This window comes from Dermabacter sp. HFH0086, assembly GCF_000413375.1.
GTDB lineage: Bacteria > Actinomycetota > Actinomycetes > Actinomycetales > Dermabacteraceae > Dermabacter > Dermabacter hominis.
In genome coordinates this window covers 1763310-1819738 of the sequence record NZ_KE340308.1, presented here as the reverse complement: position 1 = coordinate 1819738, position 56429 = coordinate 1763310, and the positions used below count along the sequence as shown (strand labels likewise).

Below are 56429 nucleotides of genomic sequence, written 5' to 3'. Positions count from 1 at the left end.
AATCCTTCGGGTAGATAATCGCCGCGCCGCGAGGCATCGCCATCATGTAGTCGTTGTAGAGCGGGCGCAGCGCCTGAAAGGCGACGCCAGCGCTGTTCTCGACAACCGTGCCATCGCTCTTGCCGATCAGGTCGTCATGGCGAAGGAACCCGCGGTGGGAATGATGCACCCCGCCCTCTTTAAGCGTGATCGTGTTGAGGCGATTCTTGTGGTCGGCGAGCTGGACCTTGTCCCCCACAACGAAGGGCCCCGTACGGTCGAGGCGTGCGGTGACGGTGGGGTCGGTTTCGTGCGGCGAAGTCATGACAGTGAGTCTACGTGGCTTTTGCGCACCTCACCCGCGAGCGTTGAGCGCGCGGGCTACATCCTGCGCAAAAATCACGCTCACAAATTGACCTGCGTCGTTGCGCACGAGATAGGCGGGCGCCTCATCAGCCTGCATGGCAGCGAGAAGGTCGCTCCCCTCGGGACGCCCATCGAGCACCGTTGCCCTCACCACGGGTGAGAGCACCGCGTGAACCGGATAGTCCGCAGGCGCCTCAGCGATCGCGGCAGCTGGGGCGAGGACGACGCCGTCGGGATCGACGTAGAGCCCACCGCGTTCGAGGTAGGATCGTTCCCGCTCAACCGTTGCCGCGTTCGAAAGCACGCGGACCTCTTGCGACACGTGCGCGATGTGGAGCATATCGGCGCTCTCGAGAAAGCGCGCGTGGGCGATCGCCTGCGAGGCTCCCTGAAACAGCGATAGCGCGATCAGAATGCTCCACACCGTCCATAGCGGGGACGGCAGGTCTCCGCGCACGGCGGAGAGCGCGAGAGGGACGACCACGACGCCGACGGCGATCACACGGCCTACCCACCCCGTGATGATCGTTGCCCGTGCGGAGTTCATTCCGCATGCACGAAGGATCGCTTCCAGAGCCCTCCCGCCATCCATGGGCAGCCCCGGGAGGACATTGAAGATCGCGAGCGCCCAGTTGAGGGTCGAGGCAAAATGGCACGCAAGCACGCACATCGCGAGTGCTCCCAAATCGGCGTTCAGGAGCACGGGCGTCAGGGCCCGAGCGACGGCGCTCAGGATGAGGGCAAGGATGGCATTCGTGGCCGGTCCCGAAAGTGAGATGAGCATCGAGCGCGAAGGGCTCAGACGCGGTCCCTCATACGTCGTGTGCCCGCCAAACAAGGTCAGGGCGATTTCACGCACCCGAGCCCCGAAGGCACGCGCGACACACGCGTGTGCGAGCTCGTGCAAAGCAACCGAGAGCAAAAAGAGCACTGCTGCGATGGCTGCCGCGCCAATAGCAAAGGCCCCCGGCAAGTACTGGGCGAACTGCGGCTGAATCATCACCGCAAGCAACACCGCAAAAAGAATACTTCCGGCCCCGACGGAGACCTTTGGCATCGTCCGTTCCAGCTCAGCTCCCATACCCGCCTCGTTTCGACCTTGCAGCGTCGAGAACTATACTTGCACGACACGCCTAACGGCGTAGCTGAAGGAGGAATGCGTGCCCGAAAACCCCGCTCACGACGAGGTCAACCGCACAATAGCCATCGCAGCCTTCGGCGGCTGGAACGATGCAGGCACCGGCAGTAGTGAAGCCCTCACCCACCTGATGAACACGATCGGCGTCGATGAGGAACGCCCACCTCACACCATCGACGCTAATCACTACGTCGACCTCCAGATCAACCGCCCACTCCTGGCCAGGGATAGCGAAGGCCAACGCCGCGTGACCTGGCCGCACACGCACATCATTCCCCTCAAGCCCCACCGCGGCACGCGGATCCTCATCATCACCGGCCCCGAGCCCTCCTTCAACTGGACGGGCTACTGCGAAGACATCCTCACGCACGTGACATCCGCTCAGTGCACGCTTCTCGTGACACTGGGGGCCCTGCTCGCCGACACCCCGCACACGCGGCCGCTGCCAACATCGACAACGTGGGGCTCGCAAACCCCGAGGGTTGCCGACGCCGACGATTACGAGGGCCCCATCGGTATCCCCGCCATTTTGAACGACGCCGCCCACACTGCTGGCGTCGGAACCCTTTCCCTGTGGGTCCAGGTCCCGAACTACGTCGGCCAAAACCCCGCCCCCAAGGCCACCCTCGCACTCCTTACCGCACTCGATCGCGAACTTGACCTGCACATTCCCCTCGGCGAGCTTCCGGAGGATGCACGCGCGTGGGAGCGAGGTATGGACGCCATGGCCAACGAAGAAGAGGACATCAAGCAGTACGTTGAGCAACTCGAACAGATGAGGGATGCGACGGAACTGCCGGAGGCATCGGGCGATGTAATCGCTTCCGAGTTCGAGCAATTCCTTCGCAGACGCGAAGACGGCGACACGCACTAGGCGCGCCGCCGTCTTACGTCGGTTCTGGAAGCTTTACGCGCCCCCGAGCGGGGACACCACCCCGAACACGAGCAGGAGAAGAAGAACCGTACCTGCGATGAGGCGGTACCACACAAACACCGAGTACGAGTGATTCTCGATGAGGCGCATGAACCACACGATCACCGCATAGCCGAGCACGAACGCCACGAGCGTGGCGACGATGATCGCCGAAAGGCTTGGCTCCCCCGCTGCCATAGCGGCGGCACGCCCCTCGGGGCTCAAGAGGGCCGGCACCTCCTTGTACGCCTTGTACAGGCCAGACGCGAACACCGCCGGAATCGCGAGCAGGAATGCGTAACGCGCCGCGGCTTTGCGGCTGTAACCCAGGATGAGGCCCATCGTGATCGTGCCACCGGAGCGGCTCACGCCAGGGATGAGGGCGAGAGCCTGCGCGAGGCCGTAGAGGATCGCGTCTTTGAGGCTCAAGTCCTCCAGATTCTTCTCCTGCGCACCGCGTGCATCTGCATACGCGAGAAACACCGCGAAGAGGATCAGCATCGCTGCCGTGATGTACAGATTACGAAGCGCGTGGTCGATCTGCTTCTCGAACAAGAGCCCGAGAACTCCGATTGGAATCGATCCGAGGATGACAAACCACCCCATGCGGGCATCCGGATCCGAATGCGGAACCTTACCTACGAGCGACTTCGCCCACTGCGCGATGATGTGGACGATGTCCTTGAAAAAGTAGATGAGGACGGCGAGCTCAGTTCCAAGCTGCATGATTGCCGTAAATGCCGCCCCGGGATCCTGCCCTGGGTTCAGAAGTTCACCAACGACGCGCACGTGAGCGCTCGATGACACGGGAAGAAATTCGGTGAGCGCCTGGACAATGCCCAGGATCACCGCATCGAGGAAACTCAACTCAACGACTCCTTATCAGGTTGCGTGGGCATCAGATCCATGCGCGGCACGCCGGGCGATTTTGCCACAATGCGACACTACGCGGCACCTCCCCGCCTGGAAGGCACCGCGTAGTGTGTGATCGATTACGGGATCGCCGCCGGACGCTCAGTCCTCATCGTCATAGTCGTCGTCATCGTCGAGATCGAGATCGTCGAAGTCGTCGAAATCGTCGTCCTCGTCGTAGTCGTCCTCATCGTCGTCAAAGATAATGAATGGGGTCGCGACGTTGTACGCATCGAAAAGTGCGTCGTCGTAATTCTCAAAGGCGAGCGAGAGACGTTCGGTGGCAACGTCGAGCTGGTCTTCATCCTCGCCATTCGTGGCGGCGATGACATCGAAGTGGCGCTCAAGGGCGGCGATCAGTGCGGTCAGTGCGGCGCGAGGATCTTTCGTGTTCATGCAACGAAAATACCGCGAAACCCCCGCAAAAGGTAGCGGAATGCCCGGAATTTGGCGGCAATTTTTTGTGCGGCACGCAAGGTGGCAGACTCGCTCGAGGAAAGGAGCGCTCATGACAAACATTCCGGACCGATCACGCACATCGATCCTTCCTCCTCAGTGGAAGGTCTCCACCCCCTCCAGCCTGCTTCAGGCTCCGGTGGCGAAGGGACGCTCGGCGCGCGACTACGAGTTTCAGGTGCTCACGATCCCTAAGGGGACGTCGATTGGTCAGGCCCGCGAGGCCCTCACGGACGAGGCCGAGTACGGGCGCTGGGAACTTGCCCGGACGCAGAAGTTCATCGGCGGCGGGAAAAAGGTGTGGCTGCGCCGACGCATCATGCGTGTCACCGCACCGTAATGGTTGTCCACAGAATTGGTGTCCAGGCGGCGATGCCAGCTGTCATGTGGTGAACTGAGAAGCGTGATCAGTATTTTCGACTCGGCCGACACAACGGCACTCTTTGCAATCGTGGCTTTAACGCACCTCACGTTTGCGATTCCCCTGTCGTACATCGACATCCGCGAGCATCGCTTACCCAACAAACTCACACTCGCGATCACCGGTGCGGTGGCCTGTACGGCAGCGGTGACTGCCCTCATGATTCCCACGGTCGAAAAGCGCGTGCTTGGTGCATGTGCCATCGCCGTCGTTGTTGGTGCGTTGGTTTTTGTCTTTGCGCTCCTGTCCCCCGGGAGTATCGGAATGGGCGATGCGAAAGTCACCCCGGCCACCGTTGTACTCGCGGGACTCGGCGGCATACCGGTCCTTCTGGGAGCTTTAGCGTGGATATGCGGCGCGGGGGCACTTGCAGCGTTCTGGGTGCTTGTCAGAACGAGAAGCACCAAGGCCCGTTTCGCATTCGGCCCGATCATTCTGAGCGCTCCCTACGGAGGCCTTGGGCTCGCGCTCCTCGGTCTTTTTTAACGCCGCTTGATCTAAGGAAGCCAAGGCTGGCCGCTGCCCTCACCTTCGGATACTCCGGCACGAACCGGACCCCGGTCACAATACTCAACTCGCGTGCGAGTGAACGAAAAGGGACGCCCCGAGAGGGGCGCCCCTTTCAAGAGAAGCGAATGAAACTCCGCGATAGAGATCAGGCGCGCTTGCGGAGGTAGCTCACGCCACCGCCAACTGCGGTCGCAGCGGCACCGAGTGCAGCGAGGATGCCCACCGAAGCACCGGTGCGGGCAAGACCAGAACCACTGTTCGAAGCAGCGGCCTTCTCTTCCTGCTTGTCCGTGGCGCCATCGGCTTCTTCCGAGGCGCCGTCGTTGTCACCTTCCGAGGCTTCGGAGGTGCCCGCTTCCCCGTCGGTCACCTTCTCTTCCCCGTTGTTACCAGAGGGCATTTCGGCGTTGTTCTGCTCGTTGAGGCGGTTGTATTCCTTCTCGGCAGCATCGAGGTAGTCGTTTTCTGCCTGAGCAGCCTCGTCGCGAGTCGGAGTGTCCCACTCCGGCATCTCGTTCTTCTTGTTGTATTCCTTCTCAGCGGCGTCGAGGTAGTCGTTTTCTGCCTGGGCAGCCTCGTCGCGAGTCGGAGTGTCCCACTCAGGCTGAGTGTTCTTGTTGTATTCCTTCTCTGCGGCGTCGAGGTAGTCGTTCTCAGCGGCAGCGCCCTCGTCACCGGTCGGGGTATCCCACTCAGGCTGAGTGTTCTTGTTGTATTCCTTCTCAGCGGCATCGCTGTAGTCGTTCTCAGCAGCAGCGGCCTCTTCGCCGGTCGGGGTATCCCACTGACCAACGCACTTCTGGAGGTCTGCGGGCACGCTGATGATGCCCATTGCAGCGTATTCGAGGTCAGCCTTCTGCTCAGCCGTGAGGTCGTTGCAATCGACGGTTTCCGCGTTTGCAGCGGCACCGAAGCCGAAGGTGAGGGCGGCGGTCGCAGCGACTGCGCTCATGCGGACAATAGCTTTCATTGTTTTCTCCTAGCTAGGGAAAGGACCGGACCCGGTTGGGGCCGGATAACCAGGCTCGTGTGCGCGCCGCACGATTTGCAGACCACTAGTGCACGACCTGCGGCTCGTTACGGGGCGTAAGGCCGTAGCCGGGTGAAACGACGTTACCATAACGCTGTCGCGCCAGTTGTGGGACTAAGGTCCATCTTCCACAACAGTGTGATTAAAACGGAACTTGCGCGCTCTAATCGATGCGCGGCGCGCTTTGGAAGCATGAACTGAGCGGTGGTGCGGGCGGGGCGGGCGAAGCTCCATTCATATCGCTATGCACGGCTTCGCCCGCGGTTCCAACCGGTCGTCATTCATGCCGCAGCGTAAGTGGAGAAGGAAGGCCCCCGCCTTGCCTTCGCACCGCAGGTGCGTTAGCGCATGCCCGCTCCGCATGGTTGGAACTCGTCTCTCCGCCCCCGCGAGACGCCCATCACAATCAAAGCAGAGCGGACAAACGGCAACAAGACTTCCGCTTGAACAAGAAATAACTTTCGGTAAACGTTCGCGGATGCAAAGCTCCCGAACGCGCGCGCTGCAGGGGGTGATTACACGCAACAGAAAACCCTCCGTGCTGCGATTGCGCACGGAGGGTTTCTCCACGGTGTCCGAGGGGGGACTTGAACCCCCACGCCCTTAAGCGGGCACTAGCACCTCAAGCTAGCGCGTCTACCTATTCCGCCACCCGGACCGGGTTTTTGTCGCTTCTTCGTTTGCGACTCAATGAGATTACCACCGTGCGCACGTCGGAGGAAATTCAGAGCTCGTTTTTTGCGGATTCGTGAACGGAATCACGCGCCGACGGAGGTTCGGGTAAGAATGAGCGACGTGAGAGACTCGAACCTATGCCCCACATCATGTTTTTTGAACCTCTCATCCCCGGTAACACCGGCAACGCCATCAGGCTCTCCGCCGTGACGGGGGCGCCGCTTCACCTTATTAAGCCGCTCGGCTTCAACTTTGACGACGCGCATTTGCGCCGCGCGGGCCTCGACTACCACGATCTCGCGGTCATGACAGTTCACGAGAGCTTCGACGATGCCCTCGCCGCCCTCCCGGATTCACGGGTATTCGCATTCACGGGACATACAGATGCGCATTTCCACGACATCACCTACCGCGAAAGCGATGTTCTCCTCTTTGGGAGGGAGGACACAGGTCTTCCCGAGTCGGTACTGCAGCACCCCCGCATCACGAAGTGCGTCCGTATTCCTATGCTCGAGGGGCGCCGCTCGCTGAACCTCGCTAATTCCGCTTCGATCGCCGTATATGAGGCGTGGCGTCAGCTTGGCTACTCCGGAGCACTCTAGATCCCGACTCCGAATACTGCTTCGTACATCCCTTCGGCGGGAGCGGCCTCAACTCCGCACATGAGTTCGACTTGCCGGGCGGCCTGATGCGCGAGCATGTGGGCGCCGGTCGCGAATGCCGGGGCGGTCGCGCAATCCATGCGGTCGGCGAAAGCCGTGCGAACTCGCGCGAGCGGGGTGGGGTCCGGGAAGTACAGCGCATCGAAAAAGGCCGACGGCACTCGCGCTACCTCGTCCAGGTGGGCAAGGACGCGGTTGGCAATTGTTTTAGCCCCCTCGAGTGCGAGCGCGCTCGCGACGATGTCAGTATCGAAGCTTCGTGCGGGATGATCCCAGTCCCCCACGCGCACGTGAACGCCCCGGCTCTTGAGAAGTGATTCGAGGGACGTGAGTTTCTGGCGTGAGCGCGCGAGCAGGGTAAAACGCGTGCACCCTGCCTCATGAAGGGCCACGGCCAGTGAAAGGGCAGTCGCACCTGATCCAAGAAGCGTCGCACTTTCGATCCCCGCGATTCCCGCAGAATCGAGCGCTCCCTGAATTCCCGCGACGTCGGTGTTGAAGGCGACGTATCGTCGCTTGCGGCCCGAGCCGATCGGGAGCAGAGTATTCGCGATCTGGAGCTCAGAGTGGGTACCGTGAGCCACGGCGAGCTCGTGTGCATGAGCCTTGTGAGGCATCGTCACGCTCACGCCGTCGTAGAGCGGGAGTATGTTGCGTGCGAAACGCGCAAATTCTCCGCGTGGCACGTGAACCCGCTCGTAGCTCGCGTGCTCGATCCCGAGCGCGCGATAGGCCGCCTCATGCAGTTCGGGCGAGCGCGAGTGCGCGATCGGATCCCCGATCACGGCAAACCTCAGTCGATGACCGCTTACTTTTTCTTCGCCCATTCGCGCCACTGCGCCACATTCTTGTCGTGCTCTGCCTTAGTGGCCGCGAACTTCGTCTCCCCGGTATCCGTATTGACGGTCACCCAGTAGAGCCAGGGCCCTTCTGGCGGATTCTTCACGGCATCGAGGGTGGCATCGCCGGGATTGGAGATAGGGCCGATGGGAAGCCCAGGGTGCTTGTACGTGTTGTAAGGCGAGTCAGTCGCCCGCTGCTCCGGTGTCGTGGAGATCGTTTCGCTCTTGCTGAAATAGGCGACCGTCGAATCCAGTTGGAGATTCATGGGCTTACCGCCCGCCTCGCCAACGCCGGCAAGACGATTGTCGATCGTCCGCACGACCTTCCCGTAGTCCTCGGGATTGCGTGCTTCCTTCTCCACGATCGAGGCAATCGTGAGGGTCTCGTGCCACTTGTCCTCGGGAATCCCCTTCTTCTTGAGCCTCGTGGTCATACGGGAGACCATCGTGTCGAGAATATCGGCGGCTGAATCGTCTTCGTGAAAATCGTAGGTACCGGGCCACAGGTACCCTTCGATTGACTTCGCTGGGTTCTTCGGCACGCCGCGTGCCTCATAATCAGCTCCGGCCTTTTCAAACTCTTTGACGGGGATGCCCGTTGCCTTGCTCAACCGTTCGTACATCTTTCGAGTGGTCTGTCCCTCAGGGATAGTCACGCGAATCCCCACGCGGCTCGAAGGATCGAGCAGCAGGCTTAGCGCTGATGCTCCGCTCATCTGTTTACGCAGCTTGTAGGTGCCGGGCGTAATGTTCGGGGCATCCTGGCTCGCCGCAAAGGCGTTGACGAACGGGCCCTTCGTTTTGATCACGCCAGCGTCGACGAGAGTTGCCGCGATGTCCGAGCCACTGTCGCCATCCTTCACGACAATCTCGACCTCGCCGGATCCCTCGCCCTCGTAGTCTTTCGCTGAGCTTGACACATCCACGTTGGTGGAAATCCAGGAGTAGCCGAAGTATCCGCCGCCCACGAGCGCTCCGAGGACGACCAGCACCAGCACAGCGGGCAAGAACCGCTTCAACAGGCTCGGCTTCGGGCTCCGACGCTTTCCACGCCCCGATCGAGTCTCATGATGACCCGACGAACCCAGCAGGTCCTCAAGGGAAGAATCTGGCACGAATACTCCTTACTGGGGATCGCTGTGGCTCCACGGCTCTCCAGCCGCAGCTCCACGCGCGCGTTCGAAATCAAGAGCAGTCTGAAGAATCATGACTGCAGCGACCTGGTCTATCACCGGTCGGTGTGTGCGATGTCGGCGCCCCGAATCGCTCAGTGCACGGTGAGCACTCACGGTGCTCATGCGTTCGTCTACAAGGTACACGTCGTACTCGGGTTCCGACTCAATCGGTTCGAGTTCCGCGAGTTCGGCGATGAACGCTTGAGCTTTCTCAACTGCCGTGCCGCATTCGCCGCTCAGCAAGCGAGGCTTGCCGACATACAGTCGCTCGGCGCCAAGTTCGGCGATGAGAGCCTGGAGCTTTGGTGCGGCTTCCTCGCGCGGGAACGTGTCGACTGGCGTCGCGAGGAGGCCGTCGGCGTCACTGCGGGCGACACCGACGCGGGCATCGCCCACGTCGACGCCGATCCGCACAAATCGCCGAGGCATCATACGCGGGCGCGAAGGGCTGCGGTAATCGTCTCTAGCGCAACGGGCACGAGCGACGGCTCGCCGCCACCGCCCTGAGCGAGGTCGTCCTTGCCGCCCCCTCGACCGTTCATCGCTGCGGCAGCGTCGCGCAAGAGCGCCCCGGCCTTGATGCCAGCCTCGCGCGCCGCGGCATTGGTGGCGACAACGAGCGCTGCGCGAGAATCGGACTCCCCTGCGAGTGCCACCACGCTGGGCTCTGATTCTCCAAGGCGCGCCCTCAAATCTGTCGCGAGAGTACGCAAGTCCCCCGCTGCCACTCCCTCGCCAGCGTCATGGGCGATCACGCGCACGCCGCCGACGGGAGCGGCGGACTCCACGAGCTTGCCTGCCTCGGCCTGCAGCTGCTGACCTCGCATCTGCTGAAGATTTTTCTCCATCTCCTTCACACGCTTCGTAAGCGCCTGCACACGCCCCGGAATGTCGTCCGTAGACACTTTCAAAATCTCCGCGAGCTGCGAGACAAGTGCGTGCTCTTTCGAATGGAACTTATAGGCACTTTCGCCAACGAGCGCGTCAACGCGACGGACGCCCGAACCGATCGAAGCCTCCGAAACGAGCTGGACTGAGCCGAGGCTGCCGGTGACGGGCACGTGCGTGCCGCCGCACAGCTCGCGCGACCAGTCGCCACCGATCGACACGACGCGCACGATGTCGCCGTATTTCTCACCGAACAATGCCTGAGCGCCGAGCGCTTTCGCCTCGTCGATCGGCATCTGCGCGTCTGTCACCTCGAGGTTCTGCTGCAGCATCTGGTTGACCTTGCCCTCGACCTGCGCGAGGGAGCTCTGCGGAACGGCCTGGCCGTAGCGGAAATCAAAGCGCATGCGGCCCGGCGAATTCTCGGAACCGGCCTGGGTCGCGCCTTCGCCAAGTTCTTCGCGCAGCGCCTGGTGCACCATGTGCGTTGCCGTATGGGCACGGGCAATGGCGCCGCGACGCTCTGTGTCAATGCGTGCGATCGCAGACTCGCCGGTACGGGCAGCCCCTTCGATGAGGCGACCACGGTGGACAGAAAGCCCCTTGACGGGCGCCTGGACGTCGTCAACCTCGATGATGCCGCCGCCGGCAAGACTGATCGTGCCCTGGTCGGCGAGCTGACCGCCCATCTCTGCATAGAACGGCGTGTCTGCAAGGACGATTTCCACGTCGGCGGGGGCACTGACGGTTTCTGCGAGGGCGCCGTTGACAAGGATCGAGCCGACTGTCGTCGAGACCGTGTCGTCCGTGTACCCCACGAAGCGTGTGAGGCCGTTGGTGTTCACGATGTCATTGAACAGTGCTGTATCGGTATGCCCTGCCTTCTTGGCCTGGGCATCGGCGCGGGCGCGCTCTCGCTGCTCCTGCATCGCTGCCCGGAAGCCAGCCTCATCAACGCGCAGACCTGCCTCTGCAGCCATTTCCAGGGTGAGGTCGATCGGGAAGCCGTACGTGTCGTGGAGCGTGAAGGCATCATCCCCCGCGAGCAGATCCGATCCGCTCTTCTTGAGGTTCGCGCTCATACCCTCGAAAATCTGCGTGCCGTTGGAGAGCGTGCGACGGAAGGCATCCTCTTCCGTGTACAGAACCTCTTCGATCTTCGCGAACTTCTCCTCGAGAACGGGATACGACGCCACCATGGCGTTCTTCGAGACTGGCAGCAGCTCCGGCAGCGCCTGCTTATCAAACCCAAGTAGACGCATCGAGCGCACCGCGCGTCGAATAAGTCGGCGCATCACGTAACCGCGCCCCTCATTACCTGGGCGCACGCCATCCGACGCAAGCATCATGGCGCTGCGAACGTGGTCGGCAACGACGCGCATGCGCACATCCGATTGCTCGTCGCCCGTCCCGTACCGAAGCCCCGTCAACTCCTCCGCGCGCGCGATGACGGGGAAGACCTGATCGGTCTCATACATGTTGTTCTTGCCCTGCAAAAGATAGGCGAGACGCTCAACGCCGAGACCGGTATCGATCGCCTTGCGGTCGAGTTCACCGATCAGCGGGTAATCCTTCCCGCTGCCCTCGCCTCGCATGTACTGGTCAAAGACAAGGTTCCAGATCTCGAGGTAGCGATCGCCGCCCGGGTCGACGCTGCCTCCTTCGGCCTCGGGGCCGAACTCGGGGCCACGATCGTAATGCCATTCAGCACATGGGCCGGCCGGACCAGGCTGGCCGGTCGACCAGAAGTTTTCTTCCTTCGGAAGGCGCACAATGTGGCGAGAATCGATGCCGATCACGCGCGTGAGGTGGTCGTAGGCTTCCTGATCGTTCTCCCACAGGGTGATCCACAGCCGATCGCCCTCCAGTCCGTACCCGCCTTCACCCACACTCGTCGTGAGAAGCTCCCACGCGAAGTCGATCGCGCCTTCCTTGAAGTAATCCCCAAAGCTGAAGTTGCCGGCCATCTGGAAGAACGTGCCGTGACGCGTGGTCTTGCCGACATTGTCGATGTCGTTCGTTCGGATGCACTTTTGGACGCTCGCCGCACGTGGCCACGGAGCCGTATCGGTGCCAACAATGTAGGGAATGAACGGCACCATGCCGGCAACCGTGAAAAGGATCGAAGGATCAGAGGAGACGAGCGAGTCGCTCGGGACAATCTCGTGGTCCTTGTTCTTGAAGAATTCGAGCCACCGGCGTGAAACCTCGGCTGTCTGCATGGGTTCTTCCTTCCCTAAGCCCTCACGGGCGTGGACTGGGCTGGGCCTTTAACGAAAAGCGGCCCCGACCAAGTGTACGTTCTCGTACTGGTCGGAGCCGCATGAAGTGAAGGCCGTGAGGCCTCCTCCATAAAGAAATCAGCGAGCGTAGTACTCGACGACGAGCGCGACGTCGCAGGTCACGGGGACCTCGGAGCGCTTCGGGCGAGCAACGAGCTGAGCCTTGAGTTCCTCGAGCTGCACCGAGAGGTACGAAGGAACCGACGCCTGAACGTCGGAGTTCGAACCCTCAGCGGCGTCCGCGAAAGCCTCGAGAGTCTGCGACTTCGGCTTGACCTGGATGGTCTGGCCTGGCTTCACACGGTACGAGGGGATGTTCACGATCTCGCCGTCCACGAGGATGTGGCGGTGCGAGACGAACTGACGAGCCTGAAGGATCGTGCGAGCGAAGCCCGCGCGAAGAACAAGGGCGTCGAGACGAGTTTCGAGAAGCTCGATCATCGACTCACCGGTCAGACCCGGGAGCTTCTTGGCCTCGAAGTAGGCGCGGTGGAGCTGCTTCTCACGAAGCTGGTACTGAGCGCGAAGGCGCTGCTTCTCGGTCAGACGAACCGCGTAGTCCGAGTTCGAACGGCGACCACGACCGTGCTGGCCCGGCGGGTAGGGGCGCTTCTCGAAGTACTTGACGGCCTTCGGGGTAAGCGCAAGACCGAGCGCACGCGAAAGGCGTGCGGTACGACGTGCTTTGGTGACACTGGTCACGTAAGTTACCTCAATTTCGATGCGATGAATCCATTTGGCAGCCGCGGATTCAGCGCAAAACTTTACCGTGCCGAGTGCCGAGCCTCAAGCGTTTCAGAGGCTTGGGAGACACAAGCCTCTGTGGGATCGCTCACCGCGCGTCAACCGTCGGACCCCTGCACCCCACCCGCGCCGCGCGTGAGCGAACGCAAAATCGCAAGTGAGCTCTTCACGCGCGCTTCAAAACCGCGATCCGTTGGTTCGTAATAGTTAACGCCGACGAGGTCGTCGGGGGCGTATTGCTGACGTGCCACTCCCCGCGGCTCGTCGTGCGCGTACACGTAGCCAACGCCGTGGCCAAGCTTTTCGGCGCCCTTGTAATGCCCATCGCGAAGATGTGCGGGAACCGAACGCCCTTTTCCTTCGCGCACATCGGCGATCGCTCGATTGATTCCCGCGTAACTCGCATTGGACTTTGGGGCCGTTGCGATGTGCACGACCGCTTGGGCGAGCGGGATCCGCCCCTCGGGCATCCCAATCATTTGGACTGCCTGCATTGCGGCCACGGCAACTTGAAGCGCGGTCGGGTCGGCCATGCCGACCTCCTCACTCGCTGCGATCACGATTCGCCGCGCGATGAACCGCGGGTCTTCGCCCGACTCAATCATGCGGGCCAGATAGTGCAGGGCCGCATCCGGATCGCTTCCCCGCATCGACTTAATGAACGCGCTGATGACGTCGTAGTGCTGATCGCCCTCGCGATCGTAGGTCAACATCGAACGGTTGATCGCGTGGGCGAGGATGTCGCCCGTGATCCGCTTCTCTGGGGTCTTCAGTGCTGAAGCAGCAGCAGCCTCGAGCGCTGTGAGGGCCTTGCGGGCATCGCCTCCGCTGAGACGCACGAGCGCCTCGCGGGCATCACTCTCAAGTTCGACCGAACCGCCGAGCCCCCGCTCCTCGGCGAGCGCTCTCGTCAGCAGTGCATCAATCTCCTCGCCACCGAGCGAATCGAGGGTGAGCACAATCGAGCGCGAGATCAGCGGGGTGATGATTGAAAAATAGGGGTTCTCGGTCGTCGCGGCGATCAGGGTCACCCACCGGTTCTCAACCGACGGCAAGAGCGCATCTTGCTGCGACTTATTAAACCGATGCACCTCATCGACGAAGAGAATCGTTTCGCGACCAGTCGTGCGCAGGCGCGAGCGCGCCGCATCAACGACGGCACGGATATCTTTGACTCCCGCAAGCACGGCTGAAACCTCGACGAACTCGCGATCGCCCTCTCGCGCGACGGCGTAAGCGATCGTCGTTTTGCCCGTTCCGGGTGGGCCCCACAAGATGATTGAGCTCGGGGCCGTATGCGAATCGTCCTCTCCCACGAGACGAAACAGGGGTGAGCCGTCGGCAAGAGCGTTCTTTTGACCGACGATCTCCTCGAGCGAACGCGGCCGCATACGGGCTGCTAGCGGCGCACGGTGATCGACGTTGCGGTCCGCGAGAGTCTTCGGGGCCTCCACGCCTGGCTTGAGAGAAAAAAGATCGTCGTCCACACGTCTAGCGTAGCGAGGGCGCGCGAGATTCGCGCCGCCGAGCAACGATGATCGAGATCCCCGCGACAAGGGGCAACACGAGGGGAACATACCCATACCCCTCGCCGAAGTGCGACCAGACCGTCGCCTTCGGGAACCATTCGGGCTGGGCGAAACTCAAAGCGCCCACGCCGACAACGCCGACGAGTTCGACGCCGACGAGAATGAGGATCGCTCGCCAGTGGGGAGCCTTCCGAATCAGCAAGACCGCGATCGCGACGTACGTAAGCGCAGCAACAATGCTGAGGGAAAAGGCGAGCGGTGCCTCGGAAAAATCGCGAATCGACTGCACGAGTGCGCGCGCCGTCGCCGATACGGCAAACACGCCGTAAACCACGAACAGGGCCATGCGGAAGCCGCGTGGATTCTCCTGCGTCATCGACGACTTCGTGGAACCGGCGGGCGTCATTTCGCGAACCCCGCGGGCCAGATCTGGGGTAGCCGGTAGGCGAGGAAGACGCATGTGAGCGCGATGGCGGCAATGGCGAACGAGCCCCACTTGGTACGTTCGAGGAACGAGATGTACACGCCCGCGATCGGCAGTGCGATTGCGGTGGCAACATAGCCCCAAAAGATCACGGCATCGCCAGGGCTCACCGGAGCGAGGAGCCACGCAAGAGCTCCGATAAGCCACACGAGCGCTAGGGCGAGCGAAGCCCCCATGAGCAACAGGTCTGCTGCAAGATCCTTGATGACATAGACCGCGCCGAGAACGGCTACGAGAGCCGCAACAACGTACAGGGCGATCAGCATTTGCCCACTCCCACCTCAAACTCGAGTGACTCCCCTACGATAAGCACATGGCACATATAACTCTGAGCATCAGCAACGTTGACTCGATCACGACGGACGTCCTCGTGGTCCCCCTCCTTAAGAGCGCAAAGGATGCACCGGCAAGCCCGGTTGGGCTTTCATCGCTCGAAGAATCCTTCACTGCCGTCAAGGCCAGTGGCGCCAAGGGAGCGCTCACGACGATCCCGGCCCCCGCTGCCTACCGCGCTCACGCAATCGTCGGCGTTGGCCTCGGCGCCGAGGCACTTGAAGATGTCACGTGCGAAGACATCCGCTACGCCTTTGGTTCCGCTTCGCGAACCCTCACCGGCCACACAAGCATCGCCCTTGCCTTCCCGGCCGCCTCCGAGGCACACATCGCTGCGGCTCTCGAAGGTGCAGCTCTCGGCGCCTACGCCTACGGCGAATACAAGAGTGACCTCAAGGACGACCAAAAGCCCGTTGAGGAGATCGTTCTCGCCGTCGCCGATAAGAAGGAACTCAAGGCCCTCGAAGGCGCGGCGAATCGCGCTGAAAAGATTGCCCAAGGCGTTCACCTCGTTCGCGACCTGGTCAACACCCCGCCGAATCTTCTGTACCCCGAGTCTTTCGCGAAGCGGGCAAAGGAGCTCACGAAGAAGCTCCCCGTGACGATCGAGGTCCTCGACGAGAAGGCACTCGCCGACGGCGGCTACGGCGGCATCGTGGGCGTGGGCCAGGGTTCGACTCGCCCACCACGTCTTGTGAAGCTCTCGTACGCACCCAAGCGCGCCAAGCGCCACGTCGCCTTTGTCGGCAAGGGCATCACGTTCGATTCGGGCGGCATTTCCCTCAAGCCCGGCGCCGGCATGGATGAGATGACGATGGACATGGGCGGTGCCGCAACCGTTCTGGCCGCGACCGTCACCGCAGCCGCGCTCGAACTCAACGTCAACGTCACGACGTTCCTCGCGCTCGCCGAGAACCTCCCCGGTGGCGGAGCGCAGCGCCCCGGCGACGTCGTCACGATGCGTAACGGCAAGACCGTCGAAGTACTCAACACCGACGCCGAGGGCCGCATGGTCATGGCAGACGCCCTCGTGGACGCCGCCGCTCTCGAACCGGATCTCCTCATCGACGTTGCGACGCTTACGGGTGCCGCCATCGTCGCGCTTGGCAACCGCACCGCCGGCGTCATGGGCACCGACGATGCTCGCGACGAGGTATGGGAAGCATCGAAGGCGGTTGGCGAACCCATGTGGCCGCTCCCGTTCCCCGAAGAGCTGCGCGAAGGCCTCAACGGCCGTGTTGCCGACCTCAGCAACATCGGCGAGCGCCCCGGTGGCGCCCTCAGCGCGGGCATCTTCCTCAAGGAGTTCGTCGGCGAGACCAAGTGGGCGCACGTCGACATTGCCGGGCCTGCCTTCACCCAGAAAGCATTTGGGTACTCGAATGTGGGCGGAACCGGCATGAGCATGCGCACTCTCGTTGAGGTTATTGAGCGCGAAGCCGCCAAGTAAAACGTTGCGCGATTCACGCGCAGCAATCGTCGGAAAGCCCCCGCTTTTGCCCCGCAGCCGCGGGCGAAGTTGGGGGCTTTCCCACACTCTGGCCCCGCTCACGGCCGACCCACGGCGACATCCAGGGGCGTGTCTTACGATAATGGGCGTGCATGCCGCACCGGCTGGCTTAGCGTTCGAGGCCGGGACTTTCGGCGACATGCCCCCAATCCTCAACAGTTAGGGAGCTGAACGTGGCGGATACCTCCACAGACCAGAAGTTCGACATCGTGATTCTGGGAGGTGGCAGCGGCGGCTACGCGGCCGCGCTGCGCGCCACCCAGCTTGGAAAGAGCGTCGCCCTCGTCGAAAAAGACAAGCTCGGCGGCACGTGCCTGCACCGCGGTTGCGTGCCCACCAAGGCCCTGCTTCACGTAGGCGAGATCGCCGATACGCCGGCCGAAGCTAAGGCCGTGGGCATCGAGATGACTGCCTCCGCGGTCAACACCGAAAAGATGCTCGACTTCAAGAACAAGGTCATCGGCCGCCTCTACAAGGGCCTTCAGGGCCTCGTGGGCGCCTCCGGCGCGACCCTCGTGAACGGTTTCGGTCGCCTCACTGGCCCGAACACGATCGAAGTTGAAGCCGAGGACGGCTCAAAGCAGACCCTCACCGGTGACAACATCATCCTCGCCTCCGGCTCCTTCTCGAAGACACTCCCGGGACTCGAGCTCGGTGGCCGCATCATCGACTCCGAGGTTGCGCTTCAGCTCCCCGAGGTCCCGAAGAACCCCATCATCCTCGGCGGCGGCGTGATCGGCGTCGAGTTCGCGTCGGTATGGAAGTCGCTCGGCGCTGAATCGGTCACGATCATCGAGGGCCTGCCGCACCTCGTTGCAAACGAAGACGAGGCCATCTCGAAGAACCTCGAGCGCGCCTTCAAGAAGCGCAAGATCGCGTATTCGCTCGGCGTCTTCTTCGAAAAGGCCGAACAGACTGAGACCGGCGTCAAGGTCACGCTCGCCAACGGCAAGACCTACGAGGGTGACTACCTTCTCGTCGCCGTGGGCCGCGGCCCGCAGACGAAGGGCCTCGGCTACGAAGAGCAGGGGATCGAGATGGACCGAGGCTTCGTGCTCGCGAACAAAGAGACCCTTGAAACGAACGTTCCCGGCATCTACGCCGTCGGCGACATCGTGCCTGGTCTTCAGCTCGCTCACCGCGGCTTCCAGCAGGGCATTTTCGTGGCCGAGCAGATCGCTGGCCTCAATCCCCAGCCGATCGACGAATCCGGTATCCCGCGCGTGACCTACTGTGAGCCGAACATCGGTTCCGTCGGTCTCACCGAGAAGCAGGCCAAGGAGAAGTTCGGCGAGGATAATGTCGCGACATACGACTACAACCTCGGCGGCAATGGTAAGTCGCAGATTCTCGGTACGCAGGGCTTCATCAAGCTCGTGCGCGAAAAGGACGGCCCGATTGTCGGTGTCCATATGATCGGCGCGCGCTTGTCCGAGCAGATCGGCGAAGCGCAGCTCATCGTCAACTGGGAGGCGGAGCCCGAGGATGTTGCTTCGCTCATCCACGCCCACCCCACTCAGAACGAGGCGATGGGCGAGGCCGCACTCGCTCTCGCTGGCAAGCCGCTTCACGCCCACGCCTGATCACGAGGAGAAACGAACATGTCTGAAATCGTTAAGATGCCCGCGCTCGGTGAATCCGTCACCGAGGGCACCGTTGTCCGCTGGCTCAAGGAAGTCGGCGAGGAGATCGCCGTCGATGAGCCCCTCCTTGAGGTGTCCACCGACAAGGTCGACACCGAGGTTCCCTCACCCGTTGCGGGTGTCCTCGAGAAGATCCTCGTGAACGAAGATGAGGATGCGGAAGTCGGCGCTGATCTCGCCGTTGTGGGCGATGGCTCCGGTGCTGAAGCGCCTAGCGATGGCGACAACCTCGCCTCGGACCAGACGGTGGCTCCGTCGACCGCTGAGGAGACTCCCGCCGGCGAGAGCGAGCGCCCTGCTGAAGCAGCGAAAGCCGCGGGTGCGGCCGACGGGCAGGAAGTCACGATGCCCGCACTCGGTGAGTCCGTTGATTCGGGCACCGTGGTGCGCTGGCTCAAGGAAGTGGGCGACGAGGTTGAAGCCGATGAGCCACTCCTTGAGGTGTCCACCGACAAGATCGACACCGAGGTGCCCTCCCCCATTGCCGGCACGCTCCAGAAGATCCTCGTGCAGGAAGATGAGGAGGCAGAGGTCGGCGCGGCGATTGCCGTGATCGGTTCGGGTGCACCGTCCGACGCTTCCCCGGCTCCGGCCGCCCCTGCGGCTTCGAGCGATGCGCCAGCCCCCAAGGCCGAAGAGAGCAGCGCCCCAGCGGCGAGCGCCTCGCAGACGGTTTCCTCCAGCAACAACTCCCAGGCGTATGTCACGCCGATCGTGCGTAAGCTCGCTGCCGACAACGGCATCGATCTCGCTTCGGTGAAGGGCTCGGGGATCGGTGGCCGCATCCGCAAGCAGGATGTGCAGGATGCGATCGACGCGAAGGCAAAGGCCGAGGCTCCCGCGCCGGCTGCCGCCGCGGCCCCCTCGAAGAAGGAAGCGCCCAAGGTCGAGGTTTCCCCGCTTCGCGGAACCGAGGAGAAGATGAGCCGCCTGCGCAAGATTGTGGCGTCGCGCATGGTGGAGTCGCTCCAGACTCAGGCACAGCTCACGACCGCCGTCGAGGTCGACATGACGCGCATCGCTGCCCTGCGTGCTCGCGCAAAGAACGACTTCCTCGCGCGTGAGGGTGCGAAGCTCACGTTCCTCCCGTTCATCATGCAGGCGGCTGTCGAGGCCCTCAAGGCGCACCCGAAGCTCAACGCGGAGATCGCGGGCGACATGATCAAGTACCACGGCGTCGAGAACATCGGCATGGCCGCGGACACCGAACGCGGACTCGTCGTGCCGGTGATCAAGAACGCCGGGGATCTCAACCTCGCCGGCCTCGCTCGCCAGATCGGCGAGCTCGGTGCGAAGGCGAAGGGCAACAAGCTCACGCCGGACGACCTGCAGGGTGCGACGTTCACGATCACCAACACCGGTTCGGGCGGCGCTCTGTTCGACACGCCGATCGTTCCGAACCCGCAGGTGGGTATTCTCGGCTGCGGCACGATCGTGAAGCGCCCGGCTGTCGTGAAGGATGCGGACGGTAACGAGACGATCGGGATCCGCTCGATGATGTACCTGTTCCTCAGCTACGATCACCGCCTCGTGGATGGCGGCGACGCTGCTCGATTCCTCTCGACGATGAAGAAGCGGCTTGAGGACGGCGCGTTCGAGGGAGACCTCGGCCTCTAAGCCTGACACGCTGAATGTGCCCGGGCCATACTTTCGCAAGAAAGTATGGCCCGGGCTTTCACGTAAAGCGCCACTGGCCGTCGCTCACGGGCACTGTCGAGGAAATACGCCATGCACCGCGCACACGCTCAAGCTGCACGTCCAGCTCATAGGGCTCGCTTTCGGACAGTTCGCGAGACTCCCCTGCACCCATGATGCGGGCGCCCGAGTCGATCACACGAACACGCACACGGGCGCTGTTATCGCGACACTCAAGTATCCGGGCGTTGAGGATGCGAATGTCTCCACCATCGACGTGTGCGTGTGCGATGGCTGCGCGAAGTTTCTCATCGTCCGCTTCCGCCTCGCTTCCGGGAGCGGCAGAGGTGTTTTCGCTCGTCGCACCCACGAGGTAGCGGTGGCGCGCGGCGGAGAGAGCCGTGATGACGCTAGCGGGATCCTCCATTACCGCGTGTTGTGAGGCCGCCGTTGCCGAAGATTGGGGCGCCGTCGCCGGCGCGGTAGCCCCTACAAGTAAGGCGCATGCAACAACGGCGATCGCTCCGAGCCCGAAGGACAGCCGTCGAAAGTTCCGGCCGCTTCGCCGCGAATGCCCGTCTTGGTGTCGAGAGCGCGGCGCGACCCTTGTAGCGCGATCCGCACGCGCGGCCTCGGAACGCGATGGCAAAGTAGCCCGCTCTTGTGGGTTTGAGGAGGTAGCTTCGGTCACGCCCCCGGCCCGACGATGGGCGTATCGGTAGGTTCCACCTCCGCTTGTGAGCCTCTCGCGCCACTGCTCATCATGTCGTTTGCTCACAGGCGTAAGGTCCGTCACGCGTGAAAAATCCGTGACAACGACGCGCCCGTTTGGCGAAAGTTCAAGTCCCCGGACGCCCTGGAGACCCAAGGCCAGATTCTGCGAGTGAAGGGTGGACAAAAGCGCGGTGAGATCCGACGCTGCCTGCGCTTCGCCTGCGCCCGCACCGGCAATCGAGCCGCGCTCGGCGCGTTTGCCTCGCGGCGGGGCGAGAGCGCTCGGTCCTTCCGCTATGGCATAGGCCGCGGCACCGCGCCATTTAAGAGCTGGCACGGCTGGGGTGTTGCGGGCGCCCAACGCGCGAAGCAGCGCGATTTCTTGTCGCACCTTCTTGAGCGCGCGAATTGAGCGGGCACGGACGAGCGTCAACCGTCGGCCCCTGTGATCGCGGGCGTGCCACACCTGCCGGCCTTCCTCGCTGCGGATGAGGCGCACGGGACGCAGACCGTTACTGACGATGGCGCTGAGACGCGAAGGGTAAAGGCTCATGTCTCTATTCGAGCCCCATTCCGGTACCTTTTCAGTGGATATCCGAAATTGTGGATAAGTCGGTGCCGGCACTCGTTCGATCGCTCATAGGAAACTTTTGTGCAGGCCCTTGGCGAACTAGCATGGGGTGGTGCTTGACATCATCCACCTCGCGTTTTCAGAAGATTCCGGGATCGAATCCGCTCACGAAGAGTTTGATCTTCCCCCGGGCCCCGTTGACTACAACGCAGCGTGGGATGTCCAAAAGAAAATTCATGCCGAAGTGATTGCGGGCGAGCGCCCCAACACGCTTCTCCTCCTCGAACACCAACCCGTGTACACCGCGGGTCGCCGCACCCTCGATATCGAACGTCCACGCGATGGCGCCCCCGTCGTCGATGTCGATCGAGGCGGAAAGATTACCTGGCACGGCCCGGGCCAACTTGTGGGCTACCCCATCGTGAAGCTTCCCGCCCCTATCGATGTGGTGGGCTTCGTGCGTGGCATCGAGCAAGCCATCATGGAGGTCTGCACTCGCGCCGGAGTTGCAACCGCGCCCGTGGAGGGTCGTAGCGGTGTCTGGGTGCTCGATGAGCTTGGAATGGACCGCAAGGTCTGTGCGATCGGTTTGCGGGTCGCTAAGCGCTGCACCATGCACGGCTTCGCATTGAACTGTGAAAACGATCTTTCATGGGCGATGAATGTTATTCCCTGCGGCATCGACGACGCGGGCGTGACATCGCTTTCCGTCGAAAGCGGCCGCGCGGTGCGTCCCCGAGATGTTCTTGCCGATGTCGAAGACGTCATGAGAGAGCTCGAGGCCGAACGCGGCCTTAACTAAACACCACTGGGCCGTGGAGATCACACCAATGCTGTGCGGCCTGGGCAGTGATGCCCACTAGAATCTTGAGACCCCTATTCGCAAGGAGAGTGTGACGTGGCAGTTGAACCTCAAGGACGCCGCCTGCTCAGGGTCGAGGCCCGCAACGCGGAAACCCCGATCGAACGCAAGCCCAACTGGATCAAAACCACGGCGAACATGGGCCCCGAGTACACCGACATGAAAAAGCGCGTGCACTCGCGCGGTTTGCACACGGTGTGCGAGGAGGCTGGATGCCCCAACATCTTCGAGTGTTGGGAGGATCGCGAGGCGACGTTCCTCATCGGTGGCGATACGTGCACGCGTCGGTGCGATTTTTGCGATATCGCAAGCGGCAAGCCGCAGGCTATCGACCCCGCCGAGCCGTTTAAGGTGGCGACGTCCATCAAGGAGATGGGGCTGAAGTATGCAACCGTGACCGGCGTGGCACGCGATGACCTCGAAGATGGCGCCGCAGGCCTCTTTGCCGAGACGTGCCGCCAGATCCACGCGATCAGCCCCGGCACCGGGGTCGAGCTGCTCATCGACGACATCAAAGGCAACTCGAGCGCGATGCAACAGGTGTACGACTCGAAGCCAGAAGTGTTCGGCCACAACCTCGAGACCGTGCCGCGAATCTTCAAAAAGATTCGCCCCGCCTTCCGCTACGAGCGCAGCCTCGGCGTGATCGCCGATGCAAAAGACAACGGCATGATCACCAAGTCGAACCTCATCCTCGGCATGGGTGAAGACACCGCGGAGATTCTTGCCGCGATGCAGGACCTTCGCGATCATGGCTGCGATATCCTCACCCTCACTCAGTACCTGCGACCGTCCAAGCTTCATCATCCGATCGACCGCTGGGTCAAGCCTCAGGAATTCCTCGAGCTATCCGAGGCCGGTTACGAGATGGGCTTCGCGGGCATCATGGCCGGGCCCATGGTGCGCTCGTCGTATCGCGCCGGCCGCCTGTGGGCACAAGCCATGGAGAAGCTGGGGCGGGAGATCCCCGAGGAACTTTCTCACCTCAATTCCTCGGCGCCTGCCCTTCAGGAAGCGACGAGCGTCGTGGAGCGTCAGGCGGCGCGTGAAAAGCGTGACAGGGAGCGCGCTGCGCGCAAGGCTGCGGCGAACGCCTAGGTACTCAACCCCGCTATGCTTAGGGGTGGTCTTCGGATCACTCGCATCGCGTTAAGGACAAGGATTAATGGCACGCAAGAATACGACCGACGCCCCCGCTCAGGCGAAAAAGCCCGGCCGCATCCGGCAGACGATCGACGTCTTCAAGGAGACACAGGCGTACGATCGCTCGACAGCCCCGCTCATGGTTCTCTCGATCGTGGGGCTCCCCGTCGTGCTCGCCCTGGTGTTTGGCGCTTTCGGTCACCCGATCTACGGCGCCTTCATCGGGCTCGGTTTCGGCATTCTCATCGCGATGATCATCCTTGGCCGGAAGGCACAGAAAGCGACGTACGCGAAGATCGAGGATCAGCCCGGCGCTTCGATCGCGGTGATGCAGCAAATTTCACGTGGGTGGAACGTCGAGCAGGAGCCTGCTGCTTTCGATGCGCGTAGTCGATCGATGCTTTTCCGGGCGAGCGGACGCAAAGGCATCGCACTGGTGTCTGAGGGTTCCGGCGGCGGCTCGCGAAAGCTCATGGCGAAAGAAGTCAAGCGCATGAACCGCATGTTCCCGAATGTGCCCGTTCACGCGGTTTTCGTTGGCCACGGCGAGGGTGAGGTTCCTCTTCCGAAGCTCAACCGCCACCTCACAAGGATGAAGAACGAGCTCACGAAGGCTGAGGCGGGCGAAATTGGACGCCGCCTTCACGCTCTGCCTAACCCCGTCCGCCAGGCGATCCCGAAGGGCGTGGATCCGATGCGCGCGCGCCCGAATCGCAAAGCGATGCGCGGCCGCTAAGGCGGCACTCATTCACACGTGCGCCCCGCAAGTCTTGACTTGCGGGGCAACTTTTATGTGAACACGAGCGTTTATGCACGCACGACAACGACACCTGCAACGAGATCGTGAAGGGTCTGCCGATTATCGTTCACGACGAAAGCACTGATGATGCTGAGCATGACCGCACTGCGCACGACGGCACGGGCGATCATGGGTGAGCGCCCGGTGACGGGGAGAACTCGAAGTGAGGTGACAAACTGCCCGATACTCGCCCCGAAGAGCGTTTGCATGAGAATGACCTGCGCGAGAAAGAGCAGAAGTGTGGCGAGCGGGTCGTAGTGAAAAACAACGGCCGACACCGCCGCCGCGGCAGCCCAATCGATGCACGTGGATAAAAAGCGGAGCGGGATGGGCGCGAGCGAGCCGGACCCTTGGTCTGGCAGGCCAAGACCCGCACCCGAGAAAGAGTCAGGCTTACTCGCGCTGGAGACTGACTCGTCACTATTGAGGCTGCTATTCATCCCTGAACCGTACGTTCGTGCACCCGCAGTGCGCAAACCGTCCAATGTGGGGCCGTAAACTAGGACGCGCAAAACACTCATAGCAATCGTGCGCCCAGCACGGACGGAGGATACGTGTTCAGCAATCCCAGCGAAGCCGTGAAGTTTATCGAGGAAGAGGACGTCAAATTCATCGACATCCGCTTTTGCGACCTGCCAGGCGTGATGCAGCACTTCAATGTTCCGGCAAAGACGTTCGACGAAGAGGCGATCGCTGAGGGACAGTTGTTCGACGGCTCGTCGATTCGCGGCTTTCAGGCAATCCACGAGTCCGATATGAAGCTCATCCCCGATCTGAGCACCGCCTACGTCGATCCATTCCGCGACCAAAAGACCCTTGTCATCAACTACGCCATCGTTGACCCGTTCACCGATGAGCCTTACAGCCGTGACCCGCGAACGGTCGCCGCAAAGGCAGAGGAATACCTTCGCTCGACCGGCATCGCCGATACCGCCTTCTTTGCCGCCGAGGCCGAGTTCTACATTTTCGATTCCGTTCGGTACCAGACCGAAGCCAAAGGCGCTTTTTACGAGATTGATTCGAACGAGGCTGCCTGGAACACGGGGCGCGAGGAAGAATTCGGTAATCAGGGCTACAAGACCGCGATGAAGGGCGGGTACTTCCCCGTTGCTCCCGTGGATCAAATGGCTGATCTACGCGACGAAATGGTGCGTGTCCTGGACGAGGTCGGGCTCGAGGTCGAGCGCGCCCACCACGAGGTTGGCACGGGCGGCCAGCAGGAGATCAACTATCGATTCTCGACGCTTCTTCAGGCTGCCGACGACGTCATGAAGTTCAAGTACGTCATCAAGAATGTTGCGTGGGAGAACGGCCGCACGGCGACGTTCATGCCGAAACCGATCTTTGGCGATAACGGTTCGGGTATGCACTGCCACCAGTCACTGTGGAAGAACGGAGAGCCCCTCTTCTACGATGAGCGCGGCTACGGCGGACTTTCGGACCTCGCCCGTTGGTACATCGGTGGCTTGATCGAACACTCCCCCGCACTCACGGCGTTCACGAACCCCACCGTCAATTCTTTCAAGCGCCTCGTGCCGGGCTTCGAAGCTCCGGTCAACATGGTGTATTCGGCCCGCAATCGCTCCGCCGCCATCCGCATTCCCGTGACGGGCAGTTCGGCGAAGGCGAAGCGCCTTGAGTTCCGTGCGCCGGACCCCTCGGCAAACCCCTACCTGGCGTTTGCGGCTCAGCTCATGGCGGGGATCGACGGCATCAGGAACCGTATCGAGCCGCCCGAGCCGATTGATAAGGATCTTTACGAACTTCCGCCGGAGGAGCACGCGGAGATCAAGACTCTTCCCGCTTCGCTCGAGGAGGCGCTTGACGCGCTCGAACGCGATCACGACTTCCTCACCGAAGGGGACGTGTTCCCGGAGGATCTCATCGAGACCTGGATCGCGTACAAGCGTGAGTTTGAGGTCGAGCCGTTTAGGCTGCGCCCCCACCCCTACGAGTTCGAGCTCTACTACGACCTGTAAGGGGATAAAGCGCCGTGGGGCTTCGTGCTAAAGCTTGGCGTTCAAGAGCGTGAGCAAGAGTTCTTTTGGACTCTGTGCCTCGCTGAGCGCGCAATCATCTGGCGCGAAGTCCCACGCCTTTCGCAAGGCTTTAAAGGTTTCCCACTCGGCTTGTGACGTGCGCAGCGGAACGGCGCTGTACCCGCCGGACTCGGGCAGGTGGATGATGAAGGCGCCCGTAAGCTCTGGCATGTCGCGAAGGGTTCCGTCATTGTCGAGGAGGTTCTCGGCATTCATGACCGCGACTGCCTGCAGCGCGTAGTCTCCGCGCACCTTTTTGGAGGTTTTGATGTCGCCGGTGAGGAGGGTGTTGCCGATTTTGACGATCGCGTCCGTCGTGCCGGCATAACCCACCGTGCGGTTCACCACGGTTTGTTCGATCTCGATGAACTCCGGTTGGAAATCGTCGAGGAAACCGGCGAAGCCATCGAGGCGCACGTTGGCACGCCGAACGAGCTCGCCGAGGTTCGTCTCCATGCTCAACAGGTCACCGCCGCTGCGCATCTCGGTGGCAAGATCGCGCATGTCGGCATCAGTGGGGCGCTCGCCCGATCGCTCCCACGCCTCGCACAAGGCATGGACGTAGGTGCCGAAGTCTGCCGTCGTTTTCGTATAGTCGGGGGCGGCTTCTGCGATGCGCTTTTGGGTGGTCCAGCTGTTGCGGTTGACGCGGCGAATCTCGTCGAAGGCACGCGACGGGTTGCGGTCGAGGTACGAGAACATCTCGAGGGCGCGCTTCGAGGCCATGCGCGCGTACCATCCGTTGAGGTGATCTTTTGCGCGCATCCCGGCGACCGTGGTGATGGAGGGATGGATGAGTTTTCCTCCGGGCTCCATGCGATACATGCGTCCGCGTGCGGTTTGGGCGCTCAATTCGGGTGAGGTCATAGCCTCTTCAGGCTACTCGCCGAAGATCAGGCGTTCGGCGACCTGGCGCGAGTGGCGCGTGACTTTGAGGTATCTCTCCTCGATTGCGCGGGCGTTGTCCACGGGTTCGTGCACGAGCGCTGCGAGCGCGCGCAAGTCGACCAGGTCGGTAGGGAGAGCGTCGGTTTCACGCCCCCGCCACAAAAAGAGTGCGCGGCGTAGCTCCCATGCGAGGAGCCATGCTCGACGCAGCGCCTCTGCGTCGGCGCTGCTCAGGTGCCCGGCGGTCTCGAGGGCGGCAAGCGCGTCGAGGGTTCCGACGGCTCGGAGGCTTACGTCGTCCCCCGCGTATTCAAGAAGAAGCCGTTGGACGCTCCACTCGACGTCGGTCGTCGCTCCGCGACCGAGTTTGAGGTGGTGCGTCGATTTCACGCCTCGCGGGAGCCTTTCCCCTTCGATGCGGGCCTTCATCCGTGCGAAATCGCGCCGATCGCGATCGTCCATACCTCCCGCGCGGTATCTCGCGCGGTCCATGACGGCGGTCACGGCTGCCTTCGTGTCTTCGGAGCCTGCGATGACGCGGGCACGCAGCAGTGCTTGGCTTTCCCACCGTTCGGCGTGATGGGCGTAGTAGTCGTCGAAACTCGCGAGAGTGCGAACGAGCGGGCCGGAACGGCCTTCGGGGCGGAGATCGGCGTTGACGCGCATGTTGATGCCCGAGGCGGGGGCGTTGAGGATTTTCTGCACGCGTGAGGCAGCGGCAATCGCTTCTTCCGTGCCTCTCGCGCACACGAACTGGACGTCTGCATCGGAGGAAAAACCCATTTCACGAGCGCCGAACGATCCCATCGCGACGACGCAGAGCTCGACATCTGTATCCCGTTGCACGAATTCAACCGTGAAGGTGAGGATTGCCTCGGCAAGGGTCGTCAGAGACTCCCCTAGCGACGGCAGGTCGAGTAGACCGCACAGGTGCGCGATGCTGATACGGACGATTTCTCGCGCGCGCACGGTTCGAAGGGCGTCAATCACGTCGTCTTCGCTGTCCGCGCGCCCCGCGATCGCGTCAAGCTCGCCCGAAAGCTGTGTGCGGCTCAGGGGCGTCAGTTGAGCATCGTTCGCGAGCCAGCGCGCGGCATAGGGATGCAGGACGAGCTGTTCGCCGACGTATCGAGAACTCGAAAGGATGCGCGTAAGACGCTCGGCGGCTGCGCCGGAGTCGCGCAACATCCCAAGGAACCAGTGCGTTTCGCGGAGGGTATCCGAAAGTCGCCGGAAGGACAGCAGGCCGAGGTCAGGATCGACACCGTTCGCGAACCATTCGAGGAAGGCGGGCAGCAGCTGTTTTTGAATCGCGGATGCGCGGCTGAGCCCCTTGGTGAGCGCATCGATGTGGTGAAGTGCGCGCTTGGGATCTCGGTAGCCGATCGCTTCGAGGCGAGCGCGCTGCTCTTTGGGACTCAGCGCAATCTGGCCATCGCTCAGGCGCGCCGATGTCACGAGGAGCGGGCGGTAGTAGATCTCCTCGTGTAGCTGGCGCACGCGCCTGCGCACGGCATCGATATCGGCGCGAAGGTTCTCCACCCGCGTGCCGATGCCGCGGGCGAGGCGCCGCTCGTCGGGCTCGGTTGACGGCAGCATGTGTGTGCGCCGAAGGCGCCAAAGCTGGAGCCTGTGCTCGCATACGCGCAAGTAGCGGTAGGCATCGGCGAGCTCGACCGAGTGCTCTCGGCCCACGTATCCACCCCGCGTGAGCGCGTCCAGTGCGCTCAGGGTGCCAGCTTCACGGATTCGCTCGTCTGTTCGCCCGTGCACCATTTGGAGCAGCTGGATGGTGAACTCAATATCGCGCAGTCCCCCGCGCCCAAGCTTGAGATCCCGGTCAGCATCAGCCCTGGCAAGCACGCGGGCGCGCATCGCGCGAGTGTCCTCAACAAAACCCTCACGCGTCGAAGCCTGCCACACGAGCGGCGCGGTGAGGCGCTCAAACTCCGCACCGAGTTCGGTGTCTCCCGCGCATGCGCGGGCTTTCAAAAGCGCCTGGAACTCCCACGAATGAGCCCATTTTCGATAGTACTGGGCATACGATTCGAGCGTTCGCACGAGCTCGCCGTCTCGCCCCTCCGGCCTAAGGTTGGCGTCAATCTGCCACAGGCTTCCCTCCGCTGTGCGTTCCGCGCATACGCGCGCGACTTCACGCGCGAGGGCACTGCCAATAGTGGTGACCTCTTCTTGACTCACGCCGCCTCGAGCGGCTTCAGCGACATACATGACGTCAACATCTGAGATGTAGTTCAACTCGCGCGCGCCAGTTTTACCCATGGCAATGATCGCGAGTCGCACCTTGTCGTGCTCGGGTGTTGCCGCGCGAGCAAGGGCGAGCGCCCCCTCGAGGGCCGCGTCGGCGAGGTCGCTGAGGAGCGTCGAGATCTCTTCCTGATGCGCAAACGGATCGGTTGCGCACACATCGAGAGCCGCGATTTGAGCGAGGAGAAAATAGTACGCGCGGCGGAAAGCATGACGCGGCGCGGGCCCCTTTTCCGCCACGGCCACGGCAGCATCCGCGCGTGTGCCGACGGCGGCGAGCATCACCTCGCGAAAACGCTCACGCGTGGGGCCGGCAAGCGTCGGACACTCGAGGATTTCTTCGAGTGCGTCCACGTGACGGGCAAGCGCGTCCCCAAGCGCGACCGAACTGCCGAGGATCCTCACGAGCGTGCGCCCAAGTGTTTCATCCGCAACGACCCTGTCGAACTGCGTGCTTTCGCCGGCTTCCGCTGCAGATTCGGCAAGGCGCATCAGAGCAAGGAGCGCTTCATCCGGGTCCGCGGACGCACCCATGTCGCGCACAATCGCGGGAGGAACCCGAGAGAGAGCATCGCTCGCGAGGAGAGCAGCGCTCCTTTCCGTGCGGACGAAACCGAGCCGCGCCAGATCGAAGTGGCTGAATTCTCCTTCGCCTGTGCCCGCCTGGAGCGCCTGGATCGCGCCGGTCTCGAGTCTCATGCGTGGTCTAAATATCGAAGGTCGTGCGCAGCTCGGAGTCGGTGACCTGGCGGCGGTACCCCTCCCACTCACGGCGCTTATCGCGCAGGATGTATTCAAAGACCTGCTCGCCGAGGACGTCAGCCATGAGCTCGGAGGTTTCGAAGCTTTCGATCGCGCGTAGAAGATCCGACGGGAGCGGCTCGATGCCCATGGCGTTTCTTTCCCGTTCGGTCAGCTCCCACACGGTGTCTTCTGCCCCCTCTGGCAGCGGATATTCCTCCTCGATGCCCTTGAGGCCCGCGGCTAGAAGCGCCGCGAATGCGAGGTAGGGATTGGCGGCCGAATCGAGACCGCGGAACTCGACGCGCGAGCTCGTGCCTTTCGTAGGCTTATGGAACGGAACGCGCACGAGGGCACTGCGGTTGTTGTGCCCCCACACGATGTAGCTCGGGGCTTCTTGTTCTCCCCACAGACGCTTGTAGGAATTGACGAACTGGTTCGTGAGGATCGAGTACTCGCGAGCGTGCACAAGCAAGCCTGCGATGAAGTGGCGCGCTGTTCGCGACAACCCGTACTCGGCGCCCGGTTCGTGAAAAATGTTCGTGCCATTTTGAAAAAGGGACAGGTGAGTGTGCATGCCGTTACCCGGGTGTTCAATCATGGGCTTCGGCATGAAGCTCGCGAATTTTCCTTCGCTGAGCGCGATGCCTTTCACGACGGCGCGAAGCGTGAGGAGGTTGTCTGCGGTCGTGAGTGCGTCCGCGTAGCGAAGGTCAATCTCGTTTTGGCCCGGCCCGCCCTCATGGTGGGAGTACTCGACGTGAATGTTCATGCGCTCGAGCTCTCGCATAGCGTCGCGTCTAAACCGACTACCGTCGACTCGCTGCACGTAGTCAAAATACCCGCCCTGATCGACGGGGGTAAGGCCAACCCCCTGTTCATAGGCCCGTTCGAACAGGTAGAACTCCACTTCGGGATGGGTAAAGAATTCGAGGCCCTTGGCTTCGGCACGCGCGAGGGCATCGCGAAGAACCCGGCGAGGATCCGAAGCTGCCGGCTCGGAATCGGGCGTGAAGACATCACAGATCATGACGCCCGCTTCGCCGCCGCGCGGCGCCCCCATGACCCGAAAGGTCGAGGGATCCGGGCGCAAAAGCATGTCGGATTCATAGGAGCGGGTCAGGCCCTCGATCGCGCTCCCGTCAATTCCGATCCCTTCGTCAAAGGCTTTGTCGAGATCGTGGGGGGAAATCACGATCGACTTGAGCCGCCCCACGACATCACTGAACCATAGGCGGATGTAATCGATCCCCTGTTCCTCGACCTGCCTGAGCACTGAATCCTGGTGGCGTTCCATACATCAATTGTGCCCCACGCCCGCTACGCCCCAGAAGTCCCCCGCCGCGCCGACTACGCTGAGGTCGCACCCGCTGCATTGGACACGCACGAAAGGAATTCCCGTGAGCGAGAGCGCCACACCGCGCAAGGTCCGCACCCACACCCTCCGCGATTTCAAGAAGGAGGGCAGAGCGATCACGATGCTCACGAGCTACGACACGTTCAGCGCCCGTATCTTCGACGAGGCCGGTATCGATGTGCTTCTCGTGGGTGATTCGGCGGGGAACACCGTGCTCGGGTACGACTCGACCGTGTACACCAAGCATGAAGACATCGTGCGCTTTACAGGGGCCGTTGCTCGCTCGTGCACGCGCCCCCTGGTCCTTGCCGACCTCGCTTTTGGGACCTACCAAGCGAGTGTTGAGGACGCGGTGCGTCACGGTGTCGAACTCATGCAGGCGGGGGCACACGCGGTCAAGCTCGAGGGCGGCCGTGAAATCCTTCCCCAGGTTGAGGCGCTCGTCAACGCGGGAATCCCCGTGTGCGGGCACGTGGGATTCACGCCTCAGTCAGTCAATCAGCTCGGTGGATTTAAGGTGCAGGGCCGCGGGGAGGGGGCCGACGCTCTCCTGGCCGACGCGGTTGCTCTCGAAGAGGCGGGCGCCTTCGCCGTCGTCCTCGAACTCGTGCCGGCTCCACTCGCGACACGCGTGAGCGAAACGCTCGAAGTACCAACGATCGGCATCGGCGCGGGGGCAGGATGCGATGGTCAGGTGCTCGTGTGGCAAGACATGGCGGGGCTGAGCGGCTTCGAACCCCGATTCGTCAAGGCGTTTGCCGACCTGCGCTCCGAACTGTCAAGGGCGGCGCGAGAATACGCCGACGCGGTGCGCGCGAAAAGCTTCCCCGCCCCAGAGCACACCTTCGAACAATAGTGAGGTCGATGCACTACCGGTCTTCGTCGTCCTGATCGTCGTCGTCGCGGTAGTACTCGTTCCACTCCTCGGTTTCTTCCTCCCACTGTTCGTTGTGTTCAGCCGCGCTTTCAAGCGCGTGCTGAGCAGCTTCGCGGGTCGGGTACGGGCCCATGAGCTCAATCGCCGGGCTCTGCATACCTTCTTCGATCTCAGAGGTCTTGGTGTTGTAATAGAACTCGCTCATCACACGGCCTTTCGTTAGTCGTTATCCAGATGAACCTGCCAAACTGGTAACCATGACTGTAGACCACTGGCTTCGCCCCGAAAACCGTTCCGTGCTTGAACCGGGAACCATCGGCCCCCTTCGACAGGTTCCCCCATCGATCGCGCGACCTGAATACGCGTTCAAAGACGAAGCGAAATCCGATAATTGCGGCCCCTACGTGCAAACCCCGGAGATCATCGAGCGCGTGCGCCGCGCCTCCGCCATCGCCGCAATCGCGCTGCGAGAAGCGGGCAAGGCAGCACAACCGGGGATCACGACCGACGAAATCGATGCCATCGTCCACGAGGTCATCCTCGATCACGGCGCCTACCCCTCGACGCTTGGATATTTGAGCTTCCCGAAGTCGTGCTGCACGAGCCTCAACGAAGTGGTGTGCCACGGCATCCCCGACTCCACCGTCATGGAAGAGGGCGACATTCTCAACGTCGATGTCACCGCGTACCTCGATGGCGTGCACGGCGATACGAACGCGACATTCCCCGTCGGCGAGATCGCTCCGGAGGCAGCGGATCTCATCGACCGCACTGAGGAAGCGATGTTCCGCGGGATCCGAGCCGCGAAGATCGGCCGCGAGGTCAATGTCGTGGGCCGCGTGATCGAGAAGTATGTGGGCCGCTTCGGCTACGAATCGGTGCGGGAGTTCACGGGGCACGGCGTCGCCGAGGGTTTCCACAACGGCCTGATCATCCCTCACTACGATTCCGCGCCTCATTACGACGATGTCATCGAACCCAACATGATTTTCACGGTCGAGCCAATGGTGACGCTCGGCTCACGTGAGTGGGATCAGTGGGACGACGGCTGGACGGTCACGACACGCGATAAGGGCTATACGGCGCAGTTCGAGCACACCTTCCTCATCACCGAGGACGGCTACGAGATTCTGACCGATCCGGACGCTGAGATTTCCGCGTAGACTAAAGGACATTGTCACCCCGCAAGGAGAAACCTTTCACCATGGCCAAGGAAGCATTCGGAATCGATATCGGCGGCAGCGGCATCAAAGGTGCGCCCGTTAATCTGAAGAAGGGGGAACTCGCCCAGAAGCGCGTGCGCATCCCCACGCCTCAACCGGCAACCCCCGATGCGGTCGCGAAAACGGTCAAGGAACTCATCGACTCCTTTGATGTTCCCGCGGACATGCCCGTGGGCGTGACCTTCCCCGCGATCATTCAGCACGGTGTCGCGAAGTCTGCGGCAAATGTCGACGATTCGTGGATCGGCACCGATGTCGACACCCTCCTGTCTGAGGTCACGGGCCACTCGGTCTTCGTCGTCAACGATGCTGACGCCGCCGGCATCGCCGAAATGGAGTTCGGCGCAGGCAAGAACAAGTCTGGCCTCGTCATCATGACGACCCTCGGCACCGGAATCGGCTCGGCAATGTTTATGGACGGCAAGCTCATTCCTAATTCGGAACTCGGCCACCTCACGTACGAGGGAAAGAGCTTTGAGAAGTTCGCCGCGAGTTCGGTTTTCGAGAAGGCCGGCATCAGCTACGAGGAATGGGCCAAGGAGCGTCTGCAAAAGTTCTACGGCCACGTTGAGTTCCTTTTCTCCCCCGATTTGTTCATCGTGGGCGGTGGCGTGTCGAAAGACGCGAAGAAGTACCTTCACTTCCTCGATCTCAAAACCGATATCGTGCCCGCGAAACTCCGCAACGAAGCAGGCATCATCGGTGCGGCCGCACTTGCTCACGCCGAGCGTAAGCTCGAAGTGAAAAAAGACAAGAAGAACGAATCGGCGGCGGAACTCGCTGCTGAGTCGGTCGAAGAGGCCTGAGGCGAAGGGCATCGGGGGCCCCTAAGGCGCGGACCAGCCAGCCTATAAGCCGGGTTCTGTTTCAACAGTCATCTATCTAGGATCGCCGTTACCGACGACCTCGAGCGGCCTACCCGGAGACTCGGCCTGGCAGCCTTGGCGCCTCCTGCATGACCTTGCTCCCGGTGGGGTTTACCGTGCCGGCACCATCGCTGGCGCCGCGGTGGTCTCTTACACCACCCTTTCACCCTTACCTGCATAGCAGGCGGTTTGCTTTCTGTGGCACTGGCCCGCGGATCACTCCGGGTGGGTGTTACCCACCACCGTGCCAGGGGGAGCCCGGACTTTCCTCGAGGCAATACCTCGCGACTGTCCAGCTGACTGGTCCAGTCCTCAACTTTACTCCACGCCCGACCAACAGGAGCACGCGCGAGATGTTAATTCTCTTACCACCGTCGGAAACGAAAACTCGCCCTACCGCCCTCGAAGCACCGAGTCTCGATCTCGCCTCGATGTCGTGGGGTGAACTACGTGAAGCACGTGAGGACATGCTGCGCGCGGCAAAGCTCACTGCCGAGAGCGACACCGCGATGAGCGCACTCAAAATCCCGACTACTCAACCGGAGCTGCGCGAGCGCATGGCCCACCTCGAGCGGGAACCGGTCGCACCGCCACTCGAGGTGTATTCGGGAGTTCTCTACGATGCCCTCGGCACGGTCTCCGTGTCCGACGGCTGCCGGCTTCTCGTCCAGTCCGCACTCTTTGGGGTGGTCGACTGCACCGAGGACCTCATCCCCGCCTATCGTCTTTCAGCGGGAAGCGAAGTGTTGGGACTTGGAAAGGTCTCGACATGGTGGAAGCGACATCTCAAAGACATTGGCGCAGCAATCGAGCGTAGCGGCGAGATCGTGATCGATTGCCGCTCTGGTGCGTATCGCTCGATGATGCCGCTTAAGGGCGCGCAGGTTTTCGAGGTGTCCCCGGTGGCGGTGCGCGAGGGCACGCGCCAGGTGATCAGCCACGACGCTAAGCGTTACCGAGGCCTCGTTGCGCGTGCTCTTTGCGCGGCGCCAGAGGCTGCGACAACAGCTGAGGGCGTCCTCGACGTGCTCACCTCCGCCCTCGGCGATGCACTGGATTTCGAGATCACCGATGGCAAAACTCGGCGGACACTCACCGTGATCGACGATTGGGAGCGCCGCTGACGTTCACTGCCCGTAGTGGCCTACGACCTCTTCCCGGCCCGTATCGATGGTGACCTCCCCACCGTAAGGGATAACGTACTGCGGGCGCGTGTGTCCGAAAGGAACGCCGAAACACACGGGAAGACCCGGCGCGTATCGCGAAAGTTCGGCGAGCACGTAGTCACGCTGCGCCGCACGGCGAGCCGCGCGCACATTCTCGGGGGCGGGATTGTCCCGGTCGTCGACGACGGGCCGCGCGACGAGCATCCCGGCGGCGGCTTCGAGGTAGCCGCGCTCCCCCATTCCACGGATCCAGCGGCCCACGAGGTCGGGGCTCGGGAGCATTTCCGATGTTTCACACACGAGTATTGCGCCCTCGAGTTCGGCCGGGTCGGGCAGACGGTCCGCCCACGCGAGTTGGTCGAGCACCTCGAGGCATCCACCCCATGTGCGACCGCGCACGCGCGTTCGTGATCCGTAGAACTCGAGAGGAACTGCGGCCTCGCGAGGCGAGGCTTCCGTGAGGGCGCGCTCTTCGCTCCAATCGAACCCGTAATCTTGGCTATCGGCGGGAAGAGTGTAGGTCAGGTCCCCTTCACCAAAGAGCGCCGCGCGAAGTGAGGTGACATGTTCGGAATCCACCGTCGGACCACTCCCGAGATGGACCATGGTCGAGCCGCCATAGAAGCTTGCAAGCCCGTGCGCGAAAAGCCACGAGTGGAGATTGGTGTTATCGCTATAACCGAAGAACGGCTTTGGATCAGCGACGGGAAGTTCTGGGTCGAGGTAACGAAGAATACGGATCTGATCGTTACCGCCAATAGTCGAGATAAGCGCCCGGATCTCGGGATCAGCGAAAGCGGCGTTCACGTCGCGGGCACGTTCCTCGGGGCTCGCGCCAAGTGCACGGGTCGTGGGGTATTCGACGACCTCGAGCCCGAAGATCTCTTCGAGCCGTCTCATCGCCTGCTCGTGGATCGCGGGAAAGTACGCGGGAGCCGCCCACGCGGGCGAGAGTACGGCAACCTTGTCGCCCTCGTGGACCGGCGTGGGCTTGACAAGGCGTTTCATCTCACTGCCTCCGTGAAGGGATCGCTTGAGAGAGTTGAGACCTCGACCTCAAGATCGGGGAATTCTTCGCACACAATCGAGGCGAGACGCGGCAGATAGAGGTATTCACTCGCGTAGTGCGGAAGGTCGATGAGCGCGGGCACGCGAGAGTGATCCGCACGCGATTCGAGGTGCTCTAGGGCGGGGTGGTGGCGAAGATCCGATGTGATGTAAAGATCCACCCCCGCGTTCGTTGCGGCCTCAAGAAAAGAGTCCCCGGCGCCCGGGCACACCGCAATACGGCGCACCTCGCGATCCGCTTCGCCGGTAAATAGGACCCCTTGAGCAGTGGCGGGCACGCTCTTCGCGATAAGCCGGGCCACGTCACCGACCGTCGAAGGCTCGGCACACTCTCCCACGGCACCTAGGCCAAAGAAGGACTCATCGTCCGCGGGCTTACCCGGCTCAAGCGCCCTGGCATCGGAAAGGCCCAGCAGCTCAAGCCATGCCCCGACGGTGCCGTTTTGCGAACGGTCGCTATTGGTGTGCCCGCACCACAGCCCTCCGCGCGAGCGGAGGATTTCGGTCGCCACCGCCCCCTTACCCGTCGTTGCCGGCAGAAAGCTCGCGCCCCGTAGCAGCAACGGGTGGTGCGTGATGAGGAGCGTTCCTTCACGCTTCGCAGCCTCGCGAGCCTCGGCAACCGTCGGATCCACCGCGAGGCGTATCCGCTGGACCTCCCAGGTGGGGTCCCCGAGCACGAGGCCCACGCGGTCCCACTCTTCCGCCCATTGGAGCGGGTAGAGGCTTTCGAGCAGAGCGGTCACGCGGTCGATGGTCGTCATGGGTTGTACCTCGGCGGTTGTCGGTGAACGAGAGTCAGGATTGCGATCCACGCGCGGCTTGAGCTTCGGCGAGGGCCGCCTGATAGGCCTTCCACGGCATGAGTACGCACTTCACGCGGCCGGGAAACTTTGCTGCGCCCACGAGTGCGATCCCATCACCAATGATGTCTTCGTCGCCTTCGTTTTTGCCGCGAGAGTGCATGACCTCGTCGAAGTGGTCAAACGTCTTCTGTGCATCCTGGAGGCTCTCGCCGATGAGCAGATCGCTCATGATGGAGGCGGAGGCGCGGCTCATGGCGCACCCCGTCGCGTCATAGGACAGATCCGTGATCGTCGGGTTGTCCGCGTCGCCATCAAGCTGGAGGCGCAGCGTGATCTCGTCCCCACACGTCGGGTTGACGTGGTGAACTTCGGATTGGAACGGCTCGCGAAGCCCAAAATTCTGGGGGCGTTTGTCGTGCTCGAAAATGAGCTCGGAGTACATCGCATTGAGGTTCATCGATCAAATCCTTTGAAAAACGAGATGGCTTCCTCGAGTGCAGAGGCGAGGCGGTCAACTTCGTCGAGTGTGTTGTACACGCTGAAACTTGCGCGCGTCGTTCCGTGAACACCATATCGACGATGAAGCGGCCACGCGCAATGATGCCCCACGCGTACTTCTACCCCGAGGGAATCGAGAACGTGGCCGATGTCGTGCGGGTGCCGCCCCTCGACGCTAAAGGCAACAGCACCCACGCGTCCGGTGCTCGGCCCCTTGCCGATAATCCGTACGCCGTCGATCTGTGAGAGGTTGTCGAGGGCCCTCGCGGTCAGGTCAGCTTCGTGGGCGGCAACGTTCGCCATGCCCAGGTTCCGGAGGTATCCGACGGCCGCCTCAAGCCCAATGGCCTGGGAGATCATCGGGGTTCCCGCCTCAAAACGGGCCGGAGGCTCCGCAAACGTCGTGTGATCCATGTGGACAACTTCGATCATGGACCCTCCGAGCAAGAAGGGTGGGAGCTCGGCGAGCAGTTCGTAGCGCCCCCACAGTGCGCCGATGCCCGTGGGCCCGAGCATCTTGTGCCCCGAGAACGCGAGAAAGTCGACGCCGAGCTCCGCGACATCGATCGGCATGTGAGGTGTGGATTGGCATGCGTCGAGCACTGTAAGGGCACCGACATCGCGGGCACGCGCCACGAGAGTGGGAACCGGATTGATCGTGCCGAGCACATTGGATTGATGTGCGAAGGCGAAAACCTTCGTGCGTTCGTTCAGCAGCGAATCTAAATCGGTGAGGTCGAGCTCGAAATCGTCCGTCAGGGGGATGTAGCGTAGCGTCGCTCCCGTGCGACGGGCAAGCTCCTGCCAGGGGACGAGGTTCGAATGGTGCTCCATCTCGGTGACGAGAATTTCATCGCCTTCGTGCACGCGTAGGTGTTCCGGCGTTGACGAGTCTGCGTTACCGAGTGCATACGCCACGAGGTTGAGTGCCTCGGTCGCATTCTTAGTGAAGACGAGTTCCCGAGGGTCCGTCGCACCAATAAAACTAGCGATGGATTCGCGCGCCCCCTCGTAACGATCCGTTGCCGCCTCCGCGAGCTGGTGGGCGCCGCGTTTAACCGCCGCGTTGCTTGCCGTGAGAAACGCGACTTCAGCATCGATCACGCTCTGGGGGCGCTGACTCGTCGCCCCCGAGTCCAGATACACCAGCGGTCTTTCATCCGCGAGGTTCTGATGGAGAATCGGGAAGTCGCGGCGGATAGCCTCGACGTCGAGTCCGGGATGCTGCGCGGACACTTCAGGTGTCATGGATGAATGCTCCTTGTCGACCGTTCGAGCGTGCGACCTCCAGTATAGGAATTTTGCAAAACCGAAAGCGCAAATCTGTGGGGAATATGCCAGAGCCTCACACGAGCCGTTCGGGCCACGGGCCCCGCCCTTCGTCCGGAGCGAAGATACAAGGGCTGCGCCCGCATTGTCGACACGGCGTGCGCTCACCGCGACTGAGCAACCAGAACACAACGTCACAACACCCTCACTCTTCGCGAAGAGTGAGGGTGGCGATGGTGGACCTAGCAGAAAGCTTGTAGAAACTCGCCCCACCGGTGGGTTCCATGAGATCACTGCACCGAACGATCCGCAGTCGCGCGGGGCGGCCTACCCAACGTGAGCCAGAACCGGTAAGTCCGCACCGCAGCATCGGTAGCGAGGCAGCCGACTCTCTGGAACGGCGGTATCACGATAGCGAGGCGCTCCGCGCGATCGCGAACGATGTCGGGATCAGCCCGTCCGACTATCGGCGCACTGCGAAGGGGGCGCACTCTCACGGAGACCAGTCCGTGGCCATTAGCGACGCAGGGCGGCCCCGAATCAAAAGGCCCCCTCACGACAGGAGTGCCGTGAGGCCGTCGGAGAGAATCTCGCGTGGGCTGACGTGGTGCGTCGCGTGCAGCCGCGCATAGGTAGGAGCTTGGTCAGGGTCAATGGCGACGCGCTTCTCGTCAGGCGCCATGGGTGCGGTCAGCGAGGCGCCAATCACCAGGTTGGACAATCGGTAGGCAGTTCCCAGCGGATCCGGGGTACCCGCTTGTTCGAGCAGGACGCACATCCGCTCGGAAAGGGCCAGGTACGCCGGGCCCCTGGGAGCGCGCATACCGATGACCTGACCGGCCCACCGGTGGGTCGTGAGGTGCGCGAAGAAGGCGTGCATCAGGGCAGACAGGTCGGCGTTGCGGATCGACTCGGACATCACGGGATCGTCTGCAAGCGCTGTGTCGAGGGCGAGGTCGAACAGGTCGTCGACGGATTCGACGCGGGAGTACAGGCTGGCTGGAGCAACACCCACCTGTTGTGCCACAGAACGCAGGGTGAGGGCCCTCAACCCGCCTTCGTCCAGCAGCCTCACCGATGCCCTCGCAACCTCCCCGAGGTCTACTGCGCGGAGGCGTCGCACAGGTTTGCGATGTTCCCAGTAGCTCACCCCACCAGCCTAACCAAACACGCTTCCGTTAGCTATCCATTCTATGTTAGGTTTAGCGCATGCTGGATGCCACCACCCTCCCGATCACCTTTGAGAACACTCGCCTACGCCCCCTCTTTGAGCTGGACGCAGGCGCGTATGCAGCCGGCACCAAGGATGAAGCTGTGCGGCGCTTCGGCCACCTGCCCGAGTCCGACTACACCCCCGAGTCCGTGCGACGGATGATCCGTGACGAGGTTGCTGAGGGTCTGTCGTCCGGCACGCTGGCAGTTCTCGCACTTGCCGACGCCGAGACGGACCGGTTTGTGGGCTCCTTGGTGCTCTTCGACGCCAGCTCCGAGGCTGCCGAGGTCGGGTTCTGGATTCATCCGGATGCGCGGGGAGCAGGGCACGCTCGTCGGGGCCTGGAGTTGGCATCGCGCTTCGCACGCAACAGTGGATTGCGAACCTTGACAGCACGCACGCTCCTGGAGAACAAGGCCTCCCAGCGGTGCTTGACGAACGCAGGGTTCCATGAGGTCGAGCGAGCCGTCGGAACCACGCCCGCAGGACAGCGCGAGGAACTTTTCCATTACCGGCGCGATCTCAAGCCCACCGCCCAGTGGCCGTTGGCGACGGAGCGGCTTCGGCTCCGTCCGCATAACGCCGACGATACCGAATGGCTTCACGAGCTGTACTCGCGACCCGACGTTGCCCGCTACCTGCTGGACGAGCCATGGACCGCGGAAGTCACCCACGACAAGCTCACCGAACGCCTAGCGAAGACTGACATCGATGGCGAGAGTGGCGCGCTTGCGCTGGTCATCGAGCATGACGGCGTCCCAATCGGAGACGTCGCGTTGTGGCTCACCGATCACGAGCACCGTCAAGGCGAGATCGGGTGGGTTCTCGACCCAGCGCACGGTGGGCAAGGTTTCGCCAGCGAAGCCGTCCGAGCAGTACTCGCCCTCGGGTTTGACCACTACCGGCTCCACCGCATCACCGCGCAGATGGATGCCCGCAACAGCGCCTCGGCAGCACTGGCTCGTTGTGTCGGGCTCCGGCTCGAAGCACGTCACGTCCAGGACTGGTTCAGCAAGGGCGAATGGACCGACACCCTCATCTTCGCGCGACTTGCCTCCGAGCACATGCGCCAATGATCAGGAGTCTGACTTTCATGCTCCCTGTATACGGTCCCCAAATCTACCGCGCTCTGACGACGTATCGGAATATTGCAAGGCTGAGATGACTCAAGATCCCCCTGCGCCGGCCTCGCAGCGCACACGGTGGTTCGTGCTCACCGCCGTCTCTCTCGGTTTGCTGCTTGCAACGGTCGACACTTCGATTCTCTACGTGGTCGTGCCTCTTCTGACGGACGGGTTGTCGGCGAGCGTAAGTGAGTCACTGTGGATCATCAACATGTACCCCCTCGTCATGACTGGCCTACTGCTGGGCACCGGGTTGGTTCTTCGACCCTGTGGACAGGTTCGCGGAAGGAGACCGGCATGGCAACGTCACCGACACCTACGCCGCGGCCCGAACAGGCTTGGACCGGCTCACCAAACTCCTCGACAACCTCTACAACAAGTGCGACCCAGCCGAACGACGCATCCTCAACCGCGCCCTGTTCACCCGCATCACCATCCACGACGAAGAAAACGCCACCTACACACCCGAGCAGACCACCCCACCGTCCTTGCCCACACCAGCATCGACGCCCCGGTGCACGTCACCGCAGAAACAAAACTGCCCCGCCATCAGGCGGGGCAAGTTTCGATTTTCTCATCTTACGTGGGTCTTGAGGGACTCGAACCCCCGACATCCACGGTGTAAACGTGGCGCTCTAACCAACTGAGCTAAAGACCCGCGCGGACTATCGTCGCACGAGCGGCTGGATTCGGCAAAACGGGAAGCGGAAAGGCGTCGGAAAACTCTTCCGCGAAAACTACGACCGCGAGGCCAACCGCGTGCCAGACCAATCCGGCGCAAGCGAAACCGCATTCATTCCGCGCAAGCCGGCGGTGTTCGCCGCTTCCTGGATATCCGCGGGATCCACGTGACCCGGGCGGCCGGGTTTCGGCGTGAGCAGCCATACGGGCCCTCCGGCGACGAGGCTCGACAGGCAATCGACGAGCGCATCGGTGAGATCACCGTCACCATCGCGCCACCACATAATGACACCGTCCACGATCTCGCGGGAGTACTCATCTTCGAGGTCGGCGTCGATAAGGTCCTCGATGGCATCGCGAAGGTCGAGATCTACATCGTCGTCATACCCGAATTCCTGAACGAGCTGGCCTTCGTGGAACTCAAAAACTTCGGCAAGGTTGTCGCTCGAAGCTGCAACCGGTGACAAGGGGCGACTCCTTCGGAGGTCGGAAATGAGATGGAGGATCTCGGGACGCTCCAACTGTACCTAAGGACTCCGGCGGTGTCACTCACAAAAACACGACGTGAAGCCACGCCCGAAGTGTGAGACCCGCGGCACCTTTAACCGCCCCGCGCTCACCTCTCTTTCGGGCGCACGCTATACGCTAGGACGGCACAATGGCGGGCCTTAAGGCACAGCCCTTTTCACTCACACCATGAGGGAGAACAACAGCGTGAACTCGAACGACATCACCGGGCGTCAAGGGATCGGTCTTCCCAGCCACGCGAACGACGTGGATCCCGAAGAAACGAGGGAGTGGATCGAATCGCTCGACGCGGTCGTAGCGAACAGCGGCGCGGAGCGTGCCTCCCACATCGTCGGCAACCTCCTCACGCGCGCACGCGAAAAGAATGTTGACGTTCCCAGCGTGGAAAACACCGACTACGTCAACACCATCGCCGCGAAGGACGAGCCCGAGTACCCGGGCGATCTCGACATCGAGAAGTCGATCCGACGGGCCGTGCGCTGGAACGCAGCAATGCAGGTGCATCGCGCGCAGCGTCCCGAAATCGGCGTCGGTGGCCACCTCTCGAGCTACGCCTCCATTTCCACCGTCTACGAGGTTGGCTTCAACCACTTCTTCCGCGGTCGCGAACACCGCGGCGGTGGCGACCAGGTGTTCTTCCAGGGCCACGCCTCCCCCGGTATCTACTCGCGAGCCTTCCTCATGGGGCGCCTGAATGAAAAGGATCTCGACGGTTTCCGCCAGGAAAAGTCGAACCCACACGGAATCCCCAGCTACCCGCACCCGCGCGCGATGCCGGAGTTCTGGCAATTCCCCACCGTTTCGATGGGCATCGGCCCCGTCAACGCAATTGAGCAAGCCTCCATTAACCGCTACCTCCACAACCGTGGTCTGAAGGACACGAGCGAGCAGCACGTGTGGGCATTCCTCGGCGACGGCGAAATGGACGAGGTCGAGTCGCGAGGCGCCCTCCACATCGCCGCCAACGAGCAGCTCGACAACCTCACGTTCGTCGTCAACTGCAACCTCCAGCGCCTCGACGGCCCCGTGCGTGGCAACGGCAAGATCATTCAGGAGCTCGAAGCCCAGTTCCGCGGCGCGGGCTGGAATGTCGTGAAGGTCGTGTGGGGCGAGGGCTGGGACAAGCTCTTCGCCGCAGACACCGACGGCGCCCTCGTGGACCTCATGAACACGACCCCCGACGGCGACTTCCAAACGTTCCGCGCCGAATCGGGCGGCTTCATCCGCGATAACTTCTTCGGCCGCGACCCGCGCACGAAGGCCCTCGTCGAAGACATGAGCGATGCCGACATTTGGTGGGGTCTCAAGCGCGGCGGCCACGATCCCAAGAAGATCTACGCGGCGTTCAAGCATGCCACGACAGTGAAGAACGGCAAGCCGACCGTCATCCTCGTGCACACCATTAAGGGGTACGTGCTCGGCAAAAACTTCGCGGGCCGTAACGCGACCCACCAGATGAAGAAGTTCACGATCGATGACCTCAAGCAGCTGCGCGACACGCTGCACATTCCGTTCACCGATCGGCAGCTCGAGGCTGATCTCTACAACCAGCCGTATTACATGCCGGCCGAAGACTCGCCGGAAATGCAGTACATGCGTGAGCGCCGTGCAGAACTGGGCGGCGTTGTTCCCGATAACCGCCACAAGAAGGCGACGTTCACGGTTCCCGGCGAGAAGACTTGGGCCGTCGCGAAGCGCGGCTCCGGCAAGCAGGAGGTCGCCACGACGATGGCACTCGTGCGCCTTCTCAAGGACCTCATGCGTGACAAGGAAACTGGCAAGTACTGGGTTCCGATCATTCCCGATGAGGCCCGCACGTTCGGCCTCGACGCGATGTTCCCGACCGCGAAGATCTACAATCCGAAGGGCCAGAATTACCTTTCGGTGGACCGCGATCTCCTCCTTGCGTACAAGGAATCCTCGCAGGGTCAGATCAAGCACATGGGTATTAACGAGATCAGCTCGACGAGCGCCTTCACTGCTGCGGGTACGGCCTACTCGACGCACGAGGTGCCTCTCGTGCCGTTCTACATCTTCTACTCGATGTTTGGCTTCCAGCGCACCGGCGACTTCTTCTACGCCGCCGGCGACCAGATGGCCAAGGGCTTCGTGATCGGCGCAACGGCTGGCAAGACGACCCTCGCGGGTGAAGGTCTCCAGCACATGGATGGCCACTCCCCGCTGCTCGCGTACACGAACCCCGGTGCGGTTATTTACGACCCCGCCTACGGCTACGAGATCGGGCACATCGTGCGCGATGGCCTGCAGCGCATGTACGGGGAGAACGAAGAGCGCCTCCAGGAAGTCTTCTACTACCTGACCGTGTACAACGAGCCGATCCACCAGCCCGTTGAGCCCGAGAATGTCGATGTCGAGGGCATCATCAAGGGCATGTACAAGGTCGATGATGTTCAAGAGGGCGACGGCCCCGTTGCCCAGCTCATGGCCTCGGGCGTTGCAGTCCCGTGGACTCGCGAAGCACGCGATCTTCTCTACAGGGACTGGGGCGTTCGCTCGGCTGTATGGTCGGTGACCTCGTGGAGCGAGATGCGCAACGACGCACTCGCCGCGGACAAGCACAACTTCCTCCACCCCGAAGAGGAACCCAGGACGCCGTGGATGGTCGAGAAGCTCAAGGACGCCGAGGGCCCGTTCGTGGCGACCACGGACTTCGACTACCTCGTTCCCGACATGATCCGCCCCTGGATGCCGAACGACTATGCCGTTCTTGGCGCCGAAGGCTGGGGATTCTCAGACACGCGAGCTGCGGGCCGCCGCTACCTGCACATCGACCGCGAGTCGCTCGTCGTGCGCGCTCTCAAGTCGCTCGCGGATCAGGGCACGATTGACCGGTCGATCGTCAAGCAGGCCATCGACAAGTACGATCTGCTGAACGTCAACGCCGGTTCGTCCGGTGGCGCAGGCGGGGACGCCTGAGCATCATGGTCGCTGAACTGCCGTGGCTCCGAGTCGACGCGTCCGCGCCGAACGCCGCCGCGCAGCTCCATGATTCAATCGCGAATGCCGCGGCGGAGGGCACTCTCGCCCCGGGTGAGAAGTTGCCCTCCGTCCGTGCACTCGCGGAAGTCTGCCACGTCGCACCGAACACGGCGGCGAAGGCCATTAAGTCACTTGCGGCGGCAGGTATTGTGGAAACCGATGGGCGCCGGGGCACGCGCATAAAACCCTGGGGCGAGGTGGAACGCTCGCTTCAAGAGGCTCTTGCGCATGCCGCGCGCCTGGCAGTTTCATCGGGGGTTGGGGCCGACGTCTCCCTCGCGATGTTCGAGGCCGCGCTCCGCACGGAAGCGGCCTCCTCTCGTTCGACAGTGTGAAAGGACAGTGGCGTGCTCGTCATTGCATCGCCCGGCCAGGGCGCTCAGAAACCGGGGTTTCTCGCCCCGTGGCTGGACATCGATAGCGTCGCGGAATATGCGGGCTCCCTCGGCGAAGCCGCTGGCGTCGACATTGTGAAGCACGGGACCGTGTCGGATGCCGACACGATACGTGACACGGCGATTGCCCAGCCGCTTCTCGTTGCCTCGAGCCTGATCGTGCACAGCGTACTTTTCGGCGCGCTCGACATGCCGCGCCCCGATTTTTACGCGGGGCACTCGGTCGGTGAGGTTGCCGCGGCTGGTCTGAGCGGGACCCTCACGGAGACGGACGCGATGGAGTTCGTCCGTGATCGTTCGCGGGCCATGGCAGAAGCCGCCGCGGCAGAAGAAACCGGGATGGCGGCAGTCGTGGGCGGTCTGCGCGAGGACGTTTTCGCGAAGATCGAAGCCGCCGGTGCCGTTCCCGCAAACATCAACGGAGCGGCTCAGGTCGTCGCAGCCGGCTCGCTCGCGCAGCTCGAGAGCCTCAAGGAAAATCCGCCGGCAAAGGCTCGCGTAATCCCGCTGCAGGTGGCCGGCGCGTTCCACTCCCCTTTCATGGAAAGCGCGCGAGAAGCGCTCGCCACTCGAGTAAGCGACTACTCGGTGCGCACCCCCCAGATTCCCGTGGTCTCGAACGCCGATGGCGCCGTCGTCCACGACGGTCAGGCGTTCCTCGAGTCGCTCGTCACGCAAGTCGCCCATACCGTCGATTGGCTCGCGTGCATGCGCACGTTTGAGGCCGAGGGTGTCACCGGCATCCTCGAACTTGCACCTGCAGGCACCCTCACCGGTCTCGTCAAGCGGGACGCAAAGTCGATCGCTCGGTTCGATCTCAATACTCCCGATCAGCTCGATGCCGCGCGCGATTTCGTGCGCGAGCATGCCGGCCAGACCCCGAAGGAGGCATAGGTTCGGTGGTCACTCTTCGCCCCTCGAAGCCCGTTGCGGGCTCACAGATTCTCGCCTACGGCGCCGCACGCGGCGACCTCGTTGTCACGAACGATGACATCGCAGGCCCTATCGACTCGTCCGACGAATGGATCCGCCGCCGCACGGGCATTGTGACCCGCAAGCGTGCGAGCGAAGGCATTCACGTCATCGACCTCGCCGAAGAGGCCTCGCGAGAAGCAATCGAAAAGTCGGGTCTCGACGCTTCGGCCATTGACGCGGTCATCGTCTCGACGATTTCGTTTGAATATCAAACGCCTTCTGCGGCAACTCTTCTCGCGGCCCGGCTCGGGATTGAGGATGCAGTCGCCTACGATATTTCGGCGGCGTGTGCAGGCTTCTGCTACGCGGTCGGCCAAGCCGACGCTCTCGTGCGCTCGAGCGCCGCAACGAACGTGCTCATCGTGGGCGCAGAGAAGCTCTCAGATCTCATCTCCCCCACCGACCGCTCGATCTCGTTCCTCCTTGGCGACGGGGCGGGTGCTGCGATCGTTGCCGCTAGCGACGAACCGAAGATCGGCCCCACTATCTGGGGTAGCGACGGCGAGCATTGGGACACGATCCGCATGACGCACTCGCTTCTCGAGTACCGCGACCAGCCGGAGCTCGGTTTTCCGACTCTCGAGCAGGATGGCCGCACCGTGTTCCGCTGGGCCGTGTGGCACACCGCCGAGATTGTCCGTAAAGCTCTTGATGAAGCGGGGCTCACCGTCGACGACATCGACGTTTTCGTCCCTCACCAGGCGAACATGCGCATCATCGATGAGCTCGCTAAACAGCTCAAGCTTCCCGAGAGCGTCGTCATCGGCCGCGACATCGCTGATACCGGCAACACTTCTGCCGCATCTGTTCCGCTCGCCGTGCATCGTCTCCTCGACGAGGGCCAGGCGAAGTCCGGTGACGTGTGCGTGCAGATTGGTTTTGGTGCCGGCCTCGCGTACGCGTGCCAGATCGTCGTCTTGCCGTAGGGTGTGCTTCGCTTGCCCGGTCCGGACCTACCCCGCGGGACGATCTCATGCGCCCGAGCGCAGGGCGAGCCGCGATCGAGCAGAGCGAGACACACGTCAAACTTGCAACCGTCGGAACCAGAACCTTCAGGTTTATGCCTGTAGGCTTATGCCGCTGATTTAATTCGTAAAGCACAAAGGAGAGCCTCATGGCACACACCGAAGAAGACATCCTCGCTGGCCTCGCCGAGATCGTAAACGAGGAAACCGGTGTTGAGACCGCTGACGTTCAGCTCGACAAGTCCTTCACCGACGACCTCGACATCGACTCGATCTCGATGATGACCATCGTCGTGAACGCTGAGGAGAAGTTCGACGTGCGCATCCCCGACGAAGAGGTCAAGAACCTCGTGACCGTTGGCGACGCCGTCAAGTTCATCCAGAACGCTCAGGCCTGATTGTTGCCGGTGCGCGCTCGCCCGTTAGCGGCGGGCGCGCACTTTAATCTTTTCGCCCTTTTCCATCACGCCCGCAAGGAGAACCCATGAGCGAGAGCCCTCGCGTAGTTGTTACCGGCCTAGGCACGTTCAACCCGCTTGGAGTCGACATTGAAAGCTCCTGGAACGCCGCCCTTGCGGGACAATCGACCGCCCACACACTCGAGAACGATTGGGCCGAGCGCTACGGACTCGCCGTCGACTTCGCGTGCACGGTTGCGGGCGATCCCCTCGACTACCTATCGAAGCCAGAAGCTAAAAAGCTCGACCCCAACGGCCAGTACGCGATAATTGCCGCACGTGAGGCCTGGAAGGACGCAGGCAACCCCGAAGTCGATCCTCTGCGCCTTGGCGTTGTGGTCGGTACCGGCATCGGTGGCGTGTGGACGATCCTCGACCAGTGGGACACCGTGAAAGAACGCGGTGCGCGCCGCGTGAATCCGTTCACGGTCCCCATGCTCATGGCGAACTCCGCCGCCGCTCACATCGAGATCGAGTTCGGAGCGAAGGCAGGCGCGCACACGCCCGTTTCCGCGTGTGCATCTGGCGCCGAGGCACTCGCGCACGGCCTCGACTTCGTGCGCAGCGGCCGCGCCGATATCGCCATTGTTGGCGGCACCGAAGGTTGCGTGCATCCGCTTCCCCTCGCGGGCTTCGCGAACATTCGCGCTCTCTCCACCCGCAATGATTCGCCCGAGACCGCCTCTCGCCCGTACGACCGTGATCGCGACGGCTTCGTGCTCGGCGAAGGCGCCGGAATCATGGTCATCGAGACTGAGGAACACGCCAAAGCCCGCGGTGCGCATATCTACGCCTACCTCGCTGGGCGCGGCATGGCTTCCGACGCCCACCACATTTCCGCCCCGAGCACCGAAGGCCAAGCTCGCGCGATCCGCGAATCCCTCACCGACGCTGGCCTTACCGCACGCGACATCGTTCACGTCAACACGCACGGCACCTCGACCCCGCTCGGCGACCTCAACGAACTCGAGTCCATCTCAATCGCTCTTGAGGGTGAAACCGATCAGGTCGTCGTCACGTCGACGAAGTCGATGACGGGCCACCTCCTCGGCGGCGCGGGCGCTGTTGAATCAATCTTCACCATTCTCGCCCTCCACAATCGGGTGGCGCCGCCCACGATCAACATCGAAAATCTCGACGAAGGCGTCTCGATGGACGTCGCAAACGGCAAGCCGCGCGAGCTCCCGAGTGGTGACATCGCGGCGATCAACAACGCCTTCGGCTTCGGCGGCCACGACATGTCGGTCGTGTTCGCAAGCGCGTAATCGACGCGCTCGGTCGCACACGTACAAACGGAGTCCAACGGTTGTCGGGCCCCGTTTGTGCTGCATGCGAGGGCTTTGCGTAGGCCCGGCGGGGCTTGAACCCGCGACCGACGGATATGCCCGTGTGTGAGTCAACCAAAATCGCATACATCGCATTTGCGCAGGTATACCAACGAGCGCGGGGATCATCGAGGCCATGTTGAAAGCAGAGTCGATCGTGTTTTGAGTGTCCTCGAAAAACCCGCTCGGCGGCTTCGTTTGGAACTTCCCGATCGCGTTATTGGATGTCCACCGGATCACCGGCACGAACCTGTTTTGACTGCTCACGTTGCCATAGCACTTTGAGGTCGTCGAAGTGGACGAATCAAACGTCCCATCTGCCAAGACGACCAACCCATCTGACCCTCGAAGCACCGGCGTGCTTTCACCAACGGCCACCATGCCCTCGCCCGTGAGCGCTTCGTTGCCGATCTGGAGCACACCTTCACCGTGGGCAAGCGCCCGCGCCGGAGTAATGACAAGTGTGAGGGCTGCAAAGATCACCGCCGCGATAACAGCGAAGCGGCTAAGGCGTTTGGCGGGCGTGAGGGTCTTAGCGTCCATGACCGGCTTTCCTTGAGTGGGCATATAACCCGAACCATGCACACGCCACCCACCCGAGACCGAGACCGAGCCCGAAATACGAGGGCGCATAACCCCGTGCAGCAAAATGCTTTAAGCGAGCAGATTTCTTTAGTTTTGAGGAGTACCGATGGATCCCGTACGAAACCCCTATTCCCCCGGTGGGAGCTTTCAGTAAACTCCCCGACCAGTTGTACCGGGTTCGTGGCTACACCCCGGTCACACCGGGTTCCGACTCCGGTTACACGACAGAAGTCAATTATTTGACATGAGCAGAAGCGCTCCTTAGAACGGGAAGTCAGGAAATTCCGCTTCCGCCTCTTCCTGCCTCTCGGCAAGCTCCACGCTCCACCGTGAACGCTCGACAAGCTCGTCAAAGGTGAGCACCTCCGGTGACTTGCGGTTCGAGCGGAAACTTTCAAAGCTACGGAACTTCGAGCCAATTCGGTTGCCTTGGGCGCGGCACAAATCGCACATGGGCCGATCATCAGAAACGAGCGTGGTTCAACCAAGTATGCACCGTCGCCAGTGTTGTCTCCCTCGTTGTCCCTCTCGGCAATCCATCCGGCAAGGTTCTCCTTGGCGGCGCGAACCGTCGTCGAACCCCGAGGTGTCCCCGCTGCAAACGGGAATCGAATCGAGGCTGCGGATGAGGTAGATAAGTTTGTTCGAGCCTTCCCGGTTCAAGATGATGAGGCCATCGAGTTTTGTCCCGTTCGTATCATTGCTTGGGGCCTGAAAACCGATCTCCCGAACTACGCCAGGCTCGTGCGCAACTTGAATCTCGAACTGGCGACGCTGTTTTTGCAACTTTGCCGGAATCTCTGCCATCTCTGCTCCTTCCACTGTCACTTGAGCAGCACACACAGCTGCACCGCTACCCGGAACTTGACTAATTCAGTGCTCGCTGTATAGTTCAGTGACTGCTGACTATTGCTTCGCGCCTCGACGTAATGAACCGCCTGGGTCGTGCACTGGCCGACCCTACTCGATCCCGGATCATCTTGGCCCTGCTCGACCATCCCGCTTACCCGGCGGAACTATCCCGAGATCTGGACCTGACACGCTCGAACGTGTCCAACCACCTGGCATGCTTGCGCGATTGTGGGATCGTCGTCTCCGAGCCCGAGGGTCGTCGGACACGATACGAGATCGCCGATCCACACTTGGCGCAGGCGCTGACTACATTGGTCGATGCCACCTTGGCAGTAGACGAAGACGCCCCGTGCATCGACCCCGCCTGCTCGCTTCCCGAATGCAACGTAGCTGGGGTGGGCGCATGAATCTCACCACGGTCTTGCAGGCGATAGGCCTGTTCGCAGCTACCAACATCGACGACATCATCGTGCTCGCCCTCTTCTTCGCGCGAGGGGCACGCCAGAGCGGCACCACCGCCCGTATTTTGGCCGGCCAGTACCTCGGATTTGCCGGCATCCTCGTCGCCGCGATCCTTGTGACCATCGGCGCCGGAGCATTTCTGCCCCCGGCAGTCATTCCATACTTTGGTCTCATCCCGCTGGGCATCGGCCTCTGGGCCGCATGGCAGGCCTGGCGCGGAGACGATGACGACGATGACGACGAGGCCAAGGTTGCCGGCAAGAAGGTCGGCGTTTGGACAGTCGCAGGCGTCACTTTTGCCAATGGCGGCGACAACATCGGTGTCTACACCCCTGTATTCCTTAGCGTGGAAGCTCTCGCAGTGGTCACCTACATCGTTATCTTCCTCGCGCTCGTTGCGGTCCTGGTGGGCCTGGCAAAGTTCGTCGCCACCCGCCCCCCGATCGCGGAAGTGCTCGAACGCTGGGAGGACATCCTCTTTCCCATCGTTCTCATCGGCCTCGGCATCGTGATCCTCGTCAGCGGCGGAGCCTTCGGGCTCTGACGTAGCGGCAGTGTTCCAAAAGGCCCCGCCCGTGCCAGCCTCATCAACAAGGGTCTCGTGTACGCTCCCGATTGAAGCGTCCTGGGTTTGGTTCCGCTTCTTTTACGGCCCTGTGTTGATGGGCTGGGTGAGATAGTACTCGGTTTCTACTTCCTGTGGGGTGGTGTAGTCCAATGCTTCGTGAAGACGCTTGGTGTTCCACCAATGCACCCACCGCAAGGTGGCCAATTCGACTTCTCCGACCGACGTTCACGGACCTTGAGCATGAATCAGTTCCGCCTTGTAGAGGCCGTTGACTGTTTCGACTAGAGCATTGTCATAAGAATCGCCGACTGTTCCCACACTCGGACGGATTCCGGATTCCGCTAGCGCGGTGGAGTACGTCAGTGACACGTACTGGCTGCCCCGATCACTGTGGTGAATCAGCTGGTTTGCATGGATTCGTCCTGCAGTCGTTAACGCATGCTCCAAAGCCTCCATGGGCAGCGCATCGGTACGCATCGTCGAGCGTGTAGCAACACCAACAATTTTTCGGCTGTAGACATCCACGACAAACGCGGTGTAGGCGAATCCTGACAGGGTGTGAACATAGGTAATGTCGGCAACCCACAGCCTGCCTGGCGCTTGTGCACGAAAGTCTCGCTGTACAAGGTCTGGGCGATGATTCGGTGTCTTCGGGCTAATCGTTGTCACAGGGGTTCGTCCACGCCTGCGGCCACAAACACCTGCGAGCTTCATCAGTCGTGCGGTCTTGTCGCGGCCGATATGAAAACCTTCACGGTTCATCGCGTGCCACATCTTGCGGATGCCGTAAACCGAGAAATTCTGCGCATGCACACGCTGAATCGCTGGGATGAGAAGGCTATCGGTTAAGGCCCTTGCGCTGGGAGTGCATGCAGAGGCTTTGCGGTAGCCGCGTGAAGTAATGAGGCTCTTCGCCGTTCCGGTAGGGATCAGGTGATCAGTCCGCCGGCGACGAGGAGCATGCGGAGGCGGTAGTTGTCGCGGTTGCGGTAGCCGCGGGCGAGGCGCCGGTGCAGCTCGATGATGCCGTTGACGGCCTCGGTGCCGCCGTTGTTCGCGCGGTCGGTGTCGAAGTAGGCCAAGAACGCCTGCCGCCAGCGGCGCAGGGTGCGTCCCAGGCGGGCGACCTCGGGGATCGGGCAGGTGTGGAACGCGTCCAGGATCTTCTCGGCGCGGCGAGGGCCCTTGGTCGTGTCCTTCGCGCGGTAGGCGGCTCGGAGGTCTTGGGCGCAGCGCCAGGCGACGTTGACCTCCTCGTGGGCGGGAACGGCCAAGATCGCGGTCTCGAGGCGGGCGAGCTGGCGGTCGGTGAGGTTCTCGGCGCCGGCGCGCAGGATGGTCTGGATTCCGAACAGGGGGTCGCCCTTGCGGCCGCGGTGCCCGGTGGTGTCCTGCTGGACTCGGCGGCGTACCTCGTCGACGACCTGCGTGCCGAGCTTGACGACGTGGAACGCGTCCAGGACGGCGGTGGCGTCGGCGAGCTCGGCGTCGATCGCGGACTTGTAGCCACCGAACGGGTCCAGGGCAGCGACCTCGATCCGCGCGCGGAAGTCGACGCCGCGGTCGAGCAGCCAGTCGGTGTAGGCCTTCTTCGAGCGACCGGGCACCAAGTCCAGGAGCCGGGCGTGCACGCGTCCGGCCTGGTCACGGGTCAGGTCGACCATCCCGGTCAACTCCTTCGGGCCGCGCTCACGCACGTCACCGTGGTGCCAGATGTGCTCATCGCCCCCCAGGGACGTCACACCGGCGAATCTGGTCGGGTCACCGGCCAGACATTCGAGCTCGGGCTTGACCGCGCGCCACAGCGTCGCCCAGCCGACCCCCAACCGGCGGGCGAGCCCAGCGATCGTGGCGTGCTCGCGGCGCAGCTGCCCGACTGCCCACCACACCGCGCGGCGGGTCAGGACGCCGCGAGCGGCGACCAGGGTCGGGACCTGCTCGGCGAACGTCCCCCGCGGGCACTCGACCTCGCCGCAGCGCCAACGTCGTTGCCGCCAGACGATCTGGACCCGAACGTCGCCGTGCGGCACGTCGCGCAGCACCCGCACCCGCCGGCCGCGGCTGAGCGCGACGACCCCGCAGTCCGGGCAGCACGCCAGCTGCCAGGGCGTCGAGACCGTCACCCGCATGGTGATCGGGTCGCGATCAACCCGCTCGACTCGAACGCCATCGAGCCCGAACAGAAGATCGCAGCGAGCGCAGGGATTGGTGGTCGTGCGCGCGTCGGCGCACCCCGTAGCGTGAGACACGTCGAGGTCCTCGCGAACAAATCGGGCAGCTTGGTCGCTCCTGATCCTCGGGGACCTCGACCCCTACCCGCCGCTCAACCCGCCGAACCCCTCACTCCCCACCGCAACGGTGAAGAGTCGAACAAGGGTCAGGCCCCAGGAGACTTCGCAGCTCGTCGCGCGCAAGGAGGAGGCGACCCCATGAGGTCGACCCCTCCCGCACTCGCCGGCGGTGCAGGCCGGCCCGCAGTCCGACCGGCCACCCCGGGTGAGCAGCCAGCGTCTCCGCCAGACCCGGCAGAACTTGCGCACCGCTGACTGTAAGCATATACTTACACCTGACATCGTTCGATTACGATCCGGAGGGGTAATGGACGCAGCACGGCTCGCTCAGATACTCAGTGCTCTCGGAAGTGAGCCTCGGTTGCGAATTATCGCCTCTCTAGAGACGGAGTCGACCCATGTCAGTGAGCTGGCCCGCCGACTCGGGATGTCTCGGCCACTGCTCTACCAGCACCTCAACCGCTTGGAAGCTGCTCGACTCATCGAGAGCGGCCTGGAACAGCTCGGAGAGAGCCGAGTGAGGAAACACTACTGGGTCGCTCCGTTTCAGCTTGAAATAACTCCAGACCACATTGTGCGCCTGATTAATCAAGAATAGGAAAGGGAATCTTCATGACACTTACCACTACCGTATTTGTTGTCATCCTCGCCGCCGCAATACCACTCGCGATCTTCGTTGTTCTTACCGTCTGGGTGGTAGGCACCGTCACCAGCGCACGACGCGAAACAGCGACGGCGATCGATGGTTCGAACCAACTCATCGTGGAGCACCTAAGCAACATCACCGAGCGGTTGGATCGGATTGAGGCCCAACTCAGCGAGATCCCCGAGTAATCAGGCCCTCCAGAGAGCCGGTGACCGCCACGCCCCTCTTCATGACGCTGGAGGGCGTGCAGACCATCATGTCCATTGGCCGCTCCCAGCCCTACGCACTCGTCCGCTCCGGTGACCTGTGAGCGATCCAGGCCGGCGGCCGCGGACTTTGGCGCGTCGAGCGCCCCGGGCTCGAGGCATCCAAGCCCACCCACCATCAGACCTCCAACCTCCACGACCTTAAGAGGCTCTTCCCAGATGAGGGTGTAGCGCACGTAGAGTTCAGCATTGTCGAGGTCCTTGGTGCGAGCAGAGGTAAGAGTCCGCTCATCATCGGGGACCTCGACGCCTACCTCCAGCTACCCCGCACCACCGGCGCGCCCACACTCAGCTCTGAAGAGCCAGTAATGAATCCACGATCTGCTTGTTTAAGGACTCGGCAGATGGCCTCGACCCCAAACTGATCTTTATACGTGTCGATGTAGGAGATCATTTGGTCGTGGGTCGGTCGAGTTCCGCTGCGAAAAAACCGAAGCAGTCTTAAGAATCCCGTTTGCTCGTTTCAACTCGCGGTTTTCACGGCGCAGACGCTTGAGCTCTTCTTCCATTGTCTCGCCGCCTGAAGCGTCAGAGTCATCACGTACTGAAGCGCTGTCACGGTACCAAGCCCGCAACGTGTGGTGAGATACTCCAAGGAGCTCACCAACCTCCGTGTAGGCGCGTTGCAGTGAGCAAGACTCCAAGCGGACCATTTCGATGATCTGATGGACCGCCTTCTCCTTGAACTCGACGGAATACCTTCTAGGCATAGTTCAATCCTTCCTTAGCTGAGGTAAGAACTAAATCCAGGACGCTTCACAACCTCCGGCCTTCCAGGGGTTCTAGCGCTCCAAAGCTAAATCAAGCCGACGGTTT

Annotated in this window: 55 protein-coding genes, 2 tRNA genes, 1 other RNA gene and 2 pseudogenes (2 of these 60 cut by a window edge); 26 read left to right on the top strand and 34 right to left on the bottom strand. The window is 62.2% G+C overall.

Features of this window, described 5'->3' with window-relative positions; genetic code table 11:
- On the bottom strand, positions 1-304 hold the 5' end (the start) of the coding sequence (locus HMPREF1484_RS08030) for a tRNA (adenine-N1)-methyltransferase (RefSeq protein WP_016664540.1). The gene continues 734 nt to the left of window position 1, outside the view; 304 of the gene's 1038 nt are visible here — the first part of the coding sequence; its start codon is at positions 302-304; its stop codon lies off the left edge, out of view.
- 30 nt (positions 305-334) lie between these two features.
- Positions 335-1426 (bottom strand): site-2 protease family protein, encoded by a 1092-nt coding sequence (locus HMPREF1484_RS08025; protein WP_016664539.1) that lies wholly within the window; start codon positions 1424-1426, stop codon positions 335-337.
- A gap of 79 nt (positions 1427-1505) precedes the next feature.
- Between HMPREF1484_RS08025 and HMPREF1484_RS08020 the strand changes: the two genes are divergently transcribed.
- Positions 1506-2357, top strand: coding sequence for a PAC2 family protein (locus HMPREF1484_RS08020; RefSeq protein WP_016664538.1), 852 nt, complete (start codon positions 1506-1508; stop codon positions 2355-2357).
- A gap of 33 nt (positions 2358-2390) precedes the next feature.
- Here the strand turns inward: HMPREF1484_RS08020 and HMPREF1484_RS08015 are convergent, their stop codons facing one another.
- Together HMPREF1484_RS08015 and HMPREF1484_RS08010 are read right to left on the bottom strand one after the other, a co-directional pair.
- Complete coding sequence (locus tag HMPREF1484_RS08015) at positions 2391-3263, bottom strand: undecaprenyl-diphosphate phosphatase (protein ID WP_016664537.1); 873 nt, start codon at positions 3261-3263, stop codon at positions 2391-2393.
- 147 nt (positions 3264-3410) lie between these two features.
- Positions 3411-3704: a hypothetical protein gene (locus HMPREF1484_RS08010; RefSeq protein ID WP_016664536.1), complete on the bottom strand. Its 294-nt coding sequence runs from the start codon at positions 3702-3704 to the stop codon at positions 3411-3413.
- Between the two features lie 112 nt (positions 3705-3816).
- Here HMPREF1484_RS08010 and HMPREF1484_RS08005 point away from each other — a divergent pair, with 112 nt between their 5' ends.
- Together HMPREF1484_RS08005 and HMPREF1484_RS10985 are read left to right on the top strand one after the other, a co-directional pair.
- Positions 3817-4104 carry a DUF5703 family protein gene (locus HMPREF1484_RS08005; protein ID WP_016664535.1) on the top strand — a complete coding sequence of 96 codons (288 nt, stop codon included), beginning with the start codon at positions 3817-3819 and terminating at the stop codon, positions 4102-4104.
- Positions 4105-4167: 63 nt separating this feature from the next.
- Positions 4168-4671: a prepilin peptidase gene (locus HMPREF1484_RS10985; RefSeq protein WP_016664534.1), complete on the top strand. Its 504-nt coding sequence runs from the start codon at positions 4168-4170 to the stop codon at positions 4669-4671.
- Between the two features lie 169 nt (positions 4672-4840).
- Here HMPREF1484_RS10985 and HMPREF1484_RS07995 read toward each other — a convergent pair whose 3' ends face one another.
- Positions 4841-5665: a hypothetical protein gene (locus HMPREF1484_RS07995; protein WP_016664533.1), complete on the bottom strand. Its 825-nt coding sequence runs from the start codon at positions 5663-5665 to the stop codon at positions 4841-4843.
- 632 nt (positions 5666-6297) lie between these two features.
- Positions 6298-6383, bottom strand: a tRNA-Leu gene (locus HMPREF1484_RS07990).
- 154 nt (positions 6384-6537) lie between these two features.
- Here HMPREF1484_RS07990 and HMPREF1484_RS07985 point away from each other — a divergent pair.
- The gene (locus HMPREF1484_RS07985) at positions 6538-7002 is read left to right on the top strand and encodes a tRNA (cytidine(34)-2'-O)-methyltransferase (RefSeq protein ID WP_016664532.1); all 465 of its coding nucleotides are present in this window, start codon (positions 6538-6540) and stop codon (positions 7000-7002) included.
- On the opposite strand, the gene HMPREF1484_RS07980 is transcribed toward HMPREF1484_RS07985, so the two are convergent.
- From HMPREF1484_RS07980 to HMPREF1484_RS07945, 8 genes are all read right to left on the bottom strand, one after another.
- Positions 6999-7847, bottom strand: coding sequence for a shikimate dehydrogenase (locus tag HMPREF1484_RS07980; RefSeq protein WP_016664531.1), 849 nt, complete (start codon positions 7845-7847; stop codon positions 6999-7001). The genes HMPREF1484_RS07985 and HMPREF1484_RS07980 overlap by 4 nt on opposite strands.
- Before the next feature lie 23 nt (positions 7848-7870).
- Positions 7871-9019, bottom strand: coding sequence for an endolytic transglycosylase MltG (mltG, locus tag HMPREF1484_RS07975; protein ID WP_016664530.1), 1149 nt, complete (start codon positions 9017-9019; stop codon positions 7871-7873).
- A 9-nt stretch (positions 9020-9028) separates the two neighbouring features.
- A complete protein-coding gene (gene ruvX, locus HMPREF1484_RS07970; protein ID WP_232049697.1) occupies positions 9029-9508 on the bottom strand; it encodes a Holliday junction resolvase RuvX in 480 nt (159 codons plus the stop codon).
- The gene (gene alaS, locus HMPREF1484_RS07965) at positions 9508-12189 is read right to left on the bottom strand and encodes an alanine--tRNA ligase (RefSeq protein ID WP_016664528.1); all 2682 of its coding nucleotides are present in this window, start codon (positions 12187-12189) and stop codon (positions 9508-9510) included. Before alaS ends, ruvX begins: the two co-directional genes overlap by 1 nt.
- Positions 12190-12327: 138 nt before the next feature.
- Entirely contained in the window at positions 12328-12951 is a 624-nt protein-coding gene (rpsD, locus tag HMPREF1484_RS07960; protein ID WP_016664527.1) for a 30S ribosomal protein S4, read from the bottom strand.
- Between the two features lie 140 nt (positions 12952-13091).
- On the bottom strand, positions 13092-14480 hold the full coding sequence (locus HMPREF1484_RS07955) for a replication-associated recombination protein A (protein WP_016664526.1): 1389 nt from the start codon (positions 14478-14480) through the stop codon (positions 13092-13094).
- A 4-nt stretch (positions 14481-14484) separates the two neighbouring features.
- Positions 14485-14928: a hypothetical protein gene (locus tag HMPREF1484_RS07950; RefSeq protein WP_016664525.1), complete on the bottom strand. Its 444-nt coding sequence runs from the start codon at positions 14926-14928 to the stop codon at positions 14485-14487.
- On the bottom strand, positions 14925-15272 hold the full coding sequence (locus HMPREF1484_RS07945) for a hypothetical protein (RefSeq protein ID WP_016664524.1): 348 nt from the start codon (positions 15270-15272) through the stop codon (positions 14925-14927). The genes HMPREF1484_RS07950 and HMPREF1484_RS07945 overlap by 4 nt, the downstream gene beginning before the upstream one ends.
- Positions 15273-15319: 47 nt before the next feature.
- On the opposite strand from HMPREF1484_RS07945, the gene HMPREF1484_RS07940 reads away from it, so the two are divergent.
- The 3 genes from HMPREF1484_RS07940 (at position 15320) to sucB (ending at position 20109) form a co-directional block, all read left to right on the top strand.
- Positions 15320-16789, top strand: coding sequence for a leucyl aminopeptidase (locus tag HMPREF1484_RS07940; RefSeq protein WP_016664523.1), 1470 nt, complete (start codon positions 15320-15322; stop codon positions 16787-16789).
- A 233-nt stretch (positions 16790-17022) separates the two neighbouring features.
- Positions 17023-18432 (top strand): dihydrolipoyl dehydrogenase, encoded by a 1410-nt coding sequence (lpdA, locus tag HMPREF1484_RS07935; RefSeq protein WP_016664522.1) that lies wholly within the window; start codon positions 17023-17025, stop codon positions 18430-18432.
- Between the two features lie 18 nt (positions 18433-18450).
- Positions 18451-20109, top strand: coding sequence for a 2-oxoglutarate dehydrogenase, E2 component, dihydrolipoamide succinyltransferase (gene sucB, locus HMPREF1484_RS07930; RefSeq protein ID WP_016664521.1), 1659 nt, complete (start codon positions 18451-18453; stop codon positions 20107-20109).
- Positions 20110-20167: 58 nt separating this feature from the next.
- Here sucB and HMPREF1484_RS10980 read toward each other — a convergent pair whose 3' ends face one another.
- Positions 20168-21394, bottom strand: a complete 1227-nt coding sequence (locus HMPREF1484_RS10980) for a hypothetical protein (protein ID WP_051120650.1) — start codon at positions 21392-21394, stop codon at positions 20168-20170.
- A 130-nt stretch (positions 21395-21524) separates the two neighbouring features.
- Between HMPREF1484_RS10980 and lipB the strand changes: the two genes are divergently transcribed.
- The 3 genes from lipB (at position 21525) to HMPREF1484_RS07910 (ending at position 24153) form a co-directional block, all read left to right on the top strand.
- Positions 21525-22214, top strand: coding sequence for a lipoyl(octanoyl) transferase LipB (gene lipB, locus HMPREF1484_RS07920; protein WP_040386960.1), 690 nt, complete (start codon positions 21525-21527; stop codon positions 22212-22214).
- A gap of 96 nt (positions 22215-22310) precedes the next feature.
- Positions 22311-23372: a lipoyl synthase gene (gene lipA, locus HMPREF1484_RS07915; protein WP_016664518.1), complete on the top strand. Its 1062-nt coding sequence runs from the start codon at positions 22311-22313 to the stop codon at positions 23370-23372.
- A gap of 67 nt (positions 23373-23439) precedes the next feature.
- Positions 23440-24153: a DUF4191 domain-containing protein gene (locus HMPREF1484_RS07910; protein WP_016664517.1), complete on the top strand. Its 714-nt coding sequence runs from the start codon at positions 23440-23442 to the stop codon at positions 24151-24153.
- A gap of 71 nt (positions 24154-24224) precedes the next feature.
- Here HMPREF1484_RS07910 and HMPREF1484_RS07905 read toward each other — a convergent pair whose 3' ends face one another.
- Positions 24225-24656: an RDD family protein gene (locus HMPREF1484_RS07905; RefSeq protein WP_016664516.1), complete on the bottom strand. Its 432-nt coding sequence runs from the start codon at positions 24654-24656 to the stop codon at positions 24225-24227.
- 114 nt (positions 24657-24770) lie between these two features.
- Between HMPREF1484_RS07905 and glnA the strand changes: the two genes are divergently transcribed.
- Entirely contained in the window at positions 24771-26195 is a 1425-nt protein-coding gene (gene glnA, locus HMPREF1484_RS07900) for a type I glutamate--ammonia ligase (RefSeq protein WP_016664515.1), read from the top strand.
- A gap of 27 nt (positions 26196-26222) precedes the next feature.
- On the opposite strand, the gene HMPREF1484_RS07895 is transcribed toward glnA, so the two are convergent.
- Genes HMPREF1484_RS07895 through HMPREF1484_RS07885 form a run of 3 tightly spaced genes read right to left on the bottom strand, consistent with a single transcriptional unit; the run spans position 26223 to position 31446 of the window.
- The gene (locus HMPREF1484_RS07895; protein WP_034373094.1) at positions 26223-27122 is read right to left on the bottom strand and encodes a hypothetical protein; all 900 of its coding nucleotides are present in this window, start codon (positions 27120-27122) and stop codon (positions 26223-26225) included.
- A gap of 12 nt (positions 27123-27134) precedes the next feature.
- Positions 27135-30107 carry a bifunctional [glutamine synthetase] adenylyltransferase/[glutamine synthetase]-adenylyl-L-tyrosine phosphorylase gene (locus tag HMPREF1484_RS07890; protein ID WP_016664513.1) on the bottom strand — a complete coding sequence of 991 codons (2973 nt, stop codon included), beginning with the start codon at positions 30105-30107 and terminating at the stop codon, positions 27135-27137.
- A 7-nt stretch (positions 30108-30114) separates the two neighbouring features.
- Entirely contained in the window at positions 30115-31446 is a 1332-nt protein-coding gene (locus HMPREF1484_RS07885) for a glutamine synthetase family protein (RefSeq protein WP_040386537.1), read from the bottom strand.
- A gap of 103 nt (positions 31447-31549) precedes the next feature.
- On the opposite strand from HMPREF1484_RS07885, the gene panB reads away from it, so the two are divergent.
- Positions 31550-32362, top strand: a complete 813-nt coding sequence (gene panB / locus HMPREF1484_RS07880; protein ID WP_016664511.1) for a 3-methyl-2-oxobutanoate hydroxymethyltransferase — start codon at positions 31550-31552, stop codon at positions 32360-32362.
- Between the two features lie 13 nt (positions 32363-32375).
- Here panB and HMPREF1484_RS07875 read toward each other — a convergent pair whose 3' ends face one another.
- Positions 32376-32588, bottom strand: coding sequence for a hypothetical protein (locus HMPREF1484_RS07875; protein WP_016664510.1), 213 nt, complete (start codon positions 32586-32588; stop codon positions 32376-32378).
- A gap of 52 nt (positions 32589-32640) precedes the next feature.
- On the opposite strand from HMPREF1484_RS07875, the gene map reads away from it, so the two are divergent.
- Positions 32641-33546: a type I methionyl aminopeptidase gene (gene map, locus HMPREF1484_RS07870; RefSeq protein ID WP_016664509.1), complete on the top strand. Its 906-nt coding sequence runs from the start codon at positions 32641-32643 to the stop codon at positions 33544-33546.
- A gap of 41 nt (positions 33547-33587) precedes the next feature.
- Entirely contained in the window at positions 33588-34412 is an 825-nt protein-coding gene (gene ppgK / locus HMPREF1484_RS07865; protein WP_016664508.1) for a polyphosphate--glucose phosphotransferase, read from the top strand.
- A gap of 29 nt (positions 34413-34441) precedes the next feature.
- Here the strand turns inward: ppgK and rnpB are convergent.
- Positions 34442-34776: RNase P RNA component class A (rnpB, locus tag HMPREF1484_RS11085), an RNA gene on the bottom strand.
- A 49-nt stretch (positions 34777-34825) separates the two neighbouring features.
- Between rnpB and yaaA the strand changes: the two genes are divergently transcribed.
- Positions 34826-35596: a peroxide stress protein YaaA gene (yaaA, locus tag HMPREF1484_RS07860; RefSeq protein WP_016664507.1), complete on the top strand. Its 771-nt coding sequence runs from the start codon at positions 34826-34828 to the stop codon at positions 35594-35596.
- A 3-nt stretch (positions 35597-35599) separates the two neighbouring features.
- Here yaaA and HMPREF1484_RS07855 read toward each other — a convergent pair whose 3' ends face one another.
- The 5 genes from HMPREF1484_RS07855 to HMPREF1484_RS07835 form a co-directional block, all read right to left on the bottom strand.
- A complete protein-coding gene (locus HMPREF1484_RS07855; protein ID WP_016664506.1) occupies positions 35600-36646 on the bottom strand; it encodes a S66 peptidase family protein in 1047 nt (348 codons plus the stop codon).
- Positions 36643-37470 carry a Nif3-like dinuclear metal center hexameric protein gene (locus HMPREF1484_RS07850; RefSeq protein WP_016664505.1) on the bottom strand — a complete coding sequence of 276 codons (828 nt, stop codon included), beginning with the start codon at positions 37468-37470 and terminating at the stop codon, positions 36643-36645. The genes HMPREF1484_RS07855 and HMPREF1484_RS07850 overlap by 4 nt, the downstream gene beginning before the upstream one ends.
- A gap of 34 nt (positions 37471-37504) precedes the next feature.
- Positions 37505-37969: a Fe-S cluster assembly sulfur transfer protein SufU gene (gene sufU / locus HMPREF1484_RS07845; protein ID WP_016664504.1), complete on the bottom strand. Its 465-nt coding sequence runs from the start codon at positions 37967-37969 to the stop codon at positions 37505-37507.
- Complete coding sequence (locus HMPREF1484_RS07840) at positions 37966-39258, bottom strand: aminotransferase class V-fold PLP-dependent enzyme (RefSeq protein ID WP_016664503.1); 1293 nt, start codon at positions 39256-39258, stop codon at positions 37966-37968. Before HMPREF1484_RS07840 ends, sufU begins: the two co-directional genes overlap by 4 nt.
- Positions 39259-39832: 574 nt before the next feature.
- The gene (locus tag HMPREF1484_RS07835; protein WP_016664502.1) at positions 39833-40354 is read right to left on the bottom strand and encodes a TetR/AcrR family transcriptional regulator; all 522 of its coding nucleotides are present in this window, start codon (positions 40352-40354) and stop codon (positions 39833-39835) included.
- A 134-nt stretch (positions 40355-40488) separates the two neighbouring features.
- Here HMPREF1484_RS07835 and HMPREF1484_RS07830 point away from each other — a divergent pair, with 134 nt between their 5' ends.
- Complete coding sequence (locus tag HMPREF1484_RS07830) at positions 40489-41568, top strand: GNAT family N-acetyltransferase (protein WP_016664501.1); 1080 nt, start codon at positions 40489-40491, stop codon at positions 41566-41568.
- Positions 41569-42200: 632 nt separating this feature from the next.
- Here the strand turns inward: HMPREF1484_RS07830 and HMPREF1484_RS07825 are convergent.
- Positions 42201-42274 (bottom strand) — tRNA-Val (locus tag HMPREF1484_RS07825).
- Between the two features lie 79 nt (positions 42275-42353).
- The gene (locus HMPREF1484_RS07820) at positions 42354-42764 is read right to left on the bottom strand and encodes a DUF3052 domain-containing protein (RefSeq protein ID WP_016664500.1); all 411 of its coding nucleotides are present in this window, start codon (positions 42762-42764) and stop codon (positions 42354-42356) included.
- Positions 42765-42993: 229 nt separating this feature from the next.
- Here HMPREF1484_RS07820 and aceE point away from each other — a divergent pair, with 229 nt between their 5' ends.
- The 6 genes from aceE (at position 42994) to HMPREF1484_RS07790 (ending at position 49883) form a co-directional block, all read left to right on the top strand.
- A complete protein-coding gene (gene aceE, locus HMPREF1484_RS07815; protein WP_141742359.1) occupies positions 42994-45762 on the top strand; it encodes a pyruvate dehydrogenase (acetyl-transferring), homodimeric type in 2769 nt (922 codons plus the stop codon).
- A 5-nt stretch (positions 45763-45767) separates the two neighbouring features.
- Complete coding sequence (locus tag HMPREF1484_RS07810; RefSeq protein WP_016664498.1) at positions 45768-46160, top strand: GntR family transcriptional regulator; 393 nt, start codon at positions 45768-45770, stop codon at positions 46158-46160.
- Positions 46161-46172: 12 nt separating this feature from the next.
- The gene (locus HMPREF1484_RS07805; protein ID WP_016664497.1) at positions 46173-47114 is read left to right on the top strand and encodes an ACP S-malonyltransferase; all 942 of its coding nucleotides are present in this window, start codon (positions 46173-46175) and stop codon (positions 47112-47114) included.
- Positions 47115-47119: 5 nt separating this feature from the next.
- Positions 47120-48121 (top strand): beta-ketoacyl-ACP synthase III, encoded by a 1002-nt coding sequence (locus tag HMPREF1484_RS07800; protein ID WP_016664496.1) that lies wholly within the window; start codon positions 47120-47122, stop codon positions 48119-48121.
- A gap of 188 nt (positions 48122-48309) precedes the next feature.
- Positions 48310-48558: an acyl carrier protein gene (locus tag HMPREF1484_RS07795; protein WP_016664495.1), complete on the top strand. Its 249-nt coding sequence runs from the start codon at positions 48310-48312 to the stop codon at positions 48556-48558.
- Positions 48559-48644: 86 nt separating this feature from the next.
- On the top strand, positions 48645-49883 hold the full coding sequence (locus tag HMPREF1484_RS07790) for a beta-ketoacyl synthase (protein ID WP_016664494.1): 1239 nt from the start codon (positions 48645-48647) through the stop codon (positions 49881-49883).
- A 906-nt stretch (positions 49884-50789) separates the two neighbouring features.
- Here HMPREF1484_RS07790 and HMPREF1484_RS07785 read toward each other — a convergent pair.
- Both HMPREF1484_RS07785 and HMPREF1484_RS11695 read right to left on the bottom strand, forming a co-directional pair.
- Positions 50790-50981, bottom strand: a complete 192-nt coding sequence (locus HMPREF1484_RS07785) for a hypothetical protein (protein WP_016664492.1) — start codon at positions 50979-50981, stop codon at positions 50790-50792.
- A gap of 27 nt (positions 50982-51008) precedes the next feature.
- The gene (locus HMPREF1484_RS11695; protein ID WP_016664491.1) at positions 51009-51335 is read right to left on the bottom strand and encodes a hypothetical protein; all 327 of its coding nucleotides are present in this window, start codon (positions 51333-51335) and stop codon (positions 51009-51011) included.
- 92 nt (positions 51336-51427) lie between these two features.
- Here HMPREF1484_RS11695 and HMPREF1484_RS11315 point away from each other — a divergent pair, with 92 nt between their 5' ends.
- Together HMPREF1484_RS11315 and HMPREF1484_RS07775 are read left to right on the top strand one after the other, a co-directional pair.
- Entirely contained in the window at positions 51428-51787 is a 360-nt protein-coding gene (locus HMPREF1484_RS11315; protein ID WP_084813948.1) for a helix-turn-helix transcriptional regulator, read from the top strand.
- Positions 51784-52386 (top strand): cadmium resistance transporter, encoded by a 603-nt coding sequence (locus HMPREF1484_RS07775; protein WP_016664490.1) that lies wholly within the window; start codon positions 51784-51786, stop codon positions 52384-52386. Before HMPREF1484_RS11315 ends, HMPREF1484_RS07775 begins: the two co-directional genes overlap by 4 nt.
- A gap of 102 nt (positions 52387-52488) precedes the next feature.
- Here HMPREF1484_RS07775 and HMPREF1484_RS11310 read toward each other — a convergent pair.
- Both HMPREF1484_RS11310 and HMPREF1484_RS07770 read right to left on the bottom strand, forming a co-directional pair.
- Positions 52489-53322: pseudogene (locus HMPREF1484_RS11310) on the bottom strand (IS3 family transposase); the annotation flags it as partial.
- 17 nt (positions 53323-53339) lie between these two features.
- The gene (locus tag HMPREF1484_RS07770) at positions 53340-54659 is read right to left on the bottom strand and encodes an ISL3 family transposase (protein ID WP_016664488.1); all 1320 of its coding nucleotides are present in this window, start codon (positions 54657-54659) and stop codon (positions 53340-53342) included.
- Positions 54660-55008: 349 nt separating this feature from the next.
- Between HMPREF1484_RS07770 and HMPREF1484_RS07765 the strand changes: the two genes are divergently transcribed.
- Both HMPREF1484_RS07765 and HMPREF1484_RS07760 read left to right on the top strand, forming a co-directional pair.
- Entirely contained in the window at positions 55009-55299 is a 291-nt protein-coding gene (locus HMPREF1484_RS07765) for an ArsR family transcriptional regulator (protein WP_016664487.1), read from the top strand.
- Between the two features lie 14 nt (positions 55300-55313).
- Positions 55314-55535 (top strand): hypothetical protein, encoded by a 222-nt coding sequence (locus HMPREF1484_RS07760; protein WP_016664486.1) that lies wholly within the window; start codon positions 55314-55316, stop codon positions 55533-55535.
- Positions 55536-55878: 343 nt separating this feature from the next.
- On the opposite strand, the pseudogene HMPREF1484_RS07755 reads toward HMPREF1484_RS07760, so the two are convergent.
- Positions 55879-56323: pseudogene (locus tag HMPREF1484_RS07755) on the bottom strand (transposase); the annotation flags it as partial.
- A 72-nt stretch (positions 56324-56395) separates the two neighbouring features.
- Positions 56396-56429, bottom strand: partial view of a hypothetical protein gene (locus tag HMPREF1484_RS07750; protein WP_016664483.1) — the 3' portion only. The gene runs 248 nt beyond the window's last position; the window shows 34 of its 282 coding nt (coding positions 249-282); its start codon lies beyond the right edge, outside the window; the stop codon is at positions 56396-56398.

Bases quoted from the DNA above. Each gene is read 5' to 3' on its own strand.
- HMPREF1484_RS08025 (WP_016664539.1), bottom strand. From the start codon at position 1,426: ATGGGAGCTGAGCTGGAACGGACGATGCCAAAGGTCTCCGTCGGGGCC.
- HMPREF1484_RS08010 (WP_016664536.1), bottom strand. From the start codon at position 3,704: ATGAACACGAAAGATCCTCGCGCCGCACTGACCGCACTGATCGCCGCC.
- HMPREF1484_RS08005 (WP_016664535.1), top strand. From the start codon at position 3,817: ATGACAAACATTCCGGACCGATCACGCACATCGATCCTTCCTCCTCAG.
- HMPREF1484_RS07995 (WP_016664533.1), bottom strand. From the start codon at position 5,665: ATGAAAGCTATTGTCCGCATGAGCGCAGTCGCTGCGACCGCCGCCCTC.
- HMPREF1484_RS07985 (WP_016664532.1), top strand. From the start codon at position 6,538: ATGCCCCACATCATGTTTTTTGAACCTCTCATCCCCGGTAACACCGGC.
- ruvX (WP_232049697.1), bottom strand. From the start codon at position 9,508: ATGCCTCGGCGATTTGTGCGGATCGGCGTCGACGTGGGCGATGCCCGC.
- alaS (WP_016664528.1), bottom strand. From the start codon at position 12,189: ATGCAGACAGCCGAGGTTTCACGCCGGTGGCTCGAATTCTTCAAGAAC.
- HMPREF1484_RS07950 (WP_016664525.1), bottom strand. From the start codon at position 14,928: ATGACGCCCGCCGGTTCCACGAAGTCGTCGATGACGCAGGAGAATCCA.
- HMPREF1484_RS07945 (WP_016664524.1), bottom strand. From the start codon at position 15,272: ATGCTGATCGCCCTGTACGTTGTTGCGGCTCTCGTAGCCGTTCTCGGC.
- HMPREF1484_RS07940 (WP_016664523.1), top strand. From the start codon at position 15,320: ATGGCACATATAACTCTGAGCATCAGCAACGTTGACTCGATCACGACG.
- sucB (WP_016664521.1), top strand. From the start codon at position 18,451: ATGTCTGAAATCGTTAAGATGCCCGCGCTCGGTGAATCCGTCACCGAG.
- HMPREF1484_RS10980 (WP_051120650.1), bottom strand. From the start codon at position 21,394: ATGAGCCTTTACCCTTCGCGTCTCAGCGCCATCGTCAGTAACGGTCTG.
- HMPREF1484_RS07910 (WP_016664517.1), top strand. From the start codon at position 23,440: ATGGCACGCAAGAATACGACCGACGCCCCCGCTCAGGCGAAAAAGCCC.
- HMPREF1484_RS07905 (WP_016664516.1), bottom strand. From the start codon at position 24,656: ATGAATAGCAGCCTCAATAGTGACGAGTCAGTCTCCAGCGCGAGTAAG.
- HMPREF1484_RS07895 (WP_034373094.1), bottom strand. From the start codon at position 27,122: ATGACCTCACCCGAATTGAGCGCCCAAACCGCACGCGGACGCATGTAT.
- HMPREF1484_RS07890 (WP_016664513.1), bottom strand. From the start codon at position 30,107: ATGAGACTCGAGACCGGCGCGATCCAGGCGCTCCAGGCGGGCACAGGC.
- HMPREF1484_RS07885 (WP_040386537.1), bottom strand. From the start codon at position 31,446: ATGGAACGCCACCAGGATTCAGTGCTCAGGCAGGTCGAGGAACAGGGG.
- HMPREF1484_RS07875 (WP_016664510.1), bottom strand. From the start codon at position 32,588: ATGAGCGAGTTCTATTACAACACCAAGACCTCTGAGATCGAAGAAGGT.
- map (WP_016664509.1), top strand. From the start codon at position 32,641: ATGACTGTAGACCACTGGCTTCGCCCCGAAAACCGTTCCGTGCTTGAA.
- ppgK (WP_016664508.1), top strand. From the start codon at position 33,588: ATGGCCAAGGAAGCATTCGGAATCGATATCGGCGGCAGCGGCATCAAA.
- yaaA (WP_016664507.1), top strand. From the start codon at position 34,826: ATGTTAATTCTCTTACCACCGTCGGAAACGAAAACTCGCCCTACCGCC.
- HMPREF1484_RS07855 (WP_016664506.1), bottom strand. From the start codon at position 36,646: ATGAAACGCCTTGTCAAGCCCACGCCGGTCCACGAGGGCGACAAGGTT.
- HMPREF1484_RS07850 (WP_016664505.1), bottom strand. From the start codon at position 37,470: ATGACGACCATCGACCGCGTGACCGCTCTGCTCGAAAGCCTCTACCCG.
- sufU (WP_016664504.1), bottom strand. From the start codon at position 37,969: ATGAACCTCAATGCGATGTACTCCGAGCTCATTTTCGAGCACGACAAA.
- HMPREF1484_RS07840 (WP_016664503.1), bottom strand. From the start codon at position 39,258: ATGACACCTGAAGTGTCCGCGCAGCATCCCGGACTCGACGTCGAGGCT.
- HMPREF1484_RS07830 (WP_016664501.1), top strand. From the start codon at position 40,489: ATGCTGGATGCCACCACCCTCCCGATCACCTTTGAGAACACTCGCCTA.
- aceE (WP_141742359.1), top strand. From the start codon at position 42,994: ATGAGGGAGAACAACAGCGTGAACTCGAACGACATCACCGGGCGTCAA.
- HMPREF1484_RS07810 (WP_016664498.1), top strand. From the start codon at position 45,768: ATGGTCGCTGAACTGCCGTGGCTCCGAGTCGACGCGTCCGCGCCGAAC.
- HMPREF1484_RS07795 (WP_016664495.1), top strand. From the start codon at position 48,310: ATGGCACACACCGAAGAAGACATCCTCGCTGGCCTCGCCGAGATCGTA.
- HMPREF1484_RS07790 (WP_016664494.1), top strand. From the start codon at position 48,645: ATGAGCGAGAGCCCTCGCGTAGTTGTTACCGGCCTAGGCACGTTCAAC.
- HMPREF1484_RS07785 (WP_016664492.1), bottom strand. From the start codon at position 50,981: ATGTGCGATTTGTGCCGCGCCCAAGGCAACCGAATTGGCTCGAAGTTC.
- HMPREF1484_RS11695 (WP_016664491.1), bottom strand. From the start codon at position 51,335: ATGGCAGAGATTCCGGCAAAGTTGCAAAAACAGCGTCGCCAGTTCGAG.
- HMPREF1484_RS07775 (WP_016664490.1), top strand. From the start codon at position 51,784: ATGAATCTCACCACGGTCTTGCAGGCGATAGGCCTGTTCGCAGCTACC.
- HMPREF1484_RS07765 (WP_016664487.1), top strand. From the start codon at position 55,009: ATGGACGCAGCACGGCTCGCTCAGATACTCAGTGCTCTCGGAAGTGAG.
- HMPREF1484_RS07760 (WP_016664486.1), top strand. From the start codon at position 55,314: ATGACACTTACCACTACCGTATTTGTTGTCATCCTCGCCGCCGCAATA.